The sequence below is a fragment of the Pseudomonas sp. N2-3-1-14 genome (assembly GCF_041228395.1).
Taxonomy (GTDB): domain Bacteria; phylum Pseudomonadota; class Gammaproteobacteria; order Pseudomonadales; family Pseudomonadaceae; genus Aquipseudomonas.
Map to the genome: position 1 here is coordinate 1 of NZ_CP166199.1, position 56,090 is coordinate 56,090.

At 60.5% G+C, this 56,090-nt stretch carries 55 protein-coding genes (1 of these 55 running past the window's edge); 32 read left to right on the plus strand and 23 right to left on the minus strand.

The window, feature by feature from the left end; translation table 11 throughout:
• The 4 genes from dnaA to gyrB are packed head-to-tail and all read left to right on the plus strand — an operon-like array spanning position 1 to position 6,209.
• On the plus strand, positions 1-1,521 hold the full coding sequence (dnaA, locus tag AB5I78_RS00005; RefSeq protein ID WP_119741254.1) for a chromosomal replication initiator protein DnaA: 1,521 nt from the start codon (positions 1-3) through the stop codon (positions 1,519-1,521).
• Between the two features lie 38 nt (positions 1,522-1,559).
• Positions 1,560-2,663 carry a DNA polymerase III subunit beta gene (gene dnaN, locus AB5I78_RS00010; RefSeq protein ID WP_083355987.1) on the plus strand — a complete coding sequence of 368 codons (1,104 nt, stop codon included), beginning with the start codon at positions 1,560-1,562 and terminating at the stop codon, positions 2,661-2,663.
• A gap of 20 nt (positions 2,664-2,683) precedes the next feature.
• On the plus strand, positions 2,684-3,787 hold the full coding sequence (gene recF / locus AB5I78_RS00015) for a DNA replication/repair protein RecF (RefSeq protein ID WP_010565854.1): 1,104 nt from the start codon (positions 2,684-2,686) through the stop codon (positions 3,785-3,787).
• Positions 3,788-3,791: 4 nt separating this feature from the next.
• Positions 3,792-6,209: a DNA topoisomerase (ATP-hydrolyzing) subunit B gene (gyrB, locus tag AB5I78_RS00020; RefSeq protein ID WP_145158421.1), complete on the plus strand. Its 2,418-nt coding sequence runs from the start codon at positions 3,792-3,794 to the stop codon at positions 6,207-6,209.
• A gap of 102 nt (positions 6,210-6,311) precedes the next feature.
• Here gyrB and AB5I78_RS00025 read toward each other — a convergent pair whose 3' ends face one another.
• Complete coding sequence (locus AB5I78_RS00025) at positions 6,312-7,037, minus strand: response regulator transcription factor (protein WP_145158422.1); 726 nt, start codon at positions 7,035-7,037, stop codon at positions 6,312-6,314.
• Between the two features lie 333 nt (positions 7,038-7,370).
• Here AB5I78_RS00025 and AB5I78_RS00030 point away from each other — a divergent pair, with 333 nt between their 5' ends.
• Positions 7,371-9,632: a CHASE2 domain-containing protein gene (locus tag AB5I78_RS00030; protein WP_369302777.1), complete on the plus strand. Its 2,262-nt coding sequence runs from the start codon at positions 7,371-7,373 to the stop codon at positions 9,630-9,632.
• 181 nt (positions 9,633-9,813) lie between these two features.
• On the opposite strand, the gene AB5I78_RS00035 is transcribed toward AB5I78_RS00030, so the two are convergent.
• From AB5I78_RS00035 to glyQ, 4 genes are all read right to left on the minus strand, one after another.
• Positions 9,814-10,584, minus strand: a complete 771-nt coding sequence (locus AB5I78_RS00035; RefSeq protein ID WP_145158426.1) for a 1-acyl-sn-glycerol-3-phosphate acyltransferase — start codon at positions 10,582-10,584, stop codon at positions 9,814-9,816.
• 82 nt (positions 10,585-10,666) lie between these two features.
• Entirely contained in the window at positions 10,667-11,206 is a 540-nt protein-coding gene (gene gmhB, locus AB5I78_RS00040) for a D-glycero-beta-D-manno-heptose 1,7-bisphosphate 7-phosphatase (protein WP_177410061.1), read from the minus strand.
• Positions 11,206-13,260, minus strand: a complete 2,055-nt coding sequence (glyS, locus tag AB5I78_RS00045) for a glycine--tRNA ligase subunit beta (protein WP_369302776.1) — start codon at positions 13,258-13,260, stop codon at positions 11,206-11,208. The genes gmhB and glyS overlap by 1 nt, the downstream gene beginning before the upstream one ends.
• Entirely contained in the window at positions 13,257-14,210 is a 954-nt protein-coding gene (gene glyQ, locus AB5I78_RS00050) for a glycine--tRNA ligase subunit alpha (RefSeq protein WP_003187265.1), read from the minus strand. The genes glyS and glyQ overlap by 4 nt, the downstream gene beginning before the upstream one ends.
• Positions 14,211-14,291: 81 nt before the next feature.
• On the opposite strand from glyQ, the gene tag reads away from it, so the two are divergent.
• Together tag and AB5I78_RS00060 are read left to right on the plus strand one after the other, a co-directional pair.
• Positions 14,292-14,849 carry a DNA-3-methyladenine glycosylase I gene (gene tag, locus AB5I78_RS00055; RefSeq protein ID WP_369302775.1) on the plus strand — a complete coding sequence of 186 codons (558 nt, stop codon included), beginning with the start codon at positions 14,292-14,294 and terminating at the stop codon, positions 14,847-14,849.
• A gap of 40 nt (positions 14,850-14,889) precedes the next feature.
• On the plus strand, positions 14,890-15,777 hold the full coding sequence (locus AB5I78_RS00060; protein WP_242200567.1) for a lysophospholipid acyltransferase: 888 nt from the start codon (positions 14,890-14,892) through the stop codon (positions 15,775-15,777).
• Positions 15,778-15,913: 136 nt separating this feature from the next.
• Here the strand turns inward: AB5I78_RS00060 and AB5I78_RS00065 are convergent, their stop codons facing one another.
• From AB5I78_RS00065 to def, 5 genes are all read right to left on the minus strand, one after another.
• Entirely contained in the window at positions 15,914-16,225 is a 312-nt protein-coding gene (locus AB5I78_RS00065) for a hypothetical protein (RefSeq protein WP_124416077.1), read from the minus strand.
• A 137-nt stretch (positions 16,226-16,362) separates the two neighbouring features.
• Complete coding sequence (gene trkA / locus AB5I78_RS00070) at positions 16,363-17,736, minus strand: Trk system potassium transporter TrkA (RefSeq protein ID WP_106575983.1); 1,374 nt, start codon at positions 17,734-17,736, stop codon at positions 16,363-16,365.
• A 21-nt stretch (positions 17,737-17,757) separates the two neighbouring features.
• The gene (gene rsmB / locus AB5I78_RS00075; RefSeq protein WP_369302774.1) at positions 17,758-19,068 is read right to left on the minus strand and encodes a 16S rRNA (cytosine(967)-C(5))-methyltransferase RsmB; all 1,311 of its coding nucleotides are present in this window, start codon (positions 19,066-19,068) and stop codon (positions 17,758-17,760) included.
• Positions 19,065-20,018: a methionyl-tRNA formyltransferase gene (gene fmt, locus AB5I78_RS00080; protein WP_369302773.1), complete on the minus strand. Its 954-nt coding sequence runs from the start codon at positions 20,016-20,018 to the stop codon at positions 19,065-19,067. Before fmt ends, rsmB begins: the two co-directional genes overlap by 4 nt.
• 69 nt (positions 20,019-20,087) lie before the next feature.
• Entirely contained in the window at positions 20,088-20,594 is a 507-nt protein-coding gene (gene def, locus AB5I78_RS00085) for a peptide deformylase (RefSeq protein WP_016970668.1), read from the minus strand.
• 135 nt (positions 20,595-20,729) lie between these two features.
• On the opposite strand from def, the gene AB5I78_RS00090 reads away from it, so the two are divergent.
• From AB5I78_RS00090 to AB5I78_RS00100, 3 genes are all read left to right on the plus strand, one after another.
• The gene (locus tag AB5I78_RS00090) at positions 20,730-21,497 is read left to right on the plus strand and encodes a peptidoglycan-binding protein (protein ID WP_369302772.1); all 768 of its coding nucleotides are present in this window, start codon (positions 20,730-20,732) and stop codon (positions 21,495-21,497) included.
• 63 nt (positions 21,498-21,560) lie between these two features.
• Positions 21,561-22,655: a DNA-processing protein DprA gene (gene dprA, locus AB5I78_RS00095; RefSeq protein ID WP_262206836.1), complete on the plus strand. Its 1,095-nt coding sequence runs from the start codon at positions 21,561-21,563 to the stop codon at positions 22,653-22,655.
• Positions 22,656-22,709: 54 nt separating this feature from the next.
• Positions 22,710-23,267, plus strand: a complete 558-nt coding sequence (locus AB5I78_RS00100; RefSeq protein WP_369302771.1) for an L-threonylcarbamoyladenylate synthase — start codon at positions 22,710-22,712, stop codon at positions 23,265-23,267.
• A 132-nt stretch (positions 23,268-23,399) separates the two neighbouring features.
• Here AB5I78_RS00100 and AB5I78_RS00105 read toward each other — a convergent pair whose 3' ends face one another.
• Positions 23,400-24,377: an NADPH:quinone reductase gene (locus AB5I78_RS00105; RefSeq protein WP_145158444.1), complete on the minus strand. Its 978-nt coding sequence runs from the start codon at positions 24,375-24,377 to the stop codon at positions 23,400-23,402.
• A gap of 176 nt (positions 24,378-24,553) precedes the next feature.
• Between AB5I78_RS00105 and hemF the strand changes: the two genes are divergently transcribed.
• Positions 24,554-25,486: an oxygen-dependent coproporphyrinogen oxidase gene (hemF, locus tag AB5I78_RS00110; RefSeq protein ID WP_145158446.1), complete on the plus strand. Its 933-nt coding sequence runs from the start codon at positions 24,554-24,556 to the stop codon at positions 25,484-25,486.
• Positions 25,486-26,304, plus strand: a complete 819-nt coding sequence (gene aroE / locus AB5I78_RS00115; protein ID WP_369302770.1) for a shikimate dehydrogenase — start codon at positions 25,486-25,488, stop codon at positions 26,302-26,304. The genes hemF and aroE overlap by 1 nt, the downstream gene beginning before the upstream one ends.
• 128 nt (positions 26,305-26,432) lie before the next feature.
• Here aroE and AB5I78_RS00120 read toward each other — a convergent pair whose 3' ends face one another.
• The 3 genes from AB5I78_RS00120 to betC all read right to left on the minus strand — a co-directional run bounded on the left by AB5I78_RS00120 (position 26,433) and on the right by betC (position 30,621).
• Complete coding sequence (locus tag AB5I78_RS00120) at positions 26,433-28,001, minus strand: SulP family inorganic anion transporter (RefSeq protein WP_369302769.1); 1,569 nt, start codon at positions 27,999-28,001, stop codon at positions 26,433-26,435.
• Positions 28,002-28,173: 172 nt separating this feature from the next.
• Complete coding sequence (gene choX / locus AB5I78_RS00125) at positions 28,174-29,088, minus strand: choline ABC transporter substrate-binding protein (protein ID WP_145158452.1); 915 nt, start codon at positions 29,086-29,088, stop codon at positions 28,174-28,176.
• An 18-nt stretch (positions 29,089-29,106) separates the two neighbouring features.
• Positions 29,107-30,621 (minus strand): choline-sulfatase, encoded by a 1,515-nt coding sequence (betC, locus tag AB5I78_RS00130; RefSeq protein ID WP_369302768.1) that lies wholly within the window; start codon positions 30,619-30,621, stop codon positions 29,107-29,109.
• A gap of 103 nt (positions 30,622-30,724) precedes the next feature.
• Between betC and AB5I78_RS00135 the strand changes: the two genes are divergently transcribed.
• The 6 genes from AB5I78_RS00135 (at position 30,725) to AB5I78_RS00160 (ending at position 36,464) form a co-directional block, all read left to right on the plus strand.
• Entirely contained in the window at positions 30,725-31,675 is a 951-nt protein-coding gene (locus AB5I78_RS00135) for a LysR family transcriptional regulator (protein WP_369302767.1), read from the plus strand.
• A gap of 30 nt (positions 31,676-31,705) precedes the next feature.
• Entirely contained in the window at positions 31,706-32,032 is a 327-nt protein-coding gene (locus AB5I78_RS00140; protein ID WP_106575995.1) for a DOPA 4,5-dioxygenase family protein, read from the plus strand.
• A 162-nt stretch (positions 32,033-32,194) separates the two neighbouring features.
• Entirely contained in the window at positions 32,195-33,154 is a 960-nt protein-coding gene (locus tag AB5I78_RS00145) for a 2-dehydro-3-deoxygalactonokinase (protein ID WP_369302766.1), read from the plus strand.
• A 1-nt stretch (position 33,155) separates the two neighbouring features.
• On the plus strand, positions 33,156-33,776 hold the full coding sequence (locus AB5I78_RS00150; protein WP_145158462.1) for a 2-dehydro-3-deoxy-6-phosphogalactonate aldolase: 621 nt from the start codon (positions 33,156-33,158) through the stop codon (positions 33,774-33,776).
• A 61-nt stretch (positions 33,777-33,837) separates the two neighbouring features.
• Complete coding sequence (gene dgoD, locus AB5I78_RS00155) at positions 33,838-34,986, plus strand: galactonate dehydratase (RefSeq protein WP_017137927.1); 1,149 nt, start codon at positions 33,838-33,840, stop codon at positions 34,984-34,986.
• Between the two features lie 167 nt (positions 34,987-35,153).
• Positions 35,154-36,464 (plus strand): MFS transporter, encoded by a 1,311-nt coding sequence (locus AB5I78_RS00160; RefSeq protein ID WP_369302765.1) that lies wholly within the window; start codon positions 35,154-35,156, stop codon positions 36,462-36,464.
• Between the two features lie 175 nt (positions 36,465-36,639).
• On the opposite strand, the gene AB5I78_RS00165 is transcribed toward AB5I78_RS00160, so the two are convergent.
• The 3 genes from AB5I78_RS00165 to trpB form a co-directional block, all read right to left on the minus strand.
• Positions 36,640-37,095, minus strand: coding sequence for an RcnB family protein (locus tag AB5I78_RS00165; RefSeq protein ID WP_262206846.1), 456 nt, complete (start codon positions 37,093-37,095; stop codon positions 36,640-36,642).
• A gap of 138 nt (positions 37,096-37,233) precedes the next feature.
• Positions 37,234-38,043, minus strand: a complete 810-nt coding sequence (gene trpA, locus AB5I78_RS00170; RefSeq protein WP_369302764.1) for a tryptophan synthase subunit alpha — start codon at positions 38,041-38,043, stop codon at positions 37,234-37,236.
• Complete coding sequence (gene trpB / locus AB5I78_RS00175; RefSeq protein ID WP_145158468.1) at positions 38,043-39,269, minus strand: tryptophan synthase subunit beta; 1,227 nt, start codon at positions 39,267-39,269, stop codon at positions 38,043-38,045. The genes trpA and trpB overlap by 1 nt, the downstream gene beginning before the upstream one ends.
• A gap of 109 nt (positions 39,270-39,378) precedes the next feature.
• Here trpB and AB5I78_RS00180 point away from each other — a divergent pair, with 109 nt between their 5' ends.
• Positions 39,379-40,275, plus strand: a complete 897-nt coding sequence (locus AB5I78_RS00180) for a LysR family transcriptional regulator (RefSeq protein WP_369302763.1) — start codon at positions 39,379-39,381, stop codon at positions 40,273-40,275.
• A gap of 8 nt (positions 40,276-40,283) precedes the next feature.
• On the opposite strand, the gene AB5I78_RS00185 is transcribed toward AB5I78_RS00180, so the two are convergent.
• Positions 40,284-40,610, minus strand: a complete 327-nt coding sequence (locus AB5I78_RS00185) for a YqjD family protein (RefSeq protein WP_003170746.1) — start codon at positions 40,608-40,610, stop codon at positions 40,284-40,286.
• 154 nt (positions 40,611-40,764) lie between these two features.
• Between AB5I78_RS00185 and AB5I78_RS00190 the strand changes: the two genes are divergently transcribed.
• Together AB5I78_RS00190 and AB5I78_RS00195 are read left to right on the plus strand one after the other, a co-directional pair.
• A complete protein-coding gene (locus AB5I78_RS00190) occupies positions 40,765-40,980 on the plus strand; it encodes a dodecin (RefSeq protein WP_145158472.1) in 216 nt (71 codons plus the stop codon).
• Between the two features lie 115 nt (positions 40,981-41,095).
• On the plus strand, positions 41,096-41,323 hold the full coding sequence (locus tag AB5I78_RS00195) for a DUF1161 domain-containing protein (protein WP_145158474.1): 228 nt from the start codon (positions 41,096-41,098) through the stop codon (positions 41,321-41,323).
• Between the two features lie 61 nt (positions 41,324-41,384).
• Here the strand turns inward: AB5I78_RS00195 and AB5I78_RS00200 are convergent, their stop codons facing one another.
• Positions 41,385-42,386, minus strand: a complete 1,002-nt coding sequence (locus AB5I78_RS00200) for an LLM class flavin-dependent oxidoreductase (RefSeq protein WP_106576004.1) — start codon at positions 42,384-42,386, stop codon at positions 41,385-41,387.
• A gap of 216 nt (positions 42,387-42,602) precedes the next feature.
• Here AB5I78_RS00200 and AB5I78_RS00205 point away from each other — a divergent pair, with 216 nt between their 5' ends.
• Entirely contained in the window at positions 42,603-43,034 is a 432-nt protein-coding gene (locus AB5I78_RS00205) for an OsmC family protein (protein WP_027608131.1), read from the plus strand.
• A gap of 250 nt (positions 43,035-43,284) precedes the next feature.
• Positions 43,285-43,524, plus strand: coding sequence for a DUF1161 domain-containing protein (locus AB5I78_RS00210; protein ID WP_010207769.1), 240 nt, complete (start codon positions 43,285-43,287; stop codon positions 43,522-43,524).
• Here AB5I78_RS00210 and AB5I78_RS00215 read toward each other — a convergent pair whose 3' ends face one another.
• Positions 43,525-43,947 carry a hypothetical protein gene (locus tag AB5I78_RS00215; protein WP_106576005.1) on the minus strand — a complete coding sequence of 141 codons (423 nt, stop codon included), beginning with the start codon at positions 43,945-43,947 and terminating at the stop codon, positions 43,525-43,527. It abuts the gene before it with no gap.
• A gap of 142 nt (positions 43,948-44,089) precedes the next feature.
• Here AB5I78_RS00215 and AB5I78_RS00220 point away from each other — a divergent pair, with 142 nt between their 5' ends.
• Positions 44,090-45,133, plus strand: a complete 1,044-nt coding sequence (locus AB5I78_RS00220; protein WP_369302762.1) for an aminopeptidase — start codon at positions 44,090-44,092, stop codon at positions 45,131-45,133.
• 95 nt (positions 45,134-45,228) lie between these two features.
• On the opposite strand, the gene AB5I78_RS00225 is transcribed toward AB5I78_RS00220, so the two are convergent.
• A complete protein-coding gene (locus AB5I78_RS00225; protein ID WP_242200515.1) occupies positions 45,229-45,888 on the minus strand; it encodes an HAD family hydrolase in 660 nt (219 codons plus the stop codon).
• Positions 45,885-46,427: a gamma carbonic anhydrase family protein gene (locus AB5I78_RS00230; protein ID WP_369302761.1), complete on the minus strand. Its 543-nt coding sequence runs from the start codon at positions 46,425-46,427 to the stop codon at positions 45,885-45,887. Before AB5I78_RS00230 ends, AB5I78_RS00225 begins: the two co-directional genes overlap by 4 nt.
• Positions 46,428-46,481: 54 nt before the next feature.
• Between AB5I78_RS00230 and prlC the strand changes: the two genes are divergently transcribed.
• Together prlC and AB5I78_RS00240 are read left to right on the plus strand one after the other, a co-directional pair.
• Complete coding sequence (prlC, locus tag AB5I78_RS00235; RefSeq protein WP_370004323.1) at positions 46,482-48,581, plus strand: oligopeptidase A; 2,100 nt, start codon at positions 46,482-46,484, stop codon at positions 48,579-48,581.
• On the plus strand, positions 48,578-48,850 hold the full coding sequence (locus tag AB5I78_RS00240) for a YheV family putative zinc ribbon protein (RefSeq protein ID WP_065902760.1): 273 nt from the start codon (positions 48,578-48,580) through the stop codon (positions 48,848-48,850). Before prlC ends, AB5I78_RS00240 begins: the two co-directional genes overlap by 4 nt.
• Before the next feature lie 6 nt (positions 48,851-48,856).
• On the opposite strand, the gene AB5I78_RS00245 is transcribed toward AB5I78_RS00240, so the two are convergent.
• Entirely contained in the window at positions 48,857-49,543 is a 687-nt protein-coding gene (locus AB5I78_RS00245; protein ID WP_369302759.1) for a dual specificity protein phosphatase family protein, read from the minus strand.
• Between the two features lie 272 nt (positions 49,544-49,815).
• On the opposite strand from AB5I78_RS00245, the gene AB5I78_RS00250 reads away from it, so the two are divergent.
• The 6 genes from AB5I78_RS00250 to AB5I78_RS00275 form a co-directional block, all read left to right on the plus strand.
• Positions 49,816-50,568: a gluconate 2-dehydrogenase subunit 3 family protein gene (locus AB5I78_RS00250; RefSeq protein ID WP_242200508.1), complete on the plus strand. Its 753-nt coding sequence runs from the start codon at positions 49,816-49,818 to the stop codon at positions 50,566-50,568.
• Positions 50,569-50,570: 2 nt separating this feature from the next.
• A complete protein-coding gene (locus AB5I78_RS00255; RefSeq protein ID WP_369302758.1) occupies positions 50,571-52,355 on the plus strand; it encodes a GMC family oxidoreductase in 1,785 nt (594 codons plus the stop codon).
• A gap of 12 nt (positions 52,356-52,367) precedes the next feature.
• The gene (locus tag AB5I78_RS00260) at positions 52,368-53,666 is read left to right on the plus strand and encodes a c-type cytochrome (protein ID WP_369302757.1); all 1,299 of its coding nucleotides are present in this window, start codon (positions 52,368-52,370) and stop codon (positions 53,664-53,666) included.
• A gap of 70 nt (positions 53,667-53,736) precedes the next feature.
• Positions 53,737-54,795 carry a PA0069 family radical SAM protein gene (locus AB5I78_RS00265; protein ID WP_369302756.1) on the plus strand — a complete coding sequence of 353 codons (1,059 nt, stop codon included), beginning with the start codon at positions 53,737-53,739 and terminating at the stop codon, positions 54,793-54,795.
• A 228-nt stretch (positions 54,796-55,023) separates the two neighbouring features.
• The gene (locus AB5I78_RS00270; protein WP_106576015.1) at positions 55,024-55,755 is read left to right on the plus strand and encodes a carbonic anhydrase; all 732 of its coding nucleotides are present in this window, start codon (positions 55,024-55,026) and stop codon (positions 55,753-55,755) included.
• An 85-nt stretch (positions 55,756-55,840) separates the two neighbouring features.
• Positions 55,841-56,090, plus strand: the 5' portion of a protein-coding gene (locus tag AB5I78_RS00275; protein WP_242200504.1) for a SulP family inorganic anion transporter. Its footprint extends 1,298 nt past the window's final position; 250 of the gene's 1,548 nt are visible here — the first part of the coding sequence; its start codon is at positions 55,841-55,843; its stop codon lies off the right edge, out of view.

A 56,090-nucleotide genomic window follows, 5' to 3' on the forward strand; every position in this document is an offset into this window, starting at 1 on the left:
GTGTCAGTGGAACTTTGGCAGCAGTGCGTGGAGCTTTTGCGCGAAGAGCTGCCTGCCCAGCAATTCAACACCTGGATCCGTCCGCTACAGGTCGAAGCCGAAGGCGACGAGTTGCGTGTCTACGCGCCGAATCGTTTTGTTCTCGATTGGGTTAATGAGAAGTACCTGAGCCGCGTTCTCGAATTGCTCGATGAGCACGGCAATGGCCTGGCGCCCGTACTCTCCCTATTAATAGGCAGCAAACGTAGCTCTGCACCGCGTGCCGCGCCGAATGCACCGTTGGCAGCGAGCGCCTCGCAGGCTCAGGCCGCAGCCGCGCCTGTTAATAACTCGCCAGCACCCGTTGCCCAGACGCCTTCGAAATCATCGGCGCAGAAAAACGCGCCTATAAATGAAGAGCCGTCCCGTGACAGCTTCGACCCAATGGCCGGTGCCAGCTCGCAGCAAGCACCGGTACGCGCCGAACAGCGCACCGTGCAGGTAGAAGGTGCGCTCAAGCACACCAGCTACCTGAACCGGACGTTCACCTTTGAAAACTTCGTCGAAGGTAAATCCAACCAACTGGCCCGTGCGGCCGCCTGGCAGGTAGCCGACAACCCCAAGCATGGTTACAACCCGCTCTTCCTTTATGGTGGCGTCGGCTTGGGTAAGACGCACTTGATGCACGCTGTGGGTAACCATCTATTAAAGAAGAACCCGAATGCCAAGGTCGTGTACCTGCACTCGGAGCGCTTCGTCGCTGACATGGTCAAGGCCTTGCAGCTCAATGCAATCAACGAGTTCAAGCGGTTCTACCGCTCGGTTGATGCGTTGCTGATCGATGACATTCAATTTTTTGCCCGCAAGGAACGTTCTCAGGAAGAGTTTTTCCACACCTTCAACGCCCTGCTCGAAGGTGGCCAGCAGGTCATCTTGACCAGCGACCGTTACCCGAAGGAAATCGAAGGCCTAGAAGAACGTTTGAAGTCGCGCTTCGGTTGGGGCCTGACCGTTGCGGTAGAACCGCCGGAGCTGGAAACCCGCGTCGCGATCCTGATGAAAAAGGCCGACCAGGCGAAAGTCGATCTGCCACACGATGCGGCCTTCTTTATTGCTCAACGCATTCGCTCCAACGTGCGTGAGCTCGAAGGCGCGCTCAAGCGGGTCATTGCTCACTCGCACTTCATGGGCCGCGATATCACCATCGAGTTGATCCGTGAATCCCTGAAAGATTTGCTGGCCCTGCAAGACAAGCTGGTGAGTGTGGATAACATCCAGCGCACGGTGGCTGAGTACTACAAAATCAAGATTTCCGACCTGTTGTCCAAGCGCCGTTCGCGCTCGGTGGCACGTCCGCGTCAGGTGGCGATGGCGCTCTCCAAAGAGCTGACCAACCACAGCCTGCCGGAAATCGGTGATGTGTTTGGCGGTCGCGACCACACCACGGTCTTGCACGCGTGCCGCAAGATCAACGAACTTAAGGAATCCGACGCGGATATTCGCGAGGACTACAAGAACCTGCTGCGTACACTGACTACGTGATGACACCAGCGCAGCTTATTAAGGCAAGGGACTAGACCATGCATTTCACCATTCAACGCGAAGCCCTGTTGAAACCCCTGCAACTGGTCGCAGGCGTCGTCGAGCGCCGACAGACCTTGCCGGTGCTCTCAAACGTATTGCTGGTTGTCGAAGGCCAGCAATTGTCCTTGACCGGTACCGACCTTGAGGTCGAGCTGGTTGGCCGCGTGCAGCTGGAAGAGCCTGCTGAGCCGGGCGAGATCACCGTACCTGCGCGCAAGCTGATGGATATCTGCAAAAGCTTGCCAAACGAAGCGCTGATCGACATCAAAGTCGATGAGCAGAAGTTGGTGGTCAAGGCCGGCCGCAGCCGTTTTACGCTGTCCACCTTGCCAGCCAATGACTTCCCGACCGTCGAAGAAGGCCCTGGCTCGCTGACTTGCAGCCTGGAGCAAAGCAAACTGCGTCGTTTGATCGAGCGCACCAGCTTCGCCATGGCCCAGCAGGATGTGCGCTACTACCTCAACGGCATGTTGCTGGAAGTCTCTGAAGGCATCATCCGCGCCGTGGCCACCGACGGTCACCGGTTGGCGATGTGCTCCATGCGTGCCGATATTGGTCAGCCAGATCGCCACCAAGTGATTGTCCCCCGTAAAGGTATCCTCGAGTTGGCGCGTCTGCTCACCGAGCCGGACGGCAACGTCAGCATCGTTCTGGGCCAGCACCACATTCGCGCCACTACCAGTGAATTCACCTTCACGTCCAAGTTGGTCGACGGCAAGTTCCCGGATTACGAGCGCGTGCTGCCTAAAGGTGGCGACAAGCTGGTGATCGGCGATCGTCAGGCCTTGCGCGAAGCGTTCAGCCGTACCGCAATTCTGTCGAACGAGAAGTACCGCGGTATCCGTCTGCAACTGGCCAACGGTCAGTTGAAAATTCAGGCGAATAACCCTGAGCAGGAAGAAGCGGAAGAAGAAGTTGGCGTTGACTACAACGGTGGCTCGCTGGAGATCGGCTTCAACGTCAGCTATTTGTTGGACGTGCTGGGCGTGATGACCACCGAACAGGTTCGCCTGATTCTGTCTGACTCCAACAGCAGCGCCCTGGTGCAAGAATCTGATAACGACGACTCGGCTTACGTAGTTATGCCGATGCGCCTGTAATCATGCTCAGCAGAAGCTAGATGTCCCTCAGTCGCGTCTCGGTCACCGCGGTGCGCAATCTGCACCCGGTGACCTTCTCCCCCTCCCCCCGCATCAATATCCTCCACGGCGCCAACGGCAGTGGCAAAACCAGCGTGCTGGAAGCCATTCATTTGCTGGGGCTCGCCCGTTCTTTTCGCAGTGCACGTCTTTTGCCGGTGATTCAATACGAGCAGTTGGCATGCACTGTATTTGGCCAAGTTGAATTGGCTGAAGGCGGACACAGCAGCCTGGGAATATCTCGTGATCGCGGCGGGGAATTTCAAATTCGCATTGACGGGCAAAATGCTCGCAGCGCTGCCCAGTTGGCGGAAATCCTGCCTCTGCAGTTGATCAACCCCGACAGCTTCCGTCTGTTGGAAGGTGCACCGAAGATCCGCAGGCAATTCCTCGATTGGGGAGTGTTCCACGTGGAACCGCGTTTCATGGCCACTTGGCAGCGCCTGCAGAAGGCCCTGCGGCAGCGGAACTCATGGCTGCGGCATGGTACACTTGACGCCGCTTCGCAAGCAGCCTGGGACCGGGAACTGTGCCTGGCCAGCGACGAAATAGATGAATACCGCCGCGCCTATATCAAAGCCTTGAAACCAGTCTTTGAGCAGACCTTGAGTGAGTTGTTGGATCTCGAGGGTCTGACGCTGAGCTACTACCGTGGTTGGGATAAAGAGCGTGAGCTGAGCGCAGTGCTCGCCACGTCCTTGCAACGGGATCAGCAAATTGGCCATACCCAGGCAGGCCCCCAACGGGCTGATCTGCGTCTTAGATTAGGCGCACATAATGCCGCGGATATCTTGTCCCGCGGTCAGCAGAAGTTGGTGGTGTGCGCACTGCGTATCGCCCAGGGGCATTTGGTTAGCCAAGCCCGACGCGGTCAGTGTATTTATCTGGTGGATGACTTGCCGTCCGAACTCGACGAGCAACACCGCCGTGCGTTATGCCGCTTGTTGGAAGACTTACGCTGCCAGGTATTCATTACCTGTGTAGACCACGAATTATTGAGGGAAGGCTGGCAGACGGAAACGCCAGTCGCTTTGTTCCACGTGGAACAAGGCCGTATCACCCAGACCCACGACCATCGGGAGTGAAGGCATGAGCGAAGAAAACACGTACGACTCGACCAGCATTAAAGTGCTGAAAGGTTTGGATGCCGTACGCAAACGTCCCGGTATGTACATTGGCGACACCGATGATGGTAGCGGTCTGCACCACATGGTCTTCGAGGTGGTCGACAACTCCATCGACGAAGCGTTGGCCGGTCACTGCGACGACATCAGCATCATCATCCACCCGGATGAGTCCATCACCGTGCGCGACAACGGTCGCGGCATTCCGGTAGACGTGCACAAAGAAGAAGGTGTTTCGGCGGCAGAGGTCATCATGACCGTGCTCCACGCCGGCGGTAAGTTCGACGACAACTCCTATAAAGTCTCCGGCGGTTTGCACGGTGTAGGTGTGTCGGTAGTGAACGCTTTGTCGGAAGAGCTGATTCTGACCGTTCGCCGTAGCGGCAAGATCTGGGAACAGACTTACGTGCACGGCGTGCCACAAGAGCCGATGAAAATCGTCGGTGACAGCGAATCCACTGGTACGCAGATCCACTTCAAGCCATCGGCTGAAACCTTCAAGAATATCCACTTCAGCTGGGACATCCTGGCCAAGCGTATTCGTGAACTGTCCTTCCTCAACTCTGGTGTGGGCATCGTTCTCAAGGACGAGCGCAGCGGCAAGGAAGAGCTGTTCAAGTACGAAGGCGGTCTGCGTGCGTTTGTTGAATACCTGAACACCAACAAGACTGCGGTCAACCAGGTGTTCCACTTCAACATCCAGCGTGAAGATGGCATCGGCGTGGAAATCGCCCTGCAGTGGAACGACAGCTTCAACGAGAACCTGTTGTGCTTCACCAACAACATTCCTCAGCGCGATGGCGGCACTCACTTGGTGGGTTTCCGTTCGGCGTTGACGCGTAACCTGAACACCTACATCGAAGCCGAAGGCTTGGCCAAGAAGCACAAGGTCGCCACCACCGGTGACGATGCACGTGAAGGCCTGACTGCGATTATCTCGGTGAAAGTGCCAGATCCAAAGTTTAGCTCCCAGACCAAAGACAAGCTGGTGTCTTCCGAAGTGAAGACCGCTGTGGAACAGGAGATGGGCAAATACTTCTCCGACTTCCTGCTGGAGAACCCGAACGAAGCCAAGCTGGTTGTCGGCAAGATGATCGACGCTGCACGTGCGCGTGAAGCAGCGCGTAAAGCCCGTGAGATGACCCGTCGTAAAGGCGCGCTGGATATCGCCGGCCTGCCGGGCAAACTGGCTGACTGCCAGGAGAAGGACCCTGCCCTCTCCGAGCTGTACCTGGTGGAAGGTGACTCTGCTGGCGGTTCCGCCAAGCAGGGTCGTAACCGTCGCACCCAGGCGATCCTGCCGTTGAAGGGTAAGATCCTCAACGTTGAGAAAGCCCGCTTCGATAAGATGATTTCCTCTCAGGAAGTCGGCACGTTGATCACAGCCCTGGGCTGCGGTATCGGCCGCGACGAGTACAACATCGACAAGCTGCGCTACCACAACATCATCATCATGACCGATGCTGACGTCGACGGTTCGCACATCCGTACCCTGCTGCTGACCTTCTTCTTCCGTCAGTTGCCGGAGCTGATTGAGCGTGGCTATATCTACATCGCTCAGCCGCCGTTGTACAAAGTGAAAAAAGGCAAGCAAGAGCAATACATCAAAGACGACGACGCCATGGAAGAGTACATGACGCAGTCGGCCCTGGAAGATGCCAGCCTGCACTTGAACGACGAAGCCCCGGGTATCTCTGGTGAGTCGCTGGAGCGTCTGGTTAACGATTTCCGCATGGTCATGAAGACTCTCAAGCGTCTGTCGCGCCTGTACCCTCAGGAGCTGACCGAGCACTTCATCTACCTGCCGGCCGTCAGCCTTGAGCAGTTGGGCGATCACGCAGCGATGCAGGATTGGCTGGCCCAGTACGAAGTGCGCCTGCGTACCGTTGAGAAGTCTGGCCTGGTGTACAAAGCCAGCCTGCGTGAAGACCGTGAACGTAACGTGTGGCTGCCAGAGGTCGAACTGATCTCCCACGGCCTGTCGAACTACGTCACCTTTAACCGCGATTTCTTCGGCAGTAACGACTACAAAACCGTCGTTACCCTCGGCGCGCAATTGAGCACCCTGCTGGACGACGGTGCTTACATTCAGCGCGGCGAACGCAAGAAGCAGGTCAAGGAATTCAAAGAAGCCCTTGATTGGCTGATGGCAGAAAGCACCAAGCGTCACACCATTCAGCGATACAAAGGTCTGGGCGAAATGAACCCGGATCAGCTGTGGGAAACCACTATGGACCCAGCTCAGCGTCGTATGTTGCGCGTGACCATCGAAGACGCCATTGGCGCAGACCAGATCTTCAACACCCTGATGGGTGATGCGGTCGAACCTCGCCGTGACTTCATCGAAAGCAATGCCTTGGCAGTGTCCAACCTGGACTTCTGATCAGGTCAGCCTGCTAAAACAAAAAGGCCAACGCTCAGCGTTGGCCTTTTTTATTGGGTCTGAAAAAGCAGTTTTTCCAATGCTCCACGTGGAACATCGAACTTATTGGCTCGAATTTACCGCCGCCACACTCTCCAGCCGATAACCGTACCCGTAGATCGTCAACAGTTGCCAGCCTCGGTCGGCGGTCAGTCCCAGCTTGTTGCGCAGGCGATAGATATGAGTATCCAGCGGGCGCGAGGAGACCATCTCCTCATGAGACCAGAACCGCTCGTACAGATATTCACGAGACAACGGACGCGCCAGATTGGCGAACAAGCAACTGGCCAAGCGGTATTCACGCTCAGTCAGGTTGATAGGTTTGCCCGCACGAGTGACGGTCAGCTCAGCATCGTCAAAGGTTAGATCGTTGAAGCTCTGCACTTCATGGGCCGTCGATTTTTGCAGACCATGGCGACGCAGCACGGCCGTGATCCGAGCTTTCAGTTCATTGGGCCGGAAGGGTTTGCTGACGTAATCATCCGCCCCACTGTTCAGCGCGGTGACGATGTCGCTCTCGGCGTCCCGACTGGTGAGCATGATCACGGCGGGCGGTGACTCCATGTGCTCGCGGGTCCAGCGCAGCAGCGCGATACCCGTGATGTCGGGCAGTTGCCAGTCGAGTATCAGCAAGTCAAAGGTTTCCCGGCGCAGCTGGCGTAGCAGGTCTTCACCACGCTCGAAGCAATGCACGGACCACGGCTGTTCCGCGGTGCTGGGAATCTGTCGCAGTGTCTGCTCAACCCGGCGCAACTCAGCGGGCTCGTCATCCAGTATTGCGACACGCATGGGTGGGTCCCTTCTACTAAAAAAACGGCGCAAATGCCGGCCATCGAATCTGAATAATTGTGGTCAGATTCAGCGGACCATGAATCTATCGATACGCTGATATCAAAGAGCCTTTAATCCGTTGGAAGACCTCGATACCTTGGAGGAAAGATACCCACTCCTGCCCGTAAGGAAAAGGTTCAGCATGAATCGCTCAGGAAAGTCTAACAGTGAGACCGATATGAGCTTCACTGGGTTCAGTACACCGCTCATATCGAACAGGGAGGGGCCGGGGCATATGGCGCGTTCAACTATCCACTCTCGACACCTCTACACGCCTGCGACGGTGGCCCGGTGATGCTGTGGCGCAAATCCGAAAAACGCCAACCCACTCGAGCACAACTGCTGTTCCACGGTTTGATACGCGAGTGGCTATTGATTGGCCTGGTTCTGCTGCCCTTCACTGTTTACCTGTCCTTGAGCCCAGGCCTGGCCCTCAATAACCCGCTGTACGACAGCCTTCGTCGCCTGACCCCATTGCCGGTCGATCCACGGATCCTGCTGGTGACCATTGATGACCAGAGCCTGAAAAAGCTAGGCCAGTGGCCTTGGCAGCGCAGCGTGCATGCTGACCTGATTGACCGGCTCAGTGCTGCTCGACCGGCAGGCATATTGTTTGATGTGATCTTCAGCGAGCCCGGCGATGCGGCGGATGACCAACGGTTGGCCGACGCGGTGTGCAATGCCGGCAATGTGTTGTTGCCCACGGCGAGTTCCGACGCGGCGGATGAGCAACTGTTGCCACTGCTCAAATGCGCCAAAGGCATGGGCCAGATCAATGTCGAAGCCGATAACGATGGTGTGGTACGCAGCCTGTATATGCGCGAGGGCCCGCCCGGCAACACGCTTGCGCAGCTGGCATGGCTTGCCTATACGTTGAGTGGGCAAACCTCACCCATGCCGGGGCTCGCCAAGGAACCTGACGGTCAGCATTGGCATCGTGAACACGCGGTTCGTGTTCCTTACACCGCGCAGGGTCACTTTCCCAGCGTGTCCTACGTCAGCGTATTACAGGGCGAGGTACCGCCCGACGTGTTGCGTGGTCGGTTGATATTGGTCGGTGCCACGGCCTATGGAATGGGTGATCGCTTTGTCACGCCCCTCTCCTCCACAGTGGGCTCCACGGCCGGAGTGGAGATCCAGGCCAACATCCTCAATGGATTGCTGCTGGGGCGCAGCATCGTCGATCTTCCAGGCTGGCTTGCCGCATTGATGGCCGCATCGCTGGTGGCGTTGCTGCTGGGGCTGCTGTTGTATCGGCCGCGCTATGCACTGTGGATGACCCTGGCTTGCATGGTCACCGCACTGCTCGGCTCATGGGCGCTGCTACGCCTGGGGCATTGGTGGTCACCCGCAGCGTGTCTGATCGGGCTGCTGCTCAGCTACCTGATCTGGAATTGGCGCCGCCTGAGCGTGATCCTTGCTTACTTCGGCTGGGAACTGGCACGCCTGGATAACGAACCCAAAGTGCTGCCCGAGCGCCGCCGTGCGCCCGCCAGCAAAGGTGACGTGTTGCAGGGGCGGATCTTTGCGCTTGAGCAGGCGGTAAGCCGCACGCGCGACACGCGGCGCTTTATGGCGGACGGGTTGGAGTGCCTGCCGGTGGCGACCCTGATTACCGATCCCCACGGCAGCATCCTGCTGGCCAACCGCGTCGCCCGTGAGGTGTTCGGCAACGATCTGGTGGCCACAAATCTATTGGAACAACTCGCCGACCTCGGCTACCCGCCGCTGCACAACGGCGTTCGCCCTGCCCTGTCGGCGCTGCAGCTTATCGAGTTCCGTGATATCCACCAGCGCAGCCTGCGCATGGAGCTGGCACCCTTGCTGCCGGCCGAAGGTGATGTCGCCCTTGGCTGGCTGCTGAGCCTTACCGACTTGAGCAAGGAGCGTGAAGCCCAACAACACCGCGAGACGATGTTGCGCTTCCTGTCCCATGACCTGCGTGCGCCGCACTCGGCGATCCTGGCGTTGCTGGATGTGCACAACGGCGATTCACCGATATTTGCCCAGATCGAACAACAGGTGAAACGCGCATTGAGCCTCACCGAATCCTTCGTGCAGTTGGCCAAAGCCGAAGCCGACGGCTACCACTTCCAGCCGACGCTATTTGCCATGCTGGTCATGGATGCCTTTGACCAGGTGGCAGTGATCGCGCAGCTCAAGGGCATTCACTTGGTACACGACTTGGATGAGGCGGATGAGGGCATGGTGTCAGCCGATCAATCATTGCTGACACGGGCGCTGTTCAACGTGCTGGAAAACGCCATCAAGTACTCCCCGTCAGGCACCACCGTCACGCTGAGCCACGGCAGCGCGCAAGGTTGGTTGGAATGTCGCATCAGCGATCAGGGGCTGGGCATCGCGCCTGGGGATTTGCCGGAGCTGTTCAGCCAGTACCGACGCTTCGATTCAGCCCAGGGCAGTGAGGGTTTGGGTTTGGGGCTGACCATGGTCAAAGCCGTGATTGAGCGCCATGGCGGCCGTATTCTGTGCGAGAGCGAGTTAGGCAAAGGCTCGACCTTCAGCCTAAAACTGCCCCTGCTCGATACGTGAAAAGCCTGGTTTTCTGCTGTGCATAAAAAACCGGTCAAAAAGACCGGTTTTTTAATGCGCAAAAAACTTATGCACGTTTTTCGCGATTTTATTATCTTGAGAAATATGTAAGTAAATCAGCTTCTTACGAAACAAAAACGGCAATTCGCCAACAAACCGTACACAGGTTATCCACAGAAGCTCAAATCGCCGGCGTCTCTACCACCACAGGCTCGGGAGGCAATGAACCCATGGCCCGTTGCTGCGCTTCATTCCACGCTGCAGCGCGGTCATTCAATGCTGCAATCGCACGTGGCCCTTCGCCTTCTGCGTACATCGGCTCACCAATCACTACCGTGATGGTGCCTGCGCTTTTGGCCCAACCTGTCTTCGGCCAGAACTTGCCGGCGTTATGCGCAATCGGCAATACCGGCAGGTTGGCATTCACCGCCAAAGCGGTGCCGCCCCGCGAGAATTTGCCTACGGTGCCGTAAGGCACACGCGTACCTTCCGGAAAGATCAGTACCCAAACGCCATCCTTGAGCAACTCATCGCCTTTTTTGGCGACGTGCTTGAGCGCCGCCTTGGGGTTGTCACGATCAATGGCGATCGGGCGCAACATGGCCATGGCCCAGCCGAAGAACGGCACATACAGCAGCTCGCGCTTGAGCACCTGGCTCAACGGCGAAAAGTACGCGGAGAGGAAGAACGTTTCCCAGGTGCTCTGGTGGTTCGACAGAATCACGCAGGGCTGCTCCGGGACGTTTTCAGCGCCCTTTACTTCGAAACGGATGTTCAGAAACACCTTGGTCAGCCACAACGCGCAGCGGCACCAATAAACGTTGATAAAGCGATAGCGCGCCTTGAACGGCAGGAACGGCGCAATAAAAAAGCTCAGGGTGCACCAGAGAAACGAACTGGTGCCCAGCAGCAGGTAAAAGAAAAAGGTTCTGATGGCCTGCAAGATCGACATGGCGGCATTTACCGTTGCGGGACACGGCCCGCCTGTTAAAAGCGCACTCCCGAACAGTCCTTGGTCAGGAAGTCGAGGGCGGCTAGTTGTTGATAAGTTCTGCGGCAACCGCCGCCAGATCGTCAAAAATCAAAGTACCTACCGGCAGGTCTTTCGCCTGGGTCTTTTCGCCTTTCCCGGTCTTAACCAAAACTGGCTGAGAGTCGACGGCTTTGGCCGCCTCCAGGTCACCGAGGCTGTCCCCGACGAACCATAGCCCAGCCAAGGGCACCTTGTAATGTTCTGCAATGGTTTTCAACATGCCAGGCTTGGGTTTGCGGCAATCGCAGCCCTCATCCGGCCCGTGAGGGCAGTACACCACCAGCCCCACCTCACCGCCCTGCTCGGCCACCAACGTGCGCAAGCGCGCGTGCATGGCGTCCAGGGTGGCGATGTCGTAATAACCACGGGCGATGCCGGACTGGTTGGTGGCGATGGCCACCGTCCAGCCGGCTTTGCTCAACTGCGCGATGGCCTCGATCGAGCCGGGCAGTGGAATCCATTCCGCCACCGACTTGATGTAAGCGTCGGAGTCGTAATTGATCACTCCGTCCCGATCGAGAATCAGCAGTTTCAACATGATCAGCCCAGTACGGAAATGTCAGCGATGTTGATGAACAAACCCCGCAGACGCGCCAGCATGGCGTAGCGGTTTTTCCGCACGCCGGCATCGTCGGCATTGATCATCACTGCTTCGAAGAACGCATCCACCGGCTCACGCAAGGTGGCCAGGCGCGCCAGAGCTTCGGCGTAGTTACGTTCAGCGAGCAGCGGCTTCACTGCGTTTTCGGCCTTGGCGATGGCCGAGTTCAGCGAGAACTCCTTGGCATCGGCAAACAGGGACGGGTCGACTTCGGTATTGCCGAGGTTGTCGGCCTTGCTCAGCAGGTTCGACACGCGCTTGTTCACGGCAGCCAGTGCATCGGCTTCCGGCAGCTTGCGGAAAGCCTGTACGGCCTGCACACGCTGATCGAAGTCCAACGCCGAGCCCGGTTGCAGGGCACGGACCGACAGGTACACCGAAACATCCACGCCTTCGTCTTCGTAACGCGCACGCAGGCGGTCGAACACGAACTCCAGCACTTGCTCGGCCAAACCGGCTTGCTTGACCTTGCCACCGAACTGGCCGACCGCAAACACCACGGCCTGGGTCAGGTCGAGGTCGAGCTTTTTGTCGATCAGGATACGCAGCACGCCCAAGGCAGCACGGCGCAGGGCGTACGGGTCTTTGCTGCCGGTGGGCAACATGCCGATACCGAAGATACCCACCAGGGTATCCAGCTTGTCGGCGATGGCCACGGCCGCACCGGTCAAGGTGGTTGGCAGCTCAGCACCGGCACCGCGCGGCATGTACTGCTCGTTCAGCGCCAGGGCTACATCGTCCGGCTCGCCGTCGTTGAGGGCGTAGTAGTAACCGGCAACGCCTTGCATCTCCGGGAACTCGCCGACCATTTCGGTGGCCAGGTCGCACTTGGACAGCAAGCCCGCGCGGGCAGCCCAGGCGGCATCGCCACCAATGCGCGGCGCAATGTAGGCCGCCAGCTTGGAAACGCGCACGGCCTTGTCATAGACGCTGCCGAGTTTTTCCTGGAACACCACGTTCTGCAGGCGCAGGTTGAAATCTTCGAGCTTCTGCTTCTTGTCTTGCTTGAAGAAGAACTCGGCGTCGGTCAGGCGCGGGCGCACGACTTTTTCGTTACCGGCGATGATCTGCTGCGGGTCCTTGCTTTCGATGTTGGCCACGGTGATGAAGCGCGGCAGCAACTTGCCGTCCACGTCCAGCAGGCAGAAGTACTTCTGGTTGTCCTGCATGGTGGTGATCAGCGCTTCTTGCGGCACGTCGAGGAAACGCTCTTCGAACGAGCACACCAGCGGCACTGGCCATTCAACCAGCGCGGTCACTTCGTCGAGCAGGCTTGGCGGCACGATGGCGGTGCCTTCCTGCAGGCGGGCCAGCTCTTCGGTGCGCTTGCTGATCAACTCACGACGCTCATTGGCATCGGCCAGCACGTAAGCGGCGCGCAGGTCGGCGGCATAGTTGGCGGGCGAAGTGATGCGCACGGCTTCTGGATGGTGGAAGCGGTGACCACGGGAATCACGGCCCGCCTTTTGAGCGAGGATGGTGCAGTCGATGACCTGGTCACCGAGCAGCATCACCAGCCATTGGGTTGGGCGTACGAATTCTTCTTTGCGAGCACCCCAGCGCATGCGCTTGGGGATCGGCAGGTCGTTGAGGGAATCTTCAACGATGGTCGGCAACAGGCTCGCCGTCGGCTTGCCGGTGATGACCTGGCTGAAACGCAGTTTCGGGCCGCTCTGGTCGATCTCGCTCAGCTCGACGCCGCACTTTTTGGCAAAACCCAGGGCTGCTTGAGTCGGGTTACCTTCCGCATCGAAAGCGGCTTGGCGCGGCGGGCCGTCGAGGTTGATGCTGCGGTCCGGCTGCTGGGTTTCCAGCGCGGTCAGCAACACAGCCAGGCGACGAGGCGCGGCGTAGACTTTTTTCGCAGTGAATTTCAGGCCAGCGCTGTGCAGGCCTTTTTCAATACCGGCCAGGAACGCGTCGGCCAGGGTGTTGAGTGCCTTGGGCGGCAGCTCTTCGGTGCCCAGTTCAACCAAAAAATCTTGAGCACTCATTGTGCAGCCTCCAGCTTAGCCAACACTTCATCACGCAGATCCGGGGTTGCCATCGGGAAGCCCAGCTTGGCGCGAGCCAGCAGGTAGGCTTGGGCGACGGAACGCGCCAGGGTGCGTACACGCAGGATGTATTGCTGGCGCGCGGTGACCGAGATGGCACGGCGGGCATCCAGCAGGTTGAAGGTATGGGAGGCCTTCAACACCATTTCATAGCTTGGCAACGGCAGCGGCTGGTCGAGTTCGATCAGGCGCTTGGCTTCGCTTTCATAGAAGTCGAACAGCTCGAACAGCTTGTCGACGTTGGCGTGTTCGAAGTTGTAAGTGGACTGCTCCACTTCGTTCTGGTGGAACACATCGCCATAGGTGACTTTGCCGAACGGGCCGTCAGCCCACACCAGGTCGTAGACCGAGTCCACGCCTTGCAGGTACATGGCCAGGCGCTCAAGGCCGTAAGTGATCTCGCCGGTCACCGGGTAGCACTCGATGCCGCCTGCTTGCTGGAAGTAAGTGAACTGCGTCACTTCCATGCCGTTGAGCCAGACTTCCCAGCCCAGGCCCCAGGCGCCCAGGGTCGGCGATTCCCAGTTGTCTTCGACGAAACGGATGTCGTGCACCAGTGGGTCCAGGCCGACATGTTTCAGCGAGCCCAGGTACAGCTCCTGGAAGTTGTCCGGGTTAGGCTTGAGTACCACCTGGAACTGGTAGTAGTGCTGCAGGCGGTTCGGGTTCTCGCCGTAGCGGCCGTCAGTCGGGCGACGACTGGGCTGCACATAAGCGGCGTTCCAGGTTTCCGGGCCAATGGCCCGCAGGAATGTAGCGGTGTGGAAAGTGCCGGCGCCTACTTCCATATCGTAGGGCTGAAGTACCACACAACCTTGCTCGGCCCAGTATTGCTGGAGGGCGAGGATCAAGTCTTGGAAGGTACGCACGGCTGGCGTAGGCTGGCTCACGAAATTCACCTGTTACTTGGGCTGCGATTTAAAGAGCGGGAGTATACCCGATTCGGCCGCGCCACCATCCCCTGGAGCCTTATGCCACGCTGCTTTTGGTGTTCTGAAGATCCGCTGTACATGGCTTATCACGATCAGGAGTGGGGAACGCCGCTGCGCGATGCGCAGGGTCTGTTCGAGTTGCTTTTGCTCGAAGGGTTCCAGGCGGGTCTGTCCTGGATCACCGTTTTACGCAAACGCGAGCATTATCGAAAGGTCCTGTTCGGCTTCGATGCACAGCGCTTGGCGCGCCTCAGCGATGCCGAGATTGACGCGCTGATGCTCGACCCTGGCATCGTGCGCAATCGCCTCAAGCTCAACGCCACCCGCCGCAATGCCGCGGCCTGGCTGGCGCTGGAAGACCCGGTGGGTTTGCTCTGGTCGTTCGTCGGCGGCGTGCCCAAGGTCAATCACTTCAAGGATCGCAGTGAGGTCCCGGCGATTACGCCCGAGGCTGAAGCCATGAGCCGCGCCCTGAAAAAAGCCGGTTTCACCTTCGTCGGGCCAACCATTTGCTACGCCTTCATGCAGGCCAGCGGGATGGTCATGGACCACACTCAAGACTGCGACCGTTACGCGGACTTGGCAAACGCCGGTTAGAATGCCCGCTTTGCGCACCACACACGATCAGGAGTGACCTGTGGAAAAGTTTAAAGGCGCCTTGCTGGTAGGCGCTCTTCGGTTGTTTGCCTTGTTGCCTTGGCGCGCTGTTCAGGCCGTCGGCACGGCAATTGGCTGGATCATGTGGAAAACCCCCAACCGCTCCCGCGAAACAGTGCGGATCAACCTCTCCAAATGCTTCCCGGACATGGACCCCGCCGCCCGCGAGCGCCTGGTCGGCCAGAGCTTGATGGACATCGGCAAGTCCCTGACGGAAAGCGCCTGCGCCTGGATCTGGCCGGCCCAGCGCTCCATCGACCTGGTGCGTGAAGTCGAAGGCCTGGAAGTGCTGCACCAAGCCCTGGCCTCGGGCAAAGGCGTGGTGGGCATCACCAGCCACCTGGGCAACTGGGAAGTGCTCAATCACTTTTATTGCAACCAGTGCAAACCGATCATTTTCTACCGCCCGCCCAAGCTCAAGGCGGTGGATGAACTGCTGCAAAAACAGCGCGTGCAATTGGGCAACCGCGTGGCGGCGTCCACCAAGGAAGGCATTCTCAGCGTGATCAAGGAAGTGCGCAAAGGCGGCCAGGTGGGCATTCCCGCCGACCCGGAGCCGGCTGAGTCGGCCGGGATCTTTGTGCCGTTCTTCGCCACCCAGGCACTGACCAGCAAGTTTGTACCCAACATGCTTGCGGGCCATAAGGCGGTGGGCGTGTTCCTGCATGCGCTGCGGCTGCCGGACGGTTCGGGTTACAAAGTGATTCTGGAAGCGGCGCCGGAAGACATGTACAGCACCGACACCGCCACGTCCTGCGCGGCGATGAGCAAGGTGGTGGAGCGCTATGTCGGCGCCTACCCGAGCCAGTACATGTGGAGCATGAAGCGCTTCAAGAAGCGCCCGCCGGGTGAGGCGCGTTGGTATTGATACCCGACTGACTCAAGGTCGATGCAACACCAATGTGGGAGCGGGCTTGCTCGCGAAGGCGGTTTATCAGCTACACATTCAGTGACTGACACTCCGCCTTCGCGAGCAAGCCCGCTCCCACATTTTTGATCTCCATTCAGGCCTGGCGGTCGAGCTTTTTCAGGAACACCGTCATCTCTTTTTCGGCCTGCTTGTCGCCATGGGCCTGGGCCGCTTCAATGCCCTTCTCCCACGCCAGCCGCGCCGCCGCACTATCACCCAACCCCGCCTGCGCCTTGCCCAACAACTTCCACGCCGCCGAATACTTCGGATCGAATTCCACGCACTTGTGCAAATGCTCCGCCGCCTTGGCGTTGTCCTTCGCGTCCAGATAACCCTTGCCCAAGCCAAAGCGCAGCAATGAATTATCCACACCCTTGGCGAGCATTTTTTCCAGGGATTCGAGCATGGTGGCGTGTCCTTTTAGCTAGGTAAGGTTTCCAATCGCGTCATCGCGGGCAAGCCCGCTTGCGCGTTAAAAACGCGATCACCTGTGGGAGCGGGCTTGCCCGCGATGACGACGGCAGGCTCACCTGAATGTGTTGATCAGAAAAAGCTCAACCCCACGTGGAACAACTTCTCCACGTCGCGGATATGTTTTTTATCCACCAGAAACAGAATCACATGGTCGCCCGTGACGATCACCGTATCGTCGTGGGCGATGAGCACCTCTTCGTCACGAATGATCGCGCCAATGGTGGTGCCCGGCGGCAAGCCGATATCGCGGATGGCCTTGCCGATCACCTTGCTCGACTTCGAATCGCCATGGGCAATCGCCTCGATGGCCTCCGCCGCGCCCCGGCGCAGGGAATGCACGCTGACGATATCGCCACGGCGCACGTGAGCAAGCAAGGTGCCGATGGTGGCCAGCTGCGGGCTGATGGCGATGTCGATATCGCCGCCCTGGATCAGGTCGACATAGGCCGGGTTGTTGATGATGGTCATGACCTTCTTCGCCCCCAGCCGCTTGGCCAACAGCGAGGACATGATGTTGGCCTCGTCATCGTTGGTCAGTGCCAGGAAAATATCGGCGTCGGCGATGTTCTCTTCCATTAGCAGGTCGCGGTCCGAGGCGCTGCCTTGCAGTACGACGGTGCTGTCGAGGGTGTCGGACAAATGCCGGCAGCGCGCCGGGTTCATCTCGATGATCTTCACCTGGTAGCGGCTTTCGATGGCCTCGGCCAAGCGCTCGCCGATCTGCCCACCGCCGGCGATGACGATGCGTTTGTAGGTCTCGTCCAGCCGACGCATTTCGCTCATGACCGCGCGAATATTCGCTTTGGCGGCGATGAAAAATACTTCGTCGTCGGCCTCGATCACGGTATCGCCCTGGGGCAGGATCGGCCGGTCGCGCCGGAAAATCGCCGCCACGCGGGTTTCCACATTCGGCATGTGCTCGCGCAACTGGCGCAGTTGCTGGCCCACCAGCGGACCGCCGTAATAGGCTTTAACGGCGACCAATTGCGCTTTGCCCTCGGCAAAGTCGATCACCTGCAAGGCGCCCGGAATTTCGATCAGGCGCTTGATGTAGTGAGTCACCACTTGTTCAGGGCTGATCAGCACGTCCACTGGAATCGCGTCGTTGTCGAAAAGCCCTGCACGGGTCAGGTAAGCCGCCTCACGGACACGGGCGATTTTGGTCGGGGTGTGAAACAGGGTGTGGGCGACCTGGCAGGCGACCATATTGGTCTCGTCACTGTTGGTGACGGCCACCAGCATGTCGGCATCGTCGGCACCGGCTTGGCGCAGCACCGTCGGGAATGACGCGCGGCCTTGCACGGTGCGGATGTCGAGGCGGTCGCCGAGGTTGCGCAGGCGCTCGGCATCGGTGTCGACCACCGTGATGTCGTTGGCTTCGCTGGCCAAATGCTCGGCCAGCGTGCCGCCGACCTGCCCTGCCCCAAGGATGATGATTTTCATCCGGTCACTCCCTTAAACCCATTAGCCGCGCGCGGCGGCAATCTTGATCAGTTTGGCGTAGTAGAAGCCATCGTGTCCGCCTTCTTGCGCGAGTAACTGGCGGCCGTGGGGCTGCTTGATGCCGGCCGCGGTGGCGAGGTCCAGTTCGCGCGCGCCGCTGGTGCGGGCGAGGAAGGCTTGAATCACCTCAGTGTTCTCGGTGGGCAAGGTCGAGCACGTGGCGTAGAGCAGGATGCCGCCGACTTCCAGGGTCGGCCACAGGGCGTCGAGCAGTTCGCCTTGCAGCACGGCCAGGGCGGCAATGTCGTCGGGTTGGCGGGTCAGCTTGATGTCCGGATGACGGCGAATCACGCCAGTGGCGGAGCATGGCGCGTCCAGCAGGATGCGCTGGAAGGGTTTGCCGTCCCACCAAGTGGCGGTGTCGCGGCCGTCAGCGGCGATCAACTCGGCGCTCAGGCCCAGGCGGGCGAGGTTTTCACGCACGCGCACCAGGCGCTTGGCTTCCAGGTCGACGGCGACGACAGCGGCGAGGTCTTTTTCGACTTCCAGAATGTGACAGGTCTTACCGCCCGGCGCGCAACAGGCATCGAGCACGCGTTGGCCGGGCGCCAGGTCGAGCAAGTCGGCGGCCAGTTGCGCGGCTTCGTCCTGCACGCTGATCCAGCCTTCAGCAAAGCCTGGCAGGCTGCGCACGTCGGTGGCTGCTTCCAGCACGATGCCGTCGACGCTGTACACGCACGGCGTGGCGTTGATGCCGGCGTCGGTGAGCAATTGCAGGTAGGTGTCGCGGCTGTGATGGCGACGGTTGACCCGCAGAATCATTGGCGGGTGCGCATTGTTGGCCGCGCAGATGGCTTCCCATTGCTCAGGCCAGAAGGCTTTCAGGGCCTTTTGCAGCCAGCGCGGGTGTGCGGTGCGCACCACCGGGTCGTGTTCCAGCTCGGCCAGCAGCGCCTCGCTCTCGCGCTGAGCGCGGCGCAGCACGGCGTTGAGCAGCGCTTTGGCCCAAGGTTTTTTCAGCTTGTCGGCGCACCCAACGGTTTCACCGATGGCGGCGTGGGCCGGCACGCGGGTGTAGAGCAGTTGATAGAGGCCGACCAGCAGCAGCGCTTCCACATCCGCATCCGCGGCTTTGAACGGCTTTTGCAGCAGCTTGGCCGCCAGCGCCGACAAGCGTGGCTGCCAGCGCGCGGTGCCAAAGGCCAGGTCCTGGGTGAAACCGCGATCACGGTCTTCAACCTTATCCAGCTGCGTGGGCAGCGAACTGTTCAGTGAAGCCTTGCCATTCAGGACGGCGGCGAGGGCCTTGGCGGCGGCCAGACGCGGGTTCATTGAGCGACCGCCCCGAGAACCGTGCCCAGGGCAAATTTCTCACGACGGCTGTTGAACAAATCGCTGAAATTAAGCGCTTTACCGCCGGGCAATTGCAGACGGGTCAGGCACAGCGCCTGCTCGCCGCAGGCGACCAACAGGCCTTCTTTGCTGGCGCCGATGATTTCACCGGGGGCGCCCTTGCCTTCAGCCAAGGTGGCGGCCAGCACTTTCAAGGCTTCGCCACTGAGTGTGCTGTGGCCGATTGGCCATGGGTTGAAGGCACGCACCAGGCGTTCCAGCTCTACGGCCGGGCGGCTCCAGTCGATGCGCGCTTCGTCTTTATTGAGTTTGTGGGCGTAGGTGGCCAGGCTGTCGTCCTGCACCTCGCCTTCGAGGGTGCCGGCAGCCAGGCCGGCGATGGCCTGGACCACAGCAGGCGGGCCCAGCTCGGCGAGGCGGTCATGCAGGCTGCCGCCGGTGTCTTGGGCGGTGATCGGGGTGGTGACTTTCAGCAGCATAGGGCCGGTGTCCAGGCCCGCCTCCATGCGCATCACGGTCACACCGCTTTCACGGTCGCCGGCTTCCACGGCGCGCTGGATCGGCGCCGCACCGCGCCAGCGTGGCAACAGCGAAGCGTGGCTGTTGATGCAGCCCAGGCGCGGGATATCCAGCACCGCCTGAGGCAGGATCAAGCCATAGGCCACGACCACCAGCAGGTCTGGCTTCAACGCCGCCAGTTCCGCCTGGGCCTCAGCGTTGCGCAGGGTTGGCGGTTGCACCACAGGGAGGTTGTGTTCCAGCGCCAGCTGCTTGACCGGGCTTGGCATCAGTTTTTGCCCGCGACCGGCCGGGCGGTCCGGCTGGGTGTACACCGCGACAATGTCATAAGGGCTGGCAAGCAGCGCCTTGAGGTGTTCGGCAGCGAATTCGGGAGTGCCGGCAAAAACAATGCGCAGTGGCTCGGTCATGGGAGGTCTCGGTTAAAAACAGTCACAAAAGAAAAAGGCTTGCCGCAGCAAGCCTTTGGAAGAAGGGCATCAAGCTTGCTGGCGATGCTTTTTTTCCAGCTTCTTCTTGATCCGGTCGCGTTTAAGCGTGGACAGGTAATCGACAAACAGCTTGCCGTTGAGGTGGTCGCACTCGTGCTGGATGCACACGGCCAGCAGGCCATCGGCGATCAGCTCGTAGGGCTTGCCGTCACGGTCCAGCGCCTTGATCTTCACGCGCAGCGGGCGTTCGACGTTCTCGTAGAACTCCGGCACCGAGAGGCAGCCTTCCTGGTATTCGCCCATCTCTTCGGTCAGCGGTTCGAACTCGGGGTTGATAAACACCCGCGGTTCGCTGCGATCTTCCGACAGGTCCATGACCACGACGCGCTGATGCACGTTGACCTGGGTGGCGGCGAGGCCGATGCCCGGGGCTTCATACATTGTTTCAAACATGTCATCGACCAACTGACGAACCTTGTCGTCCACTACGGCCACCGGTTTGGCGATCGTGCGCAGGCGCGAGTCGGGAAATTCGAGGATGTTCAAAATAGCCATAAGCGTAATTGCTGCACATGTGAGGTAGAGGCAAATCGGCGGTGGGATGGACCCAGGCAGCCGGTGTGAAAGGTTCGAAAGCCGCGAAGGCTATGGCATTTCACGCGAACGCACATAATAAAGGAGATTGACCCCATGAGGAAATCGCTACTCGTCTTGCTGCTGTGGACGCCGTTCACGATGGCCTTGATCCCACCGCCCGGCCAGCGCCTGGAACCAGCAACGCAGCAGGCTATCCAGTCCTTTTTACTGCACAACCGCATACTCGATACGGCTCACGACCTGGACAACGCGCCTTACATTGTCGCGGCCGATGCTGGCCGGGTGCTGGGCGCCAATGGTGACCGTGTGTATGCAAGGGGCGCCCTGGACCCCACACAGCCCAATTACGGAATTTTTCGCCGCGCCAAGGCCTACACCGACCCCGACACTCAGGAATTGCTGGGCATCAACGCCGACAACATCGGCACCGCGCGCTTCGTAATGGCCGGCGATCTCACCACGCTGGCGTTGCAGCGAGTCACCCAGGAAGTACGTCCCGGCGATCGGCTGCTGCGCGCCGAACCTCCGGTTGAGTCGGCCCCCGTAAAGCGTGCGCCCTGTGTTAAGGGGCACATCATCGACATTCCCAAAGGCGTCACCCAGATTGGCGTACTGGACGCCGTCACCCTGAACAAAGGCCGGCGCGACGGGCTGGTTGAAGGCCAATTGCTCACCGTGATCAAAGCCGGCGCGACGGTCCGCGACACCCTCACTGGCACGGCAACCCAACTCCCTGATGAGCGCGCCGGCACGCTGCTGGTGTTTCGCACCTATGAAAAGCTCAGTTATGGCCTGGTTCTCAGCGCCTCACGCTCGCTGGCAGTCATGGACCGATTCGAGACTGCCCAACAAACACAATAAATAGCCTGCTAAATAAGTTACCAACAGAGTTATCCACAGCTTGTTCCGGTCAAGGATGATCAAATGTATCCGATAAACAGCAGCGAAATTTCCCCGTCAGAACTGGAAGCTCGACTACGCTTGCACAGGCTGCCGGAACTGGGTTCCAAGCGTTTTCGTGTGTTGCTCGAAGCCTTCGGCTCTGCCTCAAAAGCCATCAGCGCCCCTGCCAGTGCATGGCGTTCCCTCGGGTTGCCGGCCGTCAGCGCCGATGCCCGCCGCAGCCCTGAAATACGTGACGGTGCCAGTGAGGCATTGGCGTGGTTGGCGCAGCCGGCCCAGCATTTACTGATGTGGGACCAACCTGATTACCCGGCACTCCTCGCCCAGATCGACGATGCCCCGCCGTTATTGTTCGTCGCCGGTGACCCAAAAATCCTGGAAAAACCGCAGTTGGCCATGGTTGGCAGTCGCCGTGCTTCGCGACCCGGCATGGACACCGCAGCGGCCTTTTCCCGCAGCTTGGCGAGCGCCGGTTTTGTCATCACCAGTGGTCTTGCTTTGGGCATAGACGGCGCGGCGCACCAGGCAGCGCTGGATGTCGGCGGCCAGACAATCGGCGTGCTCGGTACCGGGCTTGAAAACTTTTATCCACAGCGCCACCGACAGCTCGCAGCCACGATGATTGCCCAGGGCAGCGCGGTGGTTTCCGAGTTCCCGTTGGACGCCTCGCCACAAGCTGGCAACTTCCCCCGGCGCAACCGGATCATCAGTGGCCTGTCGCTGGGCGTGCTGGTGGTGGAGGCCAGCATGGCCAGTGGTTCGTTGATCACCGCGCGGCTGGCGGCCGAGCAAGGGCGCGAGGTGTACGCGATCCCGGGCTCCATCCATCACCCTGGCGCCAAGGGCTGCCATCAATTGATCCGCGATGGCGCGACGCTGGTGGAATCCATCGAGCACATTCTGGAAGGGTTACGTGGCTGGCAGGCGCTGTCCCGTCCGGCCCCCATGCCGGTCACTCATCCGCTGGTGGCGTTGCTGCACGCCGCGCCTCACACCAGTGAAGGCTTGGCCATTGCCAGCGGGCGGCCGTTGTCCCAGGTGCTGGCAACCCTCACCGAGCTTGAGCTCGAAGGCCAGGTGATCTGCGAAAGCGGGCGCTGGCTTGCGCGCTGCTAGGTTTTGTAAAGAAGATCGGTAAACTGCGCAGAGCTTTAGTCCGGAGAGTGAGTAATGGTCAACAGGTGGCGTGTGCTGGAAACCGCACGGGAAATTCGCGCAGGCGCGGTGATTGCCTACCCGACCGAAGCGGTCTGGGGCCTTGGCTGCGATCCGTGGAACGAAGAAGCGGTGGACCGGCTGCTGGCGATCAAGAATCGGTCGGTGGACAAGGGCCTGATCCTGGTGGCGGACAATATTCGCCAGTTCGATTTTCTCTTTGAAGACTTCCCGGACACCTGGATCGAGCGCATGGCCAGCACCTGGCCTGGGCCCAATACCTGGCTGGTGCCCCATCAGGACTTGCTGCCTGAGTGGGTAACGGGTGTGCATGACACGGTGGCGTTGCGGGTGACTGATCATCTGCTGGTGCGGGATTTGTGCTCGCTGGTGGGGCCGCTGATTTCTACCTCGGCCAACCCGCAAGGGCGCCCGGCTGCGCGTACGCGGCTTCGCGTGGAGCAATACTTCCGTGGCCAGGTAGATCGGGTATTGGGCGGCGCCCTGGGTGGGCGCAAGAACCCGAGCCTGATTCGCGATTTGGCAACGGGTGAGGTGGTGCGGCCTTCCTGAGACCGCGGTGCGGCCATCGCGGGCAAACACGCTCCCACACTCGACCGCGTTCCTTCCGTTGGAATGCGATCAAAATGTGGGAGCCGGGCTTGCCCGCGATGAGGCCCTTACAACCTCAAAAGATCTACCGCCTTATGGCAGCAGAATGGTCGACCCCGTCGTCCGCCGCCCCGACAACTCAGTCTGCGCCTTCGCCGCGTCCGCCAGCGAAAACCGCTGGTTGATATCAATGCGCACCTTGCCGCTCTTGATCATCGAGAACAAATCATCCGCCATCGCCTGCAAGTCTTTCGGGTTGCTGGCGTAAGTCGCCAAGGTCGGCCGGGTGACATACAGCGAACCCTTCGCCGCCAGAATCCCCAGGTTCACCCCATCCACCGCGCCCGACGCATTACCAAAACTCACCACCAGCCCACGTGGCGCCACGCTGTCCAGCGAGGTCAGCCAGGTGTCCTTGCCAACGCCGTCGTACACCACCGGGACTTTTTTGCCGTCGGTCAATTCAAGTACGCGTTGTGCGACGTTTTCCTTGCTGTAGTCGATGGTTTCCCAGGCGCCGAGGGATTTGGCCAAGGCGGCCTTTTCCGGTGAACTCACCGTGCCGATCAACTTCACGCCCAAGGCCTTGGCCCATTGGCAGGCCAGTGAACCCACACCACCGGCAGCAGCGTGGAACAGAATGGTTTCGCCGCCCTTCAATTCGTAGGTTTGACGCAGGAGGTATTGCACGGTCAGGCCTTTGAGCATCGCACCGGCAGCCTGTTCGAAGCTGATGTCGTCCGGCAGGTGCACCAGGTTGGCGGCGGGCAGCACGTGCAATTCGCTGTAGGCGCCCAGCGGGCCGCTGCCGTAGGCCACACGGTCGCCGACTTTGAATTGCGTGACCTCGCTGCCCACGGCATCGACCACACCGGCGCCCTCTGCGCCCAGGCCCGATGGCAGGGCCGGCGGCGCGTAAAGGCCGCTGCGGAAGTAGGTGTCGATAAAATTCAGGCCAATGGCTTCATTGCGCACACGAACCTGCTGCGGGCCAGGCGCTGCCGGCGTGTAGTCCACATACTCAAGCACTTCGGGGCCGCCATGGGCGCTGAACTGGATACGTTTGGCCATCTGCACTTCTCCTGAGGTCGAATTCGCGTAGCCCTCTATCCCACTCCTATGCTTGATCTTCGTCAACTGCGGCGCACCTAAGTGCAGTGCCACGTAAGTGCAGTGGTATCCTGTGCGCCCATTTGCCGCCGACGCCGCATGGCCTCGCGTAGCTTTGCCCGATTCAAGGTGATGCCATGACTACCCGCACCGAGGCTGTTAAAGCCTACCTGCTCGACCTGCAAGACCGTATTTGCAGCGCCCTGGAAACCTTCGAGACGGACACTCGCTTTATCGAAGACGCCTGGACCCGGCCTGCCGGTGGCGGCGGTCGCACCCGTGTGATCGAAAACGGTACGGTCATCGAAAAAGGCGGCGTTAACTTTTCCCACGTGTTCGGCAGCGGTCTCCCACCGTCCGCCAGTGCGCATCGCCCTGAGCTGGCCGGTCGCGGGTTTGAAGCCTTGGGCGTGTCGTTGGTGATCCACCCGCACAACCCGCATGTACCGACGTCCCACGCCAATGTGCGCTTTTTCATCGCCGAAAAAGAAGGCGAAGAACCGGTGTGGTGGTTCGGCGGCGGCTTCGACCTCACGCCCTACTACGGCAACGAGGAAGACTGCATCCACTGGCACCGCGTTGCCGAGCAGGCCTGTGCGCGATTCGGCCCGGACGTGTACTCGCGCTACAAAGCCTGGTGCGATACGTATTTCCATATCAAACACCGTAACGAACCGCGCGGCATCGGCGGCCTGTTCTTCGACGATTTGAACGAGTGGGACTTCGACACCTGCTTCGCCTTCATCCGCGCCATCGGCGATGCGTACATCGACGCCTACCTGCCGATTGTGCAGCGCCGCAAGGCCCTGGCTTACACCGAACAGCAGCGCCAGTTCCAGGAGTTCCGCCGAGGGCGCTACGTCGAATTCAACCTGGTCTACGACCGTGGCACCCTGTTCGGCCTGCAGTCGGGCGGGCGCACCGAGTCGATCCTGATGTCGCTGCCGCCGCAAGTGCGCTGGAGCTATGACTGGAAGGCCGAGGCCGGTAGCGAAGAAGCGCGTCTCACCGATTACTTCCTGCAAGACCGCGACTGGCTGGGCCTCGCCGCGCCCAAGGCGGCCGTCTGATGGACCGTTATGTGGTGTTCGGCAACCCTATCGGCCACAGCAAGTCGCCGTTGATTCATCGCATGTTCGCCGAGCAAACCGGCGAGCAACTGGACTACAGCACCTTGCTCGCGCCTTTGGAGGATTTCACCGGCTGTGCCCGTGAGTTCTTTCAGCAAGGCCGTGGCGCCAATGTCACGGTGCCGTTCAAGGAAGACGCCTACCGCTTGGCCAACAGCCTGACTGACCGTGCCCAGCGCGCCGGGGCGGTGAACACCCTGAGCAAGCTGGCCGACGGCACCCTGCTGGGTGACAACACCGACGGCGCCGGCCTGGTGCGCGACCTGAAAGTGAACGCCGGGCTGAACCTGCAAGGCCAGCGCATCCTGTTGCTCGGTGCTGGCGGCGCGGTGCGTGGGGCGTTGGAGCCCTTGCTGGCCGAGCAGCCTGCCGCGCTGATCATCGCCAACCGCACGGTGGAAAAGGCCGAGTTGCTTGCCGGGCTGTTTGACGATCTGGGCGCTGTGTCAGCCAGCGGTTTCGACTGGCTGCGTGAGCCGGTGGACCTGATCATCAATGCCACGTCCGCGAGTCTGTCAGGCGATGTACCGCCGATTGCCAGCAGCCTGATCGAGCCGGGCAAGACCTTTTGCTACGACATGATGTACGCCAAGGAACCCACCGCGTTCTGCCGTTGGGCGACAGAGCATGGCGCAGCCGTGGCGATGGATGGCCTGGGCATGCTCGTGGAGCAGGCGGCGGAAGCGTTCTTCCTGTGGCGCGGCGTGCGCCCGGATTCGGCGCCGGTGTTGGCTGAGCTACGCCGCCAGTTGGCTTAACACAACGCCAACGTGGGCACGGTCAAACTGTGGGAGCTGGCTTGCCTGCGATGCAGACGACTCGGTCGGTCAGTTAGACCGAGGTGATCCTATCGCAGGCAAGCCAGCTCCCACAGTTTTAACCGCATTCAGTCTTCGAAATGGATGGGGCAGTTGTCGGCCCCTTCGAGTTTTTTCAGCTCTTCCACTACCTGCGGCCGGGCCCTACGCAACGTCAAACTACGCCCCGTTCCCCGCAACCGCCGTGCCTCCTGGTGCAGCATCTCCACCCCGGAATAGTCGATAAAGTTGATCTGCTGCGCCTCGATCACCACCCGCTCACCCTGCAAGCTCTGCAGGCGCACTTGCAGGTAATGGCTGGCGCCAAAAAAGATCGAGCCCCCCACCCGCAATACATCTTCATCACCGTCGCGCCACTGCTGAACACGCGGTTGCGAAGTGCGTTTGAGGTAGAAAAACAGCGACGCCAGCACCCCGGCGTAAATCGCCGTTTGCAGCTCCAGCAGCAAGGTGGCCACGCACGTCAGGCTCATCACCACAAATTCTGCGCGGCTCACGCGAAACAGCGCGCGGATGCCGCGATGATCCACCAGGCCCCAGCAAATCAGCAGGATGCTCGCGGCCATGCTGGGGATTGGTATGTGCGCGATCAACGCCGCCCCAAATACGGCAAACAACGCCACCCAGCCGGCGGAAAACACGCCTGCCAACGGTGAGCAAGCGCCCGCCTCGTAACTGAGGCCGGAGCGGGTAAAGGAACCGGCCGACAAGTAGCCGGAGAAAAATCCGCCGACGATATTGGATAAGCCCTGCGCGCGGACTTCTTGATTGGCGTCGAGCAGTTGCTGCGAACGCGCCGACAGCGAGCGCGCAATCGACAAGCTGGTCACCAGCCCGAGCATGCCCACCGCCACCGCGCTCGGCAGCAGGCGCAGGAGCATGTCCAGGTCCAACGGTAATGGGCTGAACGGCGGCAGTGTGCCCACAAACGAACTGACCCGCGCCACATGCCCGAACATCGACGGCCACAGCCACGCCACCAGGCTGCCCAAGGCCAGGGCGATCAACAGTGTTGGCCAACGTGGCACCAGGTACTTGAGCAGCGCGCCCACCAGCAAAGTGCCCAGGCCCAGGGCGAGGGAGGCGTGGTCCCATTCGCCACTGTGATCGATGAGCGCCAGCAAACTCTTGATCGCTGTGGCTTGGCTGGGCAGATCCAGCCCCAGCAGGTTGGGCAACTGCCCCAAGGCGATCACCACGGCAGCGCCGAGGGTGAACCCCAGCACCACCGAATGAGAGACGAAATTGACCAACGCGCCGAAGCGCAGCATGCCCAGCAGCCACTGGAAAACGCCAGCGAGGACGGTCAGCAGCAGAATCAGCGTGATGTAGTCTTGCGACCCTGGCACCGCCAAGGGGCTGATGCTGGCGTAGAGCACGATGGAAATGGCGGCGGTAGGGCCGCAGATCAAGTGCCAGGAGGAACCCCAGAGGCAGGCGATCAATACCGGGATGATGGCGGCGTACAAACCGTATTCGGGTGGGAGACCGGCGATCAGCGCGTAGGCAATCGACTGCGGCAGCGCGAGCACGGCACCGCTGAGGCCAACCATCGCGTCCCGGCCGACGCTGGCGCGGGTTTGGCGCGGGAGCCAGGCGAGGAAGGGCAAGAGTGTATGGCGGTTGGGCCGGGGCATCGCAGACTCGGGTTGAAAAGGTTAGCTCAGGGTATCAGCACACACCGGTACCTGTGGGAGCTGGCTTGCCTGCGATAGCATCACCGCGGCGTATCAGTAATACCGAGGTGCCTGCATCGCAGGCAAGCCAGCTCCCACAAAAGCCAGTTCCCAAAAGGATCGATTTCGGGGGTTAGAGTTTGGCTTTTACCGCAGCCAACGCATCCTGGCCATCCACGGTTTTTACCCCATCCAGCCACTTGTCCAACACCGCCGGGTTCGCCTTGATCCATGCCTTCGCCGCATCAGCATTGCTGACTTTTTTATTCACCACCTCAGCCATGATGCTGTTCTCCATCTCCTGGGTAAAACTCAGGTTGGTCAGCAGTTTTCCGACATTCGGGCAGGCTTGCGCGTAGCCCTTGCGGGTCAAGGTGTAAACACTGCCGGTGTCACCGAAGTACTTCTCGCCGCCCTTGAGGTAATGCATGTTCAACTGCACGTTCATCGGGTGCGGCGTCCAGCCGAGGAAGGTCACGAACTTCTGTTTTTTAACCGCCCGCGACACTTCGGCCAGCATCGCCTGTTCACTCGACTCGATCAGCTTCCACTGGCCGAGGTCGAAGTCGTTCTTCTTGATGATCTCCTGCAGCGAAATATTGGCCGGCGCGCCGGAGCCGATGCCGTAGATCTTCTTGTCGAACTTGTCGGCAAATTTGTTCAAGTCGGCAAAGTCATGCACCCCGGCGTCCCACACGTAGTCCGGCACGGCAAGGGTGAACTCGGTGCCGTCGAGGTTTTTCGCCAGTTGCACCACATCGCCATTGGCCACGAACTTGTCATAGAAGCCTTGCTGCGCCGGCATCCAATTGCCCAGAAACACGTCCACCTGGCCGTCCTTGAGCCCGCCAAAGGTGATCGGCACCGCCAGGGTGTCGACCTTGGCCTTGTAGCCCATGCCGTTCAACAGAAAACCGGTGATGGCATTGGTGGCGGCGATATCGCTCCAGCCTGGATCGGCCATCTTCACCGTGTCGCAGCTAGCGTCCGCGTACGCATTGGCGCTACTGAGCACCAACATGCCCAGCACTACAGTCAACTTTTGCATGGCCTTCCCTCTGTCTATTTATTGGTTTTGGCAGGGTTGTGGGTAACGTGCCTTGCGCTCCAGGTCGTCGAGGTCGATATGGTTGCGCATGTATTGCTGACTGGCATCCACCAGTGGCTGGTGATCCCAGCTCTTCAGCTTGCCTTGGGTCAGCGCCTCAAACACCAGGCGACGACGGCGTTGGCTGGCGAGCACCTGCTGATGGATCGCCGGGATGTCCCATTTGGCCCGCGCCTCACTCAAAAACGCCTCGAACAGTGGCCGGTGTTCCGGTGACTGGCTGAGGTTTTCCCGCTCGTGCGGGTCGTTGTGCACATCGAACAGTAGACAAGGATCGTCCTCGCTGTAGATGAACTTGTACGCGCCACGGCGAATCATCATCAGCGGGCTGATGGTGCCTTCGGCCATATATTCGCCAAACACTTCATCGTGCCCGCCCTGCCCCTGCAAGTGCGGGACCAGCGAGCGTCCGTCCAGCGGCAAGCGTGGGTCCAGCTCGCCGCCGGCCAGCTCCACCAACGTCGGCAACAGGTCGGCCGTGGAAACCGCTTTGGTCACGCGGCCCGCCGCGAATTGCCCCGGTGCACTGACCAGCAGCGGCACGCGGGCGGCCATTTCAAACCAGTGCATTTTGTACCAGAGGCCGCGCTCGCCGAGCATGTCGCCGTGGTCGCCGGAGAAGATGATGATCGTGTCATCGGCAAGGCCGGTGTCTTCCAGGGTTTGCAGGAGTTTGCCGACGTTGCTGTCGATGTAGCTGCACGCGCCAAAATAGGCGCGGCGCGCATCACGGATTTTGTTCAGCGGCAGCGGCTTGTCCCACAGGTCGTAGACCTTGAGCAGGCGCTGCGAATGCGGGTCGAGGTCGGCCTGGGCCGGCGTCGTAGGCATTGGGATGTCGCTGTCGTCGTACAGGTCCCAAAACGGTTTGGGAATGGTGTACGGGTCGTGTGGGTGAGTCATCGACACGGTCAGGCAGAACGGCTGGTCACCCTCATTGCGGATATGGTCGAACAAATATTGCTGGGCCTTGAACACCACCTCTTCATCGAAATCCAGCTGGTTGGTGCGCACGCACGGGCCGGCTTGCAGCACCGATGCCATGTTGTGATACCAGGTGGGGCGCACGTCCGGCTCATCCCAGTTCACCGCCCAGCCATAGTCGGCGGGGTAAATGTCGCTGGTCAGGCGTTCTTCATAGCCGTGCAACTGGTCGGGCCCGCAGAAGTGCATCTTGCCCGACAGCGCGGTGCGGTAGCCGAGGCGGCGCAGGTAGTGGGCATAGGTCGGCACATCGCCAGGGAAGTCTGCCGCGTTGTCGTAGGCGCCGATCTTGCTCGGCAACTGGCCGCTGACCAGCGTGAACCGCGACGGCGCGCACAGCGGGCTGTTGCAATAGGCGGCGTCGAACACCACACCCTGTTCGGCGAGGCGGCTCAGGTTTGGCAGTTTGATGGGGGAAGGTCCGTAGAACGGAAGCAGTGGCGCGGCCATTTGATCGGCCATGATGAAAAGAATGTTCTTGCGCTTCATGAGTCTTCGGCATTCCATAGGCGGTGTTTATGCGAATGAGCATGCGGCCCATGGAAAATGGGGTAAAGCCCATGAAAAGCAATGTCTAGGATAAGCACAGCTTATGTATGAAGCCCTTGGCGATCTTTCCCTCGACCTGCTGCGCGCATTCGAGGCGGCGGCACGCCACCGCAGCTTTACCGCTGCCGCCGTGGAACTGGGCACCACCCAGCCGGCCATTAGCCAGCAGATCAAACGCCTCGAAGAACAGCTTGGGCTGCGTCTGTTTGATCGCATCTACCGTGGCATCGAGCTGACCGACGCTGGGGCGCTGTTGTTTGAGCATGCGCAGGGCGGTTTGCAGGTCATCAACCAAGGCCTGAGCGCGATCACCCAGCAAGACCAGCATGAAGTGCTGCAAGTGGCCACCGACTTTGCCTTCGCCGCCTACTGGCTGATGCCGCGCCTGCACCGCTTTCACCAGGCCAACCCGCAGGTTGACGTGAGCCTGGTCACTAGCGAACGCAACCATGCCACCTTGCGCAGCGATATCGACGTGGCGGTGTTGTTTGGCGATGGCCGTTTCAAACAGGGTGACAGCCTCTGGCTGTTCAACGAGGAAGTGTTCCCGGTGTGCAGCCCGCAATGGCTCAAGGACCAGGCCACGCCGCTGACCGTGCAGACGCTGCCGGACTGTCCGCTGCTGCACCTGCGCCAGGAAAACAACAGCCAGTGGTTCGACTGGAGCGGTGTGTTTCGCGAGCTGGGCATTACCACCGCGCCCACACCCGGCCAACTGCGCTTCGACAACTACACCCTGTTGATCCAGGCCGCGATTGCCGGCCAGGGCGTGGCCATCGGCTGGCGCCACTTGGTGGATAACCTGCTGGAGCAGAACTGGCTGTGTCGGCCGATCAGCGACACGGTGATCTCACGCTTCGGTTATTACGTGGTGCAGCCCCAGCGCAAACGCCGGGGGCAGTTGGTCGAGCGCTTTGTCGACTGGCTGGTGGCCGAGCAAGCCAGCAGCGCACAGTCGCTGACCGGGCTGGCCCTGCCGTCGATTGCGGTCTAGGATCGGCGCATATTGGATCCGGATTTCGCCATGCAACGTATCAAGGGCTACCACGCTCACATCTACTTCGACGCCAGCACGATCGACCAGGCGCGCCAGCTCTGCGAGGACGCGGCCAAGCTGTTTCCGTTGCGCATGGGCCGCGTGCATGAACGCCCGGTGGGCCCGCACCCGGACTGGAGTTGCCAGCTGGCGTTCGAGCCGGAATACATCGGTGTGGTGTTGCCATGGCTGGCTTTGCATCGCGAGGGGCTGGTGGTGTTCCTGCACCCTGATACCGGCGATGACCTGAAGGATCACACCGATTACGCGATCTGGATGGGCGCGATGCGCGAGCTGGATCTGTCTATTTTTTAACCAGTGCGTATAAAAATCCCATCCCCTAGTGCAAAGGCGATGGGATTTTTTATGTTTTGACCCAATATATGGGACTGTTATTTATATATTGAGATATCGCCAGCCATAGGTTTATATTCGCCCATCTGCTTTTTTCAGCACCCACTCATTTCAGGTGAAGCGATGCAGGCGCAATTGATCGCGCTCGACTGGGGGACCAGCTCCCTTCGTGCTTATAAACTCGGCCCGGCCGGCAAGGTGCTCGACCAGCGCGCACTGGCGTTCGGCATCATGCACCTGCCCAGCGAACCCCGTGACATTGCCGGCGCGCGTTGCAGCGATGGCTTCGAGTTGGCGTTCGACGCGGCCTGCGGCGACTGGCTCGACGCCCAGCCCGACTTGCCGGTGATCGCCTGCGGCATGGTGGGCAGTGCCCAGGGCTGGAGTGAGGCGGCGTATCGCAATACGCCGGTCGATGTCGCAAGCCTCGGCCAGGCGCTGCACAGCGTGCGCAGCCTGCGCGGCGTGGCGGTGCATATCGTGCCCGGCGTGATCGAACAGGTGGGCTTGCCCAATGTGATGCGCGGCGAAGAAACCCAGGTGCTGGGCGTGCTGCAAGGCCTCGCGGCCGAGGTATTGATCGGCCTGCCGGGCAGCCATTCCAAATGGGTCGAGGTGGTGGAGGGCTGCATCACGCACTTCGACACCTTCATGACCGGCGAACTGTTCGCCGTGCTGAGCCAGCACAGCATTCTCGGCCGTACGCAAAAAACCTCCGACCACTTCCAGGTCGAAGCCTTTGATCGCGGCGTGCAGGTGGCACTCTCCAACGACGGCCAGCGTGGCGTGCTCTCGACATTGTTCAGCGCCCGCACACTCGGGCTGACCGCCGAACTGGCTCCCGACCAGCAACCGGATTACCTGTCCGGCCTGCTGATCGGGCATGAACTCGCCGGTTTACCGGCCCCTGCAAAACATAAGCCCATCGTCCTGGTCGGCACCGCAGCGCTCTGCGCCCGTTACCAGCGCGCCCTCGCCCTCTGCGGCTTCGCCCACGTCAGCCTGGCGCAAGCGGCCACCGAACGCGGCCTGTGGCAATTGGCCGTGGCGGCCGGGCTCACTCAACCGGTCCTGGAGGCCTGACATGCTCAAGCAAGCACTCGCACACAACGGTTTGATCGCAATCCTGCGCGGTGTACGACCGCACGAAGCTGAAGCGATCGGCCAAGTGCTCTACCAGGCCGGCTTTCGCGTGATCGAAGTTCCGCTCAATTCGCCGGACCCTTACACCAGCATCCGCACGCTGCGCGACAGCCTGCCCGCCGATTGCCTGATCGGCGCGGGCACCGTGTTGACGCCCGAGCAGGTCGAGCACGTCAAAGCCGCCGGTGGCCAAGTGATCGTCATGCCCCACAGCGATGCCAAGGTGCTGCGCGCCGCGAAAGCGGCGGGCTTGTACCTGTCGCCGGGCGTGGCCACGCCCACCGAAGCCTTCGCCGCGTTGGCCGAAGGCGCCGACGTACTGAAGCTGTTCCCGGCCGAGCAAATGGGCCCGGCCGTGATCAAAGCGTGGTTGGCGGTACTGCCGGCGGGCACGTTGCTGCTGCCGGTCGGCGGCGTGACCCCGGACAACATGCAGGTGTATTTCGACGCAGGCGCCAAGGGCTTCGGCCTGGGGTCCGGGTTGTTCAAGCCGGGCATGTCTGTGGATCAAGTGGCGAGCAGTGCCCAGGCGTATGTCGCCGCCTGGAATGCGCTGAATTGATGGCCTGAAAAGAACGCAAGTTTTGCGCCCTCGGCGCTGCATCGACAAGAGAGATAAGAAGATGAAAATCACCAAACTGACCACCTTCATCGTCCCGCCGCGCTGGTGCTTCCTCAAGGTAGAAACCGACCAGGGCGTGACCGGCTGGGGTGAACCTGTGGTCGAGGGCCGCGCGCACACGGTGGCGGCGGCTGTTGAAGAACTTTCCGACTACCTGATCGGCAAAGACCCACGCAATATCGAAGACATCTGGACGGTGCTCTATCGCGGCGGCTTCTACCGGGGCGGTGCCGTGCACATGAGCGCCCTCGCCGGTATCGACCAGGCGCTGTGGGACATTAAGGGCAAGGCGCTCGGTGTGTCGGTCAGCGACCTGTTGGGCGGCCAGGTGCGCGACAAGATTCGCGTGTATTCATGGATCGGCGGCGACCGCCCCGCCGATACGGCGCGTGCCGCCAAAGAGGCCGTGGCCCGTGGCTTCACTGCAGTGAAAATGAACGGCACCGAGGAGCTGCAGTTTGTCGACAGTTTCGAAAAAGTCGACCTGGCCCTGGCCAACGTTGCCGCCGTGCGCGATGCGGTGGGCCCGAACGTCGGCATTGGCGTCGACTTCCATGGCCGGGTGCACAAGCCCATGGCCAAGGTGCTGATGAAAGAACTCGACCCTTACAAACTGATGTTTATCGAAGAGCCGGTGCTCAGCGAAAACTACGAAGCGCTCAAAGAACTGGCGCCGTTGACCAGCACGCCGATTGCGCTGGGCGAGCGGCTGTTCTCACGGTGGGACTTCAAGCGCGTGCTCAGCGAAGGTTACGTCGACATCATCCAGCCGGACGCCTCCCACGCCGGCGGCATCACCGAAACCCGCAAGATCGCCAACATGGCCGAAGCCTACGACGTGGCCCTGGCCCTGCACTGCCCGCTGGGCCCGATTGCATTGGCGGCCTGTCTGCAACTGGACGCGGTTTGCTACAACGCGTTTATCCAGGAGCAAAGCCTGGGCATTCACTACAACGAGAGCAACGACCTGCTCGACTATGTGCGCGACCCGGGCGTGTTCGACTATGACAAAGGCTTTGTGAAGATCCCCAACGGGCCAGGCCTGGGCATCGAGATCAACGAGGAATACGTGATCGAGCGCGCGGCTATCGGCCACCGCTGGCGCAACCCGATCTGGCGGCATGCCGACGGCAGCTTTGCCGAGTGGTGATCAGCCCCTGACGAAATCGGACACAAAATGTGGAAGGGGGCTTGCCCCCGATAGCGGTGTATCAGTTGATGCATTCGGTGACTGGCACTCCTCATCGGGGGCAAGCCCCCTCCTACCTTTGGTCCAGTAAGACCTGTCCTCAATAAACATAAGAAGAGGCAACCCCCATGCACCCTGAATCCTTCACCGGGCAGGCTTCTCTCGTCACGCCCAGCAGAAAGCGTTTCTTCATCATGGTGCTGCTGTTTATCACCGTGGTGATCAACTACCTCGACCGCAGCAACCTGTCGATTGCCGCCCCGGCGCTGACCAGCGAGCTGGGCATCGACCCGGTGCATGTCGGGCTGATCTTCTCGGCGTTCGGCTGGACCTACGCCGCCATGCAGATCCCCGGCGGCTGGTTGGTGGACCGGGTGCCGCCGCGCACTCTCTACACCGTGGCCTTGCTGCTGTGGTCGATTGCCACCGTGATGCTTGGTTTTGCCGCCAGCTTTATCGCGCTGTTTGTGCTGCGCATGGCGGTCGGCGCGCTGGAAGCGCCGGCCTATCCGATCAACAGTCGCGTGGTCACCACCTGGTTTCCCGAGCGCGAGCGGGCCACGGCGATTGGCGTTTATACCTCCGGGCAGTTTGTCGGGCTGGCGTTTCTCACGCCGGTACTGGCCTGGCTGCAACACGCGTTCGGCTGGCACATGGTGTTTGTCGCCACCGGTGGCGTGGGCATTGTGTGGGCGCTGATCTGGTACGCGGTGTACCGCGAGCCGAAGGACTTCAAAGGCGCCAATGCGGCTGAAATCGAGCTGATCCGCGAAGGCGGCGGGCTGGTGGATATGCAGGCCAAGGCGGTCAAGGCGCCATTCAGTTGGGTCGACCTTGGGATCGTGCTGAGCAAGCGCAAGCTGTGGGGCATCTACCTGGGGCAGTTTTGCCTGAACTCCACGTTGTGGTTTTTTCTGACGTGGTTCCCGACCTACCTGGTGAAATATCGCGGCATGGACTTCATCAAGTCGGGCTTGCTGGCGTCGCTGCCGTTTCTGGCGGCGTTTGTGGGTGTGCTGTGTTCGGGGCTGTTTTCTGACTGGCTGATTCGCCGCGGCACGTCGGTAGGCTTTGCGCGCAAGTTGCCGATTATTGGCGGGCTGCTGATTTCCACGGCGATCATTGGCGCCAACTATGTGGATTCGACGACGTGGGTGATTGCGTTTCTGGCGGTGGCGTTCTTTGGGAATGGCCTGGCGTCGATCACCTGGTCGCTGGTGTCGACCTTGGCGCCCGCGCGGCTGCTGGGATTGACCGGCGGGGTGTTTAACTTTATCGGTAACTTGTCGGCGATTACGACGCCGATTGTGATTGGCTTTTTGGCCAGCGGGGATTCGTTTGCGCCGGCGATTACCTACATTGCGGTGCTGGCGCTGTTGGGCGCGCTGTCCTACGTGTTGCTTGTAGGCAAAGTCGAACGTATTGAACTGAAGGAATAGCCTGTGGCGAGCGGGCTTCACGTGGCGAGCGGGCTTGCCCCGCGTTGGGCTGCGCAGCAGCCCCATCAGGGCCACTGCGGTGTCTCAGGGAAACCGCGTTATCCGGTTTTGGGGGCGCTTCGCACCCCAACGCGGGGCAAGCCCGCTCGCCACAGGTTAGTGTTAGTGCGAGGGATTAGTTAAGTACGCCGTCCAGAATCTCGTAGACGATGCCTGTGCCGACTGCGATCAAGACCACGTCCGGGCCGGAACGGCGCCATTCATAACCCGGGTAAACCGGCAGGCGTGCCAGGGCGCGGTTGTCCAGGCGTTCGCCGTAGTAGCCGCGTGGCAGTGGCTGGCCGCGGACCAGGCGTACATTCGGTGGCGGCGGTGCGCCACGGGCGAACTGACCGTGGTTGTCGTGGATGATCTGGCGCACCGGGCCGAAGTCCTGAGGCGGGCCACGACGGTTGTTCTGCGGGCCACGATGGTCATCGCCGCGTTGCTCGTGCTGGCCTTGCGGGCCGCCACGGCCAGGGCCAGGGCCATTGTCATCGCCCCGTTGGTCAGGTGGCGCGGCCTGCACCAAGGCACTCGCGCCGAGCATCAGCACGCCGAGACCAGCGATCAAGCGTTTAGGCATTTTCATGGGGTGTTTCCTCAGTACTGCACGAACAAAAAAGGGATTTCGAACCGGGTTCGAAATCCCTTGGTCTTGTCAGTTTAGGTACTGATTCGACAGTATGATTCCTCTGTATCAGGAACTTTACCTACTGCTACACGGCGTTTACTTACGGGCGTTGCGAACGCCTTCCGAAAGCGCCGCGCACAAGGTCAACACGCCATCAATCGCCTGCTGATCATTTTTGGCAGTGGCGATGTGATCAATCAGCGCCGAACCGACCACCACACCGTCCGCCAGGCGCGCGATAGCGGCTGCCTGTTCCGGCGTGCGGATACCAAAGCCGATGCTGATCGGCAGGTCGGTATGCCGACGCAGGCGAGTCACGGCTTCTTCAACGTGCTCCAGGGTGGCCGCCCCGGCACCGGTCACACCGGCCACCGACACGTAGTACACAAAGCCGGAGCTGCCATTGAGCACGGTCGGCAGGCGCACGTCATCGGTGGTTGGCGTGGTCAGGCGGATAAAGTCGATGCCTGCTGCCTGAGCCGGATCGCACAGCTCGCCGTTATGCTCAGGCGGCATGTCGACCACGATCAGGCCGTCTACGCCGGCTTGCTTGGCGTCACTGATGAACTGCGGCACGCCATATTTGTGGATCGGGTTGAAGTAGCCCATCAACACCAGCGGCGTGTCGTTGTTGTCTTTGCGGAACTCGCGAACCATTTGCAGGGTTTTCGCCAGGTTCTGCTTGGCTTCCAGCGCGCGGATGTTAGCCAGTTGAATCGCCGGGCCGTCGGCCATGGGGTCGGTGAAGGGCATGCCCAGCTCGATCACGTCGGCGCCAGCTGCCGGCAAGCCTTTGAGGATCGCCAGCGAGGTGTCATAACCCGGGTCGCCAGCGGTGACGAAGGTCACCAGCGCGGCGCGGTTTTGTTCTTTGAGTTGCGCAAAACGGGTTTGCAGGCGGCTCATCAGTGTTTCTCCTGCTTCGACTGTTGCATATGGTGCATCACGGTTTGCATGTCTTTGTCGCCACGGCCGGAGAGGTTGACCACCATCAGGTGATCTTTCGGCAGGTTCGGTGCGCGTTTGAACACTTCAGCCAGGGCATGGGCGCTTTCCAGTGCAGGAATAATCCCTTCCAGGCGGCAGCATGTGTGGAACGCCTCGAGGGCTTCGTCGTCGGTCACCGAGGTGTACTGGACGCGGCCGATGTCATGCAACCAGGCGTGTTCAGGGCCGATGCCCGGGTAGTCGAGGCCGGCGGAAATCGAGTGGGCGTCAATGATCTGGCCGTCGTCATCCTGCAGCAGGAAGGTGCGGTTGCCGTGCAGCACGCCGGGCACGCCGCCGTTGAGGCTGGCGGCATGTTTGCCGGTTTCGATGCCGTGGCCGGCCGCTTCAACGCCGATGATCTCGACGCTGGTGTCGTCCAGGAACGGGTGGAACAGGCCCATGGCGTTGGAACCGCCGCCGATGCACGCCACCAGGCTGTCCGGCAGGCGGCCTTCCTGGGCTTGCAGTTGGTCGCGGGTTTCTTTGCCGATCACGGCCTGGAAGTCGCGCACCATCGCCGGGTAGGGGTGTGGGCCGGCGACGGTGCCGATCAGGTAGAAGGTATCGTCGACGTTGGTCACCCAGTCACGCAGGGCTTCGTTCATCGCATCTTTGAGGGTGCCGGTGCCGGCGACCACCGGGATCACTTCGGCGCCCAGCAGCTTCATGCGGAACACGTTGGCCTGCTGGCGCTCGATGTCGGTGGTGCCCATGTAGATCACGCAGTCGAGGCCAAAACGCGCGGCCACGGTGGCGGTGGCCACGCCGTGCATGCCGGCGCCGGTCTCGGCGATGATGCGTTTCTTGCCCATGCGCCGCGCCAGCAGGATCTGGCCGATGCAGTTGTTGATCTTGTGCGCGCCGGTGTGGTTGAGCTCTTCGCGCTTGAGGTAAATCTTGGCGCCGCCGCAGAATTCAGTCAGGCGCTCAGCGAAATACAGCGGGCTCGGACGTCCGACGTAGTCGCGCTGGAAGTAGGCCAATTCTTCGTTGAATGCCGGATCGATCTTGGCGGCTTCGTATTCGCGGGCCAGGTCGAGGATCAACGGCATCAGGGTTTCAGCGACGTAGCGGCCGCCGAACGCGCCAAACAAGCCGTTGGCGTCTGGGCCGTTGCGTAGATCGGTCTGGGACTGAGTCATGGGGCGCTCCGGTAAAGAATGTGAGGAGAGGCAATGAGGCCCACTCTACCCCTGACGCGCTACGCTGAAAACCGATAAGATCGCCGCAACCTGTCAGGAAAACTCACGAATGAGCCGAGACCTTCCACCCCTCAATGCCTTGCGTGCATTTGAAGCCACCGCCCGGCTCAACAGCGTCAGTCAGGCTGCCGAGCAGCTCCATGTGACCCACGGCGCCGTCAGCCGCCAGTTGAAGGTGCTCGAAGAGCATTTGGGTGTCAGCCTGTTCGCCAAAGATGGACGCGGCATTAAACTCACAGATGCCGGTGTTCGGCTACGCGATGCCAGCGCAGAGGCGTTCGAACGTTTGAGGGATGTGTGCGCCGAGCTGACCCAGGCCAGCGCCGACGCGCCGTTCGTGCTGGGCTGTTCGGGCAGTTTGTTGGCGCGCTGGTTGATCCCGCGCCTGGGCCGCTTGAACACCGACCTGCCGGACTTGCGCCTGCACCTGTCAGCAGGTGACGGCGATCTTGACCCCAGGCGTCCCGGCCTCGACGCCCTGCTGGTGTTCGCTGAGCCGCCGTGGCCGGCGGACATGCAGGTGTACGAGTTGGCCAGCGAGCGCATTGGCCCGGTAATGAGTCCGCGCTTTGCCGGTTACGAGCATTTGCGCCAAGCCCCGGCGCAAGCCTTGTGTGGCGAAGCCTTGTTGCACACCACCTCGCGCCCGCAAGCCTGGCCCAGTTGGGCGCAGCAATACGGCATTGCACCCGGCGCGTTAAAACACGGCCAGGGGTTTGAGCATTTGTATTATTTACTGGAGGCGGCGGTGGCAGGGCTTGGGGTGGCAATTGCGCCAGAACCGCTGGTGGCAGAGGACCTGCGCGCGGGTCGCCTGGTGGCGCCGTGGGGTTTCAGCGAAACCCCGGCGCACCTGGCGCTGTGGCTACCCAAGCGCGCCGCAGACGGGCGCGCGGGTCAACTGGCGCAGTGGCTCAAGGCAGAGCTGTTGCGCCAGCCGGTGTAGCCGGTGTTTCAGTCGCCACGTTTGCACAGCAGGTAAGCCGCCAGCAGACCCAGCGCGCCAACGGCGACGCCGGCGGTAGTCCATGGGTGCTCTTGCGCGTAGTCCCGGGTTGCAACACCGGTTTCGCGGATTTTGACTTTGCTTTCTTCGTAGGCATCGCTGATCAGATGACGGGAGTGCTTGAGGGCATTCTCGGCATTGCTTTTCAGGGCCTTCAGCGTTTTGCGCGACTCGTCGGACGCATCGTCCTTAAGGCTCTCAAGGGACTTGAGAAGGCTCGAAATCTCGGCTTCCATGCTTTCCAGCGACGCTTTGCGTAAAGAAGTGTTGGCCATGTGGACTCTCCTGAAGTGATTGAGTGGCATGTGTAGATACCGACTCCAGCGTTTTCAGAAAGTGCAGTAAATCTGAACTTTTGAGTGGGAATAGTCGCCAGAAGCAGTACGAACATTGACTGCTACGCTCACTAAAGACCTCAGGAGAAACGCCATGTCTGATCATCACACGTACAAGAAAGTCGAATTGGTGGGTTCGTCGGCGACAAGCATCGAAGACGCCATCAACAACGCCATCGCCGAAGCGAACAAAAGCATCAAGCACCTGGAATGGTTCGAAGTGACTGAAACCCGTGGTCACATCAAGGACGGCAAGGCCGCGCACTTCCAGGTCACGCTCAAGGTGGGGTTCCGAATCGCCAGTAGTTGATCACGTCGGTTGAACTTTGCCGACTGGCCGATTGCCATAACCTGCGCTACAACCAATGGGTGCCGATGCGAAAGCGTCGGCACGCTCTTTTCGATCAGCGCAAGGAAAGTAACGGATGAAGAAGTTCCTGTTAGCGGTAGGTTTGTTGAGCATTGCGGGCACAGCCCTGGCGGCGGGCAAGCCTTGTGAAGAGCTGAAAAGCGAAATCGCAGCGAAAATCGACGCCAAGGGCGCCTCGGGTTACTCGCTGGAGGTGGTAGACAAAGGCGCGGCACCCAGCGACCACACAGTCGTCGGTAGCTGCGAAGCCGGCACCAAGGAAATCGTCTACAAGCGCGGTTAACCCCTTGCTCCAGACATAAAAAACGACGCACAGGTGCGTCGTTTTTTTTTGCCTGCGGATGTTAGCCCTTCATCAACTGCGCCAGCAGCTCGTAGGAATGAATCCGGTCGGCATGCTCGTACAGGTCGCAGGTAAAGATCAGCTCATCGGCACCGGTCTGCTCAACCAGCACGTCCAGTTTTGCGCGGATCTTCGCCGGGCTGCCGACCATGGCCAGGCCGAGGAAGCTGCCGACCGCGTCTTTTTCATGGGGCAGCCACAGGCCGTCCATGGTCTTGACCGGCGGACGTTGCACCAGGCTTTGCCCGCGCATCAGCGCGAGGATGCGCTGGTACACCGAGGTGGCCAGGTAATCGGCCTGCTCGTCGGTATCGGCGGCCACCAGCGGGATGCCAAGCATCACGTAGGGTTTGTCCAATACAGCCGAAGGCTTGAAGTGATTGCGGTACACGCGAATAGCTTCATGCATCAGGCGCGGTGCGAAATGCGAGGCGAAGGCGTAGGGCAAACCGCGCTCACCGGCCAATTGCGCGCTGAACAAACTGGAGCCGAGCAACCACACGGGCACATTGGTTCCGGTGCCCGGCACGGCAATAACCCGTTGATCCGGCGTGCGTGGGCCCAGGTAAGCCATCAGCTCGGCCACATCATCTGGGAAGTCGTCGGCGCTGCCCGAGCGTTCGCGACGCAGGGCGCGGGCGGTCATCTGATCAGAACCCGGCGCGCGGCCCAGGCCCAGGTCGATCCGGCCCGGATACAGGCTTTCCAGGGTGCCGAACTGCTCAGCGATCACCAGCGGTGCATGGTTGGGCAGCATTACGCCGCCGGAGCCGACACGGATGGTTGAGGTGCCACCGGCCAGGTAGCCGAGCAATACCGAGGTGGCAGAGCTGGCGATGCCATCCATGTTGTGGTGTTCGGCCACCCAGAAACGGTTGTAGCCAAACTTTTCCACGTGCTGGGCCAAGTCCAGGGAATTGCGCAACGACTGTGCGGGGCTGCCATTGGCGCGCACGGGCACCAGGTCCAGGGTCGAGAATTTCACGTCGGACAGCGATTTCATAAGCCTGCTTCTCCAATAGGTGCGCAGGCTTATAGACGAACCAAAACCTGCCGCTTCATGTGCATGTTGTATGCAATGAGGGCATATACCCGAGATTCAATAGTAGCTAGGGAAATTTCCTACTGGAATGCTAGGTTTCTCCGACAAGATGAACTTTGCCAGAGCTTCTATCCTCAGAACCTTACTGAAGCAAAACCACCGTTCGAGGAGACCGCTATGAGTATCGTTAAAAAAGCATCCGCGCATTGGGAAGGTGATCTGAAGACAGGCCTGGGTTCCATTTCCACTGAAACCGGCGTATTGCGCGAAGCGCCCTACGGCTTCAAGGCCCGTTTCGAAGGCGGCAAGGGCACAAACCCTGAGGAGCTGATTGGTGCGGCGCACGCCGGCTGCTTCTCCATGGCGTTTTCGATGATTCTGGGCGACGCCGGCCTCAAGGCTGACAGCATCGACACCCAGGCTGAAGTGACGCTGGACCAAGTGGACGGCGGCTTCGCAATTACTGCTGTGCATTTGGTATTGAAAGCCAAGATCCCGGGCGCAAGCCAGGCGCAGTTCGACGAACTGAGCAAAAAGGCTAAGGAAGGCTGCCCGGTGTCCAAAGTGCTGAACGCCAAGATCAGCCTGGATGCCACGCTCGTCAGCTAATGCGGTCTGCGTAACCGCGTAGATCCAGTGTGGGAGTGGGTTTGTGTGAGAGCCGGGCTTGCCCGCGATAGGCACACCTCGGTTTTGCAGTTGCACCGAGGCGCTGCCACCGCAGGCGAGCCAGCTCCCACACACGCCCGCTCCCACATTTAGTTCTGCTTTAAATCAGAACTCGTGTTTCCCCTATGTGGTCCTATAGCCTATGCAGCTAGGCGCACACTCGTGCGCATGCATTCAGGGAGCTTCACACATGAAACGTTTTGCCTTGGCGATCATCTGCGGTGTTTTGGCCACTTCGGCCGTGGCCGCTCCAAAAGATTGTGAAGAGCTTAGAAAAGAGATCGAGGTCAAGATCCAAGCTAACGCCGTGCCGTCCTACACCTTGGAAATCGTCAGCAAGGAAGAAGCCGACAAGCATGACAGCGCCATGGTCGTCGGCAGCTGTGAAAACGGCACCAAAGCCATCGTTTATCAGAAGAACAACGACTGATCAGATGCAGTTCACGCTGCGCTCCTGCGCCAGCAACTGACGCGCTGAGTTATACAGCCGAATGTTGGGCGTGAAGGCCAGCGAGCGCCCTTCCAGCACATAGCGCTGGCCTGCCTGGAAATTGTCGTACTGCAGGGTCATGAAACAGGTGCGGTCGTGCGTCTGGTCCAGCCCGCCAAAGCCTGTACCCGTGTTCACCTCGAAATCAAAGCGCACCATCAGCTCGTGGCTGCCGGGTGGCACTTGGAAAAAACGCCCGTCATTCAGATTCTTGCCGTCCAGGCGCTGGGCCATCACCAGTTTGGCGCCGGGTGTCGGGGTGGCGAAGTCGACCCAGGCCTGATGCGGATCCACTGGGGGAATCGGCGTAGAAGCACAGGCGCTGAGAAACAGGACGGTGACGGGTAGCAGGAGCTGGCGCATGGCAGGCACTCAACGGTAGGAAGGAATTGAGCCCGGCGCCGATGGCAGCAGACTCCTCATGAGTATAAACACGCCAGGCCATGGAAAAATTCCGTGCAGGCAGGATAGGCTGGCGAGCAAATTACCCAGGAGCAGTCGGAGCATGTTGAAGCGTTTTCTTCCAGGGTTAATGGTGGTGGTGCTCAGCGGCTGCTCAAGTGTCAGTTATTACAGCCAGCTCGCCAGCGGCCAATGGCAATTGTTGCGGGCCCGTGAGCCGGTTGCCGAGGTGATTGCCGACCCTTCTCGCCCACAGGTATTGCGTGAGCACTTGGTGCAGTCGCAAAAAGCCCGCACGTTCGCCAGTGAGCACCTGCACTTGCCCGACAACCAGAGTTACAGGTTGTACGCGGACATTGGCCGGCCATACGTAGTCTGGAATGTATTCGCCACGACGGAATTTTCCCTCTCTCCCGAAACCCATTGCTTCCCGATTGCCGGATGCGTCGCCTATCGCGGTTATTACAACCAGGGCGCGGCGCGCGGTGAGGCGGCGTTGCTGCAGCAAAAAGGCATGGACGTGTCGATTGGTGGCGTCGAGGCCTATTCCACCTTGGGGTGGTTCAACGACCCGATCATGAATTCGATGATGAACTGGGGCGATGAGCGCCTGGCCACGCTGATTTTTCATGAGCTGGCGCACCAGCGTTTTTATGTGAAGGACGACACCGAGTTCAACGAGTCGTATGCCAACTTCGTCGAGCAGGAAGGCACTCGTCAATGGCGTGCGGCGCGGGGCTTGGCGCCTCTGAGCGATGCGGCGTTGCAGCAGCGTGATCAATTTATCCGACTGGTGCTGGATACCCGTAAACGCCTGGAAAAGCTTTACGCACAGCCCTTGGCAGTTGACGTGATGCGCCAGGCCAAGGCGGCGGAATTCGAGCGTTTGCGCAGCGATTACCGGCAAATGCGCGATAGCCAGTGGGGAGGTGATAAACGTTACGACGTGTGGATCAACCAGCCGATGAACAACGCGCGGTTGCTGCCGTTTGGGCTGTATGACCAATGGGTGCCGGCGTTTGCGGCGTTGTTTGCGCAGGAAGGTGGGGACTGGGTGAAGTTCTTTGCGGCGGTGGAGAAGATGGGTGGCTTGCCGGTGGAGCAGCGTAAAGCGGCGCTGCGGCAGTTGGAGGGTGGTGGCCACTAGGGCCTCATCGCAGGCAAGCCAGCTCCCACATTCGACCGCATTCTCATGTTGAAACTCGGTCAAGTGTGGGAGCGGGCTTGCTCGCGAAAGCGGTATCAAGCGCGCTGCAAAAACGCCTGATGCATCTCATCCAGCGTCTCAAAATGCCAGGTCGGCGCCTCGGCATTCAACTCTTCAAAACTGCCAAACCCATACCCCACCGCCGCCGAATCCAGCCCATTGCTGCGCGCGCCGATCAGGTCATGCTTGCGGTCCCCGATCATCAACGTGGTCGCCGGGTCCAGGCCCTCTTCATTCATCAAGTGCGCAATCAACTCAACCTTGTTGGTGCGCGTGCCGTCCAGCTCGCTGCCGTAGATCACCTTGAAGTGCTTGGCAAAATCAAAGTGCCGGGCAATCTCGCGGGCGAATACCCACGGCTTGGACGTGGCCACATACAGCTGGCGGCCTTGGCCATTCAGTTCCTCAAGCAACGGCATGACGCCGTCGAATACGCGGTTTTCATACAGGCCGGTGACCTTGAAGCGTTCGCGATAAAAATTCACCGCTTCCCAGGCCTTGGCCTCATCGAAGCCATAGAACTGCATAAAGGCTTGCAGCAATGGCGGGCCGATAAAGTGTTCCAGCTTGGTCAAGTCGGGTTCATCAATGCCGAGTTTGCCGAGGGCGTACTGGATCGAACGGGTGATGCCCTCGCGCGGGTCGGTCAGGGTGCCGTCCAGGTCGAACAGCACGGTGGAGTAGTTCAGGGTCATCGGTCGAATCCTTCCGCCAGGTGCAGGTCTTTGAGCTTCACGTAGTTCGCGGCGCTGTAGGTGAAAAAGGCACGCTCTTTGTCAGTCAATGGGCGGATCTGTTTAACCGGGCTGCCCACGTACAAAAAACCGCTCTCCAGTTTCTTGCCCGGCGGCACCAGGCTGCCGGCGCCGATGATCACGTCGTCCTCCACCACGGCGCCGTCCATCACGATGCTGCCCATGCCGATCAGGATGCGGTTGCCCACCGTGCAGCCATGCAGCATGACCTTGTGGGCGATGGTTACGTCATCGCCGATCAGCAGCGGGAAGCCGTCCGGGTTGAACGGCCCGGCATGGGTGATGTGCAACACGCAGCCGTCCTGCACGCTGGTGCGCGCACCGATGCGGATGCGGTGCATGTCGCCGCGAATCACCGTCAGTGGCCAAACCGAGCTGTCGGCGCCGATTTCGACATCGCCGATCACCACCGCCGAAATATCGACAAAAGCCCCGGCGCCCAGGGTTGGCGTGTGGTTCTGATAGGTGCGAAGGGTCACGATAGCCTCTCTCTCTTCTGCTGATAGCTGCGGTGGGTGTTGATTGTAATTAAGATGGCCCCATCTTTGTTCTTACATGTTTCTTCAGCCAAGGTGCCCACCGTGAGCGCGAACAACCCTCTTCTGCAGTCCTACGACCTGCCGCCGTTCTCGGCGATCCGTGCCGAGCACGTGCAACCGGCCATCGAACAGATCCTCGCCGACAACCGTGTTGCCATCGAAGGCATCCTGCAAAGCCAGGGTGAAAATCCTACATGGGCCGGCCTGGTGCTGGCGATGGATGAACTGAATGACCGCCTGGGCGCCGCCTGGAGCCCGGTCAGCCACCTGAATGCCGTGTGCAACAGTGCCGAGTTGCGCGAAGCCTATGAGGCTTGCCTGCCGGCATTGAGCGCCTACTCCACCGAAATGGGTCAGAACCGCGCGCTGTTCCAGGCCTTTGAAGCCCTGGCCAACAGCCCGGAAGCCGCTGGTTTCGACGTGGCGCAAAAGACTATCCTTGAGCACTCGCTGCGCGACTTTCGCCTGTCGGGTATCGATTTGCCGCCTGAGCAGCAAAAGCGCTACGCCGAAGTGCAGAGCAAGCTCTCCGAGCTGGGCAGCAAATTTTCCAACCAACTGTTGGATGCCACCCAGGCCTGGACCAAGCACGTTACCGATGAAGCCACCCTCGCCGGTCTGACCGATTCGGCCAAGGCGCAAATGGCCGCCGCCGCCCAGGCCAAAGGCCTCGATGGCTGGCTGATCACCCTGGAATTCCCCAGCTACTACGCGGTGATGACCTACGCCCACGACCGCGCCCTGCGCGAAGAGGTCTACGCGGCCTACTGCACCCGCGCGTCGGACCAAGGCCCGAATGCCGGTAAGAATGATAACGGCCCGGTGATGGAACAGATCCTCGACCTGCGTCAGGAGCTGGCCCAACTGCTGGGCTATGCGTCGTTCTCCGAGCTGAGCCTGGCGACCAAAATGGCCGAGTCCAGCGACCAGGTGCTGAGCTTCCTGCGCGACCTGGCCAAGCGCAGCAAGCCGTTTGCCGCCCAGGACCTGCAACAGCTCAAGGCGTATGCCGCCGAACAAGGCTGTGCGGAACTGCAAAGCTGGGACAGTGGTTTCTACGGCGAAAAACTCCGCGAGCAGCGCTACAGCGTGTCCCAGGAAGCCCTGCGCGCCTACTTCCCGATCGACAAAGTGTTGGGCGGCCTGTTTGCCATCGTCCAGCGCCTGTACGGCATCGAGATCGCCGAGCAAAAAGGTTTCGACACTTGGCACCCGGACGTTCGCCTGTTTGAAATCAAGGAAAACGGCCAGCACGTCGGCCGCTTCTTCTTCGACCTGTACGCCCGCGCCAACAAGCGTGGCGGCGCCTGGATGGACGGCGCGCGTGACCGTCGCCGCACGGTTGACGGCGTACTGCAAAGCCCGGTGGCTAACCTGGTGTGCAACTTCACCCCGGCCGACAGCGGCAAGCCTGCCCTGCTGACCCACGATGAAGTGACCACGTTGTTCCACGAATTCGGCCACGGCCTGCATCACCTGCTGACCCGTGTCGAACACGCCGGCGTCTCCGGCATCAACGGCGTGGCATGGGACGCGGTGGAATTGCCGAGCCAGTTCATGGAGAACTGGTGCTGGGAGCCGGAAGGCCTGGCACTGATCTCCGGCCACTATGAAACCGGCGAGCCGCTGCCCCAGGACCTGCTGGAAAAAATGCTCGCGGCGAAGAACTTCCAGTCCGGCCTGATGATGGTGCGCCAGCTTGAGTTCTCGCTGTTCGACTTCGAACTGCATGCCACCCATGGCGATGGCCGCAGCGTTGCGCAAGTGCTTGAAGGCGTGCGCGATGAGGTCTCGGTGATGCGCCCACCGGCGTACAACCGCTTCCCTAACAGCTTCGCGCACATCTTTGCTGGCGGGTACGCGGCGGGTTACTACAGCTACAAGTGGGCGGAAGTGCTGTCGGCGGATGCCTTCTCCAAGTTTGAAGAAGACGGCGTGCTGAACGCCGAGACCGGCCGTGCCTTCCGCGAAGCCATTCTGGCGCGCGGCGGTTCGCAGGCACCGATGGTGCTGTTCGTCGACTTCCGCGGACGTGCGCCGTCGATTGACGCACTCTTGCGCCACAGCGGCCTGAGTGAGGACGCGGCAGCATGAGCGAAGGGCCTGTGATTACCAAAAAGCAATTTATCGCCGGGGCGGTCTGCCCAGCGTGCAGCGAGCCGGACAAGTTGAAGATGTGGACCGAAGACAACGTGCCGCACCGCGAATGTGTGGCCTGCGGTTATACCGACACGTTGAATGACCAGGGTCTGTCGGTGCCCAAGGAGTTGGGCACGCGGGTTAATACATCGGCATTGAAAGCGCCGGACCCGAAGGTGCAGGCCGTGCAGTTTTTTCCCAATCCGAAGCTGAAAAAAGACTGATGCCCATCAGGGTGTCAGCACCAGTTCAGCGTCTTTTTTGGTGTCGACACGGCTGCTATTGGCCGTGTTGAGCCAACTGTTCATCGAGCACAGGGCAAACGCACTGGTGCTGCAATCGCCATTCGCCAAGGCTGTACGTAACTTGTCGACATCGGCTTTCATCATGTAGCGAACGCTGTCCCTGAAACCATTGCTGGTACCAAAACCGCCCAAGGTCATTTCGTTCAGCGCATCTTCCTTGCTCCATCCCTGGATCACCACGCGGTACATCGCCGCCATCAAACCTGTGCGGTCCGAGCCGTGTTTGCAGTGCATCAGCACCGGGCCTTTGGTTTCTGCATCCTGAATGGCCCTTAACGCCGCGAGTACGTCTGAATCGTCGACGTGATTGGTGCGATAAGTCAGCTGCACCTGTTTGATATCAGATGTCTTCAGCCACGTCGCATCAGATTCCGGCAGAAAGTTGATCACTGTGGCGATCTTCAGATTTTCCAATACGGGGAGCGCATTGCCGTTGGGCAGCGCGCTGCGATACAGCGTGGGCGTCATTTGGTGCAGATTGAACTGGTCGCCCACAGGCTGGGCCCACTCCGGTGAGCGTAGGGAGGAGGCGCCGTCCGCCTGGGCGTGCGCGGTGGCGAACAGGGCCAGAAGCGCCATGCCGAGGGCAGGCAGCAATCGAATCTCGAACATGCGCGTTGTAACCGAATAAGGAAATGGCTGATGGGCCAAAGATTCGCCTACGCGGGGTCAATGCGGCGTGAGGTACTCGTCAAAGAATCGTGAATACCGACCTGATCTGCTGTTTTTCTCGCTGAACCGATTTTCTCAATTCTTAGCCTGCTATCATTTGTAACTATTGTTTGCCACTGTGTTCTATCCCTTTGGATCCAATTTCCTGGCAAGCCTTCACGCTGCTCCCAGAAGCGGCTGATAAACCCGTGACCACATGATGAGGTGCACCCATGTCTGATCAAGATCAAGACAATCCCCGGCGTGATTTTTTGCGCAAATCCTTGACCTTGATCCCGGTGGTCACGGTTGCCAGCACCGGCTTTGGTGGCTCGATGCTGATGGCCACGCCGGAACCGGTGCAGGCTGCCGAGGCTAAGCCGCCGGTCAGCGACAACGCCTACGAACCGAGCTATTTCACGGCTGAAGAGTGGGCGTTTCTCAACGCCGCCGTCGCGCGTTTGATTCCTGCTGATGCCCAAGGCCCTGGCGCCCTGGAGGCTGGTGCGCCGGAATACATCGACCGCCAGATGAACACGCCTTACGCCGCGGGCGCGCTGTGGTTCATGCAGGGCCCGTTCAACGCCGATGCGGCCCCGGAGATGGGCTGGCAGAGCAAGCTGGTGCCCAAGGACATTTATCGCCTGGGCATTGCAGCGACGGATGCGTGGTCGAAGGCGTTTAACGGCAAGGCCTTTGCCGCGCAAGACAGCGCTACCCAGGACGATATGCTGCGTCGCCTTGAAGCCGGCGGCAGCGAAGTGACTGCGCACTTTGAGACGGTGCCCGCAAAGATGTTTTTCAACCTGCTGCTGCAAAACACCAAGGAAGGGTTCTTCTGCGACCCGATCCACGGCGGCAACAAAGGCATGGTCGGCTGGACCATGATCGGCTTCCCCGGCGCCCGCGCCGACTTTATGGACTGGGTTGAACGCAACGAGCAATACCCCTTCCCGGCTGTTTCCATTCGCGGCGAGAGGGCATAAACGTGGCGACCATCATGAAGAAAGTGGACGCGGTGATCGTGGGCTTCGGCTGGACCGGCGCGATTATGGCCAAGGAGCTCACGGAAGCTGGCCTCAACGTGGTAGCGCTGGAGCGCGGCCCGATGCAGGACACCTACCCGGACGGCAACTATCCGCAGGTCATCGACGAATTGACCTACAGCGTGCGTAAAAAACTCTTTCAGGACATCTCCAAAGAAACGGTGACCATTCGCCATAGCGTGAATGACGTCGCCCTGCCCAACCGCCAGCTGGGTGCGTTTCTGCCGGGCAATGGCGTGGGCGGCGCGGGCCTGCACTGGTCGGGCGTGCACTTTCGTGTGGACCCTATCGAGTTGCGCATGCGCAGCCACTACGAAGAGCGCTACGGCAAAAACTTCATTCCCAAGGACATGACCATCCAGGACTTCGGCGTCAGCTACGAAGAGCTGGAACCGTTTTTCGACTACGCGGAAAAAGTCTTCGGCACCTCCGGCCAGGCCTGGACCGTAAAAGGTCAGGTGGTGGGCGAAGGCCGTGGTGGCAACCCGTATGCGCCGGATCGCTCCAACCCGTTCCCGTTGGAGTCGCAGAAAAACACCGTCTCCGCACAGCTGTTTCAGAAAGCGGCCGCCGAGGTTGGTTACAAACCCTACAACCTGCCGTCGGCCAATACGTCGGGGCCGTACACCAACCCCTACGGCGCACAGATGGGCCCGTGCAACTTCTGCGGTTTCTGCAGCGGCTACGTGTGCTACATGTACTCCAAGGCCTCGCCGAATGTGAACATCCTGCCGGCGCTGCGTCAGGTACCGAACTTTGAGCTGCGGGCCAATTCCCACGTGCTCAAGGTCAACCTGGACAGCACCAAGAGCAAGGCCACCGGCGTGACCTATATCGACGCCCAAGGTCGCGAATGCGAACAGCCGGCTGACCTGGTGATCATCGGCTCTTTCCAGTTCAACAATGTGCGCCTCATGTTGCTCTCGGGTATCGGCAAACCCTACGACCCGATTACCAATGAGGGCGTGGTGGGCCGCAACTTCGCCTACCAGAACATGGGCACCATCAAAGCCTTCTTCGACAAGGACACCCACACCAACAACTTCATCGGTGCGGGCGGCAATGGCGTGGCCATTGATGATTTCAACGCGGATAACTTCGACCATGGGCCGCACGGCTTTGTCGGCGGTTCGCCGATGTGGGTCAACCAGGCCGGCAGCCGGCCGATTGCCGGTACGTCCAACCCGCCAGGCACGCCAGCGTGGGGCAGTGCCTGGAAGCGCGCGACCGCCGATTACTACACCCACCAGGTGTCGATGGACTCCCACGGTGCGCATCAATCCTACCGGGGCAACTACCTGGATCTGGACCCGGTGTACCGCGATGCCTACGGCCTGCCACTGCTGCGGATGACATTCGACTGGCAGGAAAACGACATCAAGATGAACCGCTTCATGATGGAGAAAATGGGCAAGGTCGCCGAAGCGATGAACCCCAAGGCCATTGCTGTGCTCGGCAAAAAGGTCGGTGAGCACTTCAACACTGCGGCCTATCAGACCACCCACCTCAACGGCGGCGCGATCATGGGCACCGACCCGAAAACCAGTGCGTTGAACCGCTACCTGCAGAGCTGGGACGTACACAACGTGTTTGTCCCAGGCGCGTCAGCTTTCCCACAGGGCTTGGGCTATAACCCTACCGGCCTGGTGGCGGCACTGACCTATTGGTCGGCGCGGGCGATCCGCGAGCAGTACCTGAAAAACCCCGGCCCACTGGTTCAGGCATAAGGAGCGATGACCATGAAAGCACTTGTTATCGCCTCCCTGGCACTCTTGAGCAGCTGTTCGGTAAGCGCCGCTGAAACCGACCTGGTCAAGCAGGGCGAATACCTGGCCCGCGCCGGTGACTGCGTGGCCTGCCACACCACCAAGGGTGGCAAACCCTTTGCCGGCGGGCTGCCGATGGAAACCCCGATCGGCGTGATCTACTCCACCAACATCACCCCGGACAAGACCGGCCTGGGCGACTACAGCTTCGAAGATTTCGACAAGGCCGTGCGCCATGGCGTCGCCAAGAACGGTAGTACGCTTTACCCGGCGATGCCCTACCCGTCTTACGCGCGTGTCAGCGACAGCGACATGCAGGCGTTGTATGCCTACTTCATGAAGGGTGTAGAGCCGGTCGCCCAAGAGAACAAAGACAGCGATATTCCTTGGCCCTTGAGCATGCGCTGGCCGTTGGCGGCCTGGCGCTGGATGTTTGCGCCGGCCGTTGAGGAGCATCCGGCGCAACCGGCCGCCGACCCGGTGGTCAGTCGTGGCGCGTACCTGGTTGAAGGCTTGGGACACTGTGGCGCCTGCCATACGCCGCGCGCCCTGACCATGCAGGAAAAAGCCCTCAGCGCCACTGGCGGCAACGCCTTCCTGTCCGGCAGCGCGCCGTTGGAAGGCTGGATCGCGAAAAGCCTGCGTGGCGATCACAAGGACGGCCTCGGCAGCTGGAGCGAGGACGAACTGGTGCAATTTCTCAAGACCGGCCGCAGTGATCGCAGCGCCGTGTTTGGCGGCATGAGCGATGTGGTGGTGCACAGCATGCAGTACATGTCGCAGGACGACCTGACCGCTATCGCCCGCTACCTCAAGAGCCTGCCGGCGGTGGATCCCAAGGATCAGCCGCATCAGTACGACAAACAGGTGGCCGAGGCGTTGTGGAAAGGTGACGACAGCAAGCCGGGCGCGTCGGTGTACATCGACAACTGCGCGGCGTGCCACCGTACCGACGGCCATGGCTATACGCGGGTGTTCCCGGCGCTGGCGGGTAACCCGGTGTTGCAGACGGCAGATGCCACGTCGCTGATCAACATTGTGTTGAATGGCGGCACCTTGCCGGCTACGCACACGGCACCGTCGACGTTCACCATGCCGGCGTTTGCCTGGCGGTTGTCGGACCAGGAAGTGGCGGATGTGGTCAGTTTCGTCCGCGGCAGCTGGGGCAACAAAGGCGCGCCGGTAAAAGCCAGCGACGTGGCGGACCTGCGCAAGAGCGATATGCGCACCACCTCGGGCGATGACTTGGGGCAAGTGACGCAAAAGCACTGACCGCCAGACGGCACTGGTCATAACCATCACGCCCCAGTACTGTATATAAAAACAGTATTGGGGCGTTTTCATGTCTACACCTTTACCGCCCCGTGGCCGGGGCACGGCCACCAACCTGCACAATCGCTTTGCGCCTACGGTCAGTGTGGCCGAGGACGACGGCTGGTTTCAGGAGGTGCCGCCGACCCAGGGCACCGAAGTGCGCATCGAAACGGCCAAAAGCATCATCACCCGCAATAACTCGCCGGACCTGCCGTTCGATCGCTCGATCAACCCCTATCGCGGCTGCGAGCACGGTTGCATCTACTGCTACGCGCGGCCCAGTCACGCTTACTGGGACATGTCGCCGGGGCTGGATTTCGAAACCAAGCTGATCGCCAAGACCAATGCCGCCCAGGTGCTGGAGCAACAGCTGTCGAAGCCGGGTTATGTGTGTGCGCCGATCAATCTGGGCTCCAATACCGACCCCTACCAGCCCATCGAGCGCGAGTACAGGATCACCCGGCAGACCCTCGAAGTGCTGCTGCGCTACCGCCACCCGGTGACCATCATCACCAAGGGCTCGCTGATTTTGCGTGACCTCGACCTGCTGACCGAGCTGGCCCGGCAGCGGCTGGTGGCGGTGATGATCAGCCTCACGAGCCTGGACGATGAGCTCAAGCGCATTCTGGAACCGCGCACGGCGGCGCCCAAGGCGCGGTTGCGGGCGATTCGGGTGATGCGCGAGGCCGGCATCCCGGTGGGCGTGTTGTGTTCACCGATGATTCCGATGATCAACGACAGCGAGCTCGAGAGCCTGCTGACCGAAGCGCACGCGGCGGGTGCGCAAAGTGCGGCCTACATGATGCTGCGTTTGCCGCTGGAGGTGGCGCCGTTGTTCGAGGAGTGGCTGGCGGCGCATTACCCGCAGCGCGCGGCCCATGTGATGAGCCTGGTGCGCCAGGTGCGCGGTGGTGAGGTGTACGACAGCCGCTTCGGTGTGCGCATGCGGGGCGAGGGGCCGTTCGCCGATCTGCTGGCGCAGCGCTTCAGCAAGACGATCAAGCGCCTGGGGCTTAATCGTCGGGAAGGGTTTAATCTGGATTGCACGGCGTTCTGCCCACCGGGCAGGCAGATGGCATTATTGTAAACTGACCAAGAGGGGCGCGACATGCCTGTAGGAGTAGTCGCGTTTTGACATCACTGAAACCCGCGATCTAGAGCGGTTCATTCAGTTTGAGTTAAGTTTCGGCGGTTACCTTGTTCTGCGAGTGACTGGTGGGTCGGAGCCGTGGTCTTCAGCGTTTTACAACTAATCCACTGGCCCAGCGTCGAAATGACCTGAACACTCTCCCTGCATTAATCAAGAGGATGAATCATGAGTGACAAGGATAAACAGCCGTTGGCTGCGTCGGCTTCAGCCCCTCAGGTGGCCGAGTCCGCCGATGCAGCGCTAAAGCACATCGTTGACGGCTTTTTGCATTTCCATCACGACGTCTTCCCCCAGCAGGAAGAACTCTTCAAAAAACTCGCCACGGCCCAGAGCCCGCGGGCGATGTTTATCACCTGTGCCGATTCGCGGATCGTGCCCGAGCTGATCACCCAAAGCTCCCCTGGCGACCTGTTCGTCACGCGTAACGTCGGCAACGTGGTGCCACCCTACGGACAGATGAACGGCGGCGTGTCCACGGCCATCGAGTACGCGGTTCTCGCCCTGGGCGTGCAGCACATTATCGTGTGCGGGCATTCCGACTGCGGCGCCATGCGCGCGGTACTCAACCCCCAGAGCCTGGAAAAAATGCCGACGGTCCGGGCTTGGCTGCGTCATGCCGAGGTCGCCAAGTCGATGGTTGAGGACAACTGCGACTGCGCCAATGAAGGCGAAAGCATGAAGGTGCTGACCGAAGAAAACGTCATCGCCCAGTTGCAGCATTTGCGCACCCACCCTTCCGTGGCCTCACGCATGGCCAATGGTCATTTGTTTATCCATGGCTGGATCTACAACATCGAGACCAGCGAAATCCGAGCCTACGATGCAGATCAGGCGGCATTTCGACCGCTGAGCGGTGACGGACCCATCCCTTGCGCGACGCCTAAAGCGCGCTTCTAAAACACTTCCCTGCCGGGTAATGCGGTGGCTGCCATGGATGCAGCCAGGCATTGCCGCGCCCGGCGAATGCCTTGGGAGAGTCAATATGCGTGCTGCTCAATTGAAAGCTGTATTGCCTCGGGAGCTGCTCGCGTCCGTGGTTGTGTTTCTGGTCGCCCTGCCCTTGTGCATGGGCATCGCGATTGCGTCTGGCATGCCGCCGGCCAAAGGGCTGATCACCGGGATCATCGGTGGCCTGGTGGTGGGTTGGCTGGCTGGATCGCCGCTGCAGGTCAGCGGGCCCGCCGCCGGTTTGGCAGTGTTGGTGTTCGAACTGGTGCGCCAGCACGGCATGA

Bases quoted from the DNA above. Each gene is read 5' to 3' on its own strand.
- AB5I78_RS00245 (WP_369302759.1), bottom strand. From the start codon at position 49,543: ATGTTCGAGATTCGATTGCTGCCTGCCCTCGGCATGGCGCTTCTGGCC.
- AB5I78_RS00120 (WP_369302769.1), bottom strand. From the start codon at position 28,001: ATGCCCCGGCCCAACCGCCATACACTCTTGCCCTTCCTCGCCTGGCTC.
- AB5I78_RS00105 (WP_145158444.1), bottom strand. From the start codon at position 24,377: ATGGCCAAACGTATCCAGTTCAGCGCCCATGGCGGCCCCGAAGTGCTT.
- AB5I78_RS00260 (WP_369302757.1), top strand. From the start codon at position 52,368: ATGAAAGCACTTGTTATCGCCTCCCTGGCACTCTTGAGCAGCTGTTCG.
- AB5I78_RS00090 (WP_369302772.1), top strand. From the start codon at position 20,730: ATGAGGAAATCGCTACTCGTCTTGCTGCTGTGGACGCCGTTCACGATG.
- AB5I78_RS00025 (WP_145158422.1), bottom strand. From the start codon at position 7,037: ATGCGTGTCGCAATACTGGATGACGAGCCCGCTGAGTTGCGCCGGGTT.
- trpA (WP_369302764.1), bottom strand. From the start codon at position 38,043: ATGAGCCGCCTGCAAACCCGTTTTGCGCAACTCAAAGAACAAAACCGC.
- prlC (WP_370004323.1), top strand. From the start codon at position 46,482: ATGGCCCCATCTTTGTTCTTACATGTTTCTTCAGCCAAGGTGCCCACC.
- trkA (WP_106575983.1), bottom strand. From the start codon at position 17,736: ATGAAAATCATCATCCTTGGGGCAGGGCAGGTCGGCGGCACGCTGGCC.
- def (WP_016970668.1), bottom strand. From the start codon at position 20,594: ATGGCTATTTTGAACATCCTCGAATTTCCCGACTCGCGCCTGCGCACG.
- AB5I78_RS00035 (WP_145158426.1), bottom strand. From the start codon at position 10,584: ATGTCGATCTTGCAGGCCATCAGAACCTTTTTCTTTTACCTGCTGCTG.
- AB5I78_RS00180 (WP_369302763.1), top strand. From the start codon at position 39,379: ATGAGCCGAGACCTTCCACCCCTCAATGCCTTGCGTGCATTTGAAGCC.
- choX (WP_145158452.1), bottom strand. From the start codon at position 29,088: ATGCAAAAGTTGACTGTAGTGCTGGGCATGTTGGTGCTCAGTAGCGCC.
- AB5I78_RS00270 (WP_106576015.1), top strand. From the start codon at position 55,024: ATGAGTGACAAGGATAAACAGCCGTTGGCTGCGTCGGCTTCAGCCCCT.
- hemF (WP_145158446.1), top strand. From the start codon at position 24,554: ATGACTACCCGCACCGAGGCTGTTAAAGCCTACCTGCTCGACCTGCAA.
- dnaN (WP_083355987.1), top strand. From the start codon at position 1,560: ATGCATTTCACCATTCAACGCGAAGCCCTGTTGAAACCCCTGCAACTG.
- betC (WP_369302768.1), bottom strand. From the start codon at position 30,621: ATGAAGCGCAAGAACATTCTTTTCATCATGGCCGATCAAATGGCCGCG.
- tag (WP_369302775.1), top strand. From the start codon at position 14,292: ATGCCACGCTGCTTTTGGTGTTCTGAAGATCCGCTGTACATGGCTTAT.
- AB5I78_RS00225 (WP_242200515.1), bottom strand. From the start codon at position 45,888: ATGACCCTGAACTACTCCACCGTGCTGTTCGACCTGGACGGCACCCTG.
- AB5I78_RS00190 (WP_145158472.1), top strand. From the start codon at position 40,765: ATGTCTGATCATCACACGTACAAGAAAGTCGAATTGGTGGGTTCGTCG.
- AB5I78_RS00145 (WP_369302766.1), top strand. From the start codon at position 32,195: ATGCAGGCGCAATTGATCGCGCTCGACTGGGGGACCAGCTCCCTTCGT.
- dprA (WP_262206836.1), top strand. From the start codon at position 21,561: ATGTATCCGATAAACAGCAGCGAAATTTCCCCGTCAGAACTGGAAGCT.
- AB5I78_RS00195 (WP_145158474.1), top strand. From the start codon at position 41,096: ATGAAGAAGTTCCTGTTAGCGGTAGGTTTGTTGAGCATTGCGGGCACA.
- AB5I78_RS00150 (WP_145158462.1), top strand. From the start codon at position 33,156: ATGCTCAAGCAAGCACTCGCACACAACGGTTTGATCGCAATCCTGCGC.
- AB5I78_RS00160 (WP_369302765.1), top strand. From the start codon at position 35,154: ATGCACCCTGAATCCTTCACCGGGCAGGCTTCTCTCGTCACGCCCAGC.
- recF (WP_010565854.1), top strand. From the start codon at position 2,684: ATGTCCCTCAGTCGCGTCTCGGTCACCGCGGTGCGCAATCTGCACCCG.
- AB5I78_RS00240 (WP_065902760.1), top strand. From the start codon at position 48,578: ATGAGCGAAGGGCCTGTGATTACCAAAAAGCAATTTATCGCCGGGGCG.
- fmt (WP_369302773.1), bottom strand. From the start codon at position 20,018: ATGACCGAGCCACTGCGCATTGTTTTTGCCGGCACTCCCGAATTCGCT.
- aroE (WP_369302770.1), top strand. From the start codon at position 25,486: ATGGACCGTTATGTGGTGTTCGGCAACCCTATCGGCCACAGCAAGTCG.
- AB5I78_RS00210 (WP_010207769.1), top strand. From the start codon at position 43,285: ATGAAACGTTTTGCCTTGGCGATCATCTGCGGTGTTTTGGCCACTTCG.
- AB5I78_RS00250 (WP_242200508.1), top strand. From the start codon at position 49,816: ATGTCTGATCAAGATCAAGACAATCCCCGGCGTGATTTTTTGCGCAAA.
- AB5I78_RS00205 (WP_027608131.1), top strand. From the start codon at position 42,603: ATGAGTATCGTTAAAAAAGCATCCGCGCATTGGGAAGGTGATCTGAAG.
- AB5I78_RS00185 (WP_003170746.1), bottom strand. From the start codon at position 40,610: ATGGCCAACACTTCTTTACGCAAAGCGTCGCTGGAAAGCATGGAAGCC.
- AB5I78_RS00100 (WP_369302771.1), top strand. From the start codon at position 22,710: ATGGTCAACAGGTGGCGTGTGCTGGAAACCGCACGGGAAATTCGCGCA.
- AB5I78_RS00215 (WP_106576005.1), bottom strand. From the start codon at position 43,947: ATGCGCCAGCTCCTGCTACCCGTCACCGTCCTGTTTCTCAGCGCCTGT.
- AB5I78_RS00140 (WP_106575995.1), top strand. From the start codon at position 31,706: ATGCAACGTATCAAGGGCTACCACGCTCACATCTACTTCGACGCCAGC.
- AB5I78_RS00220 (WP_369302762.1), top strand. From the start codon at position 44,090: ATGTTGAAGCGTTTTCTTCCAGGGTTAATGGTGGTGGTGCTCAGCGGC.
- AB5I78_RS00135 (WP_369302767.1), top strand. From the start codon at position 30,725: ATGTATGAAGCCCTTGGCGATCTTTCCCTCGACCTGCTGCGCGCATTC.
- gyrB (WP_145158421.1), top strand. From the start codon at position 3,792: ATGAGCGAAGAAAACACGTACGACTCGACCAGCATTAAAGTGCTGAAA.
- AB5I78_RS00200 (WP_106576004.1), bottom strand. From the start codon at position 42,386: ATGAAATCGCTGTCCGACGTGAAATTCTCGACCCTGGACCTGGTGCCC.
- trpB (WP_145158468.1), bottom strand. From the start codon at position 39,269: ATGACTCAGTCCCAGACCGATCTACGCAACGGCCCAGACGCCAACGGC.
- AB5I78_RS00165 (WP_262206846.1), bottom strand. From the start codon at position 37,095: ATGAAAATGCCTAAACGCTTGATCGCTGGTCTCGGCGTGCTGATGCTC.
- rsmB (WP_369302774.1), bottom strand. From the start codon at position 19,068: ATGAACCCGCGTCTGGCCGCCGCCAAGGCCCTCGCCGCCGTCCTGAAT.
- glyS (WP_369302776.1), bottom strand. From the start codon at position 13,260: ATGAGTGCTCAAGATTTTTTGGTTGAACTGGGCACCGAAGAGCTGCCG.
- AB5I78_RS00265 (WP_369302756.1), top strand. From the start codon at position 53,737: ATGTCTACACCTTTACCGCCCCGTGGCCGGGGCACGGCCACCAACCTG.
- dgoD (WP_017137927.1), top strand. From the start codon at position 33,838: ATGAAAATCACCAAACTGACCACCTTCATCGTCCCGCCGCGCTGGTGC.
- AB5I78_RS00065 (WP_124416077.1), bottom strand. From the start codon at position 16,225: ATGCTCGAATCCCTGGAAAAAATGCTCGCCAAGGGTGTGGATAATTCA.